The sequence below is a fragment of the Pelagimonas sp. genome (assembly GCF_058892305.1).
On record NZ_JBZXVN010000044.1, the window covers coordinates 1 to 57391 of the forward strand.

The window sequence follows — 57391 nt, forward strand, 5'->3', positions numbered from 1 at the left end:
TCATAATTTCCTCCCTTATGACGTCGTATCGGCCGGCCAAGGTTCCTCCGCCATTGGTCGCCAAAATGTGTCGCATCCGCGATTCTTGTGCCATCAGGCTACTGTGGCTCAGATGCGTTTTGCCAGATCAGTGTGAAATAAGATCGTTTCAAATGCAACAACTTTGACGCCGCAAGGTTTTTGCCAATTCGACGCAGCCTATAAGCCATTGATAATAAGCAAATATTGCGCCCCTGCCGCATCATCATTACGACGAGAAATTGCAAAAAATCCCCTATTATCGCTATCAAAACCGGTGCCAAAATCAACATCAAGGCGGTTCCAAGCAACTCACCCAAGGCCAAAGGCACCGCCACAGAGATCAAATGCTGCGCCTGTTCCGAGGTTTCGAGCATCAAAGGCATCAAGCCGATCACCGTGGTGGCGGTGGTAAAGAAAATCGCCTGATAGCACCCGTTTCACACCGTGTTTGATCTCGCCGATATCCTCAGGCCTGGCCCCCACGGAGATTGGTGAGCAACGGGTAAGTTGCAACCAAATGTGGGACGAGTTGTTCAGACATTGCCTAAGCGGCGGTGATGGCAACCTTGGCCCGCTCAATCGAGACGGACACCGTGTCCACTCACTGGCTGCTTATGCGGAAAATATCGCCGCGAACATAGTGGTCTGAAAACTCGGCCATGGTGGACAGCAGCAAAAAGCCCCGCTTTCGGCGCGAATGTCGCTGCGCATCAGATACGCCATCCTATTACGGACGGCGGCGGCATTTTTCTCCAAAACCCGACGCTCAACCCCACCATAGGCCTGCCTGATCCAAAGCGCCAACCGATCGGCAGTAAACCCCAATTTGTGCGCGTCGGGACGTTGGCGCAGTTTCAGGTCTGATTGCTCTCCAGACAAACTATCGCGGATAGTTACTCACCCCCTTGATACCGGCGAGAAAGGCATGCGTCTCATCGCTGGCTCTGATCAATTTGTCGCAATCATTGGACATCAGCTCGTTCTGAAACCCACCGGCAAGACATTCTGTGTCACTGAATTGCAACTCGTTCGCGCCTTCAGCCGCACCGACCCGACCCGACCGCGCCACGCCCGCACCACATCAAAATTATCGATGTTGGGACGCCTACCACCGGCTCGAATTTTACCATATATTTCAGTGTCCTGCACAGTTTCAATCAATGTGAAAACCGATGAGACCGGCGGTTCCTGACCATAGGTCGCCTCCAGTTCGGAACCCAACGCCTTGCCCAAAGGGGTGTCGATCAACAACATTAGGCAAAAGGCCGCGATGGCGGTTAACACGCCAAACACGGGTGCGTCGGTCACGCCTTTCAGCCCGGCTTTGGTCCCCTCAATCAAATCGTGCGTTTTGCAGTGCTGTCACCCCGGACCCTCGCTCGGTTCCGACGGTGGATGCCCTTCATCCGAAACAGGAAATCACCCTCTTCGAAGCCGTCCGTAAAACGGGTTAAATCGCCCAACGGCCATGGTTGCGGCCAACTAACCTTGCCAGCTTTGCGCCTGTGCTGGAGCAATATGTAGCAAATCAATGGCGCGTGCGGCGATTTGGTCGACGATATCTTGGACCGAATGTGGATGAAGGTAAAACGCCGGCGCTGGGGGCAAAATGATCCCGCCCATGTCGGTCACCGCACTCATGTTGCGTAGATGCGCCCCGGTTAGCGGGGCTTCACGCGCCAAAAGCACAAGGCTGCGTCGCTCCTTAAGCTGGACCCCAGCGGCGCGGGTCAGTAAGTTATCATCCAATCCATGGGCAATTGCCGCAAGCGAGCGCATCGAACAGGGCGCAACAATCATTCCCGACACAGGATAGGACCCGCTGGCAATGCGCGCTCCGATATTGGCGATGTCATGATGGCAGGTTGCCAGATCAATCAATTCGCCCATCGCCTTCGGACCGCACTCCTCGACCAATGTGCGCTCTGCCGCGCGACTATAGACAAGGTCAACCTCGGCCCCGATCTGGGCCAATTGCCGAGCAACCGAAAGGCCCAGCGCCGCCCCAGAGGCCCCCGCCACACCCAATACCACCCGCGCCATCATCGGCTCAACTCCGGCATGACCTGCGCCAATAGCGTCGTGGCAAACTCCGCATCTTGGGGCGCGGTATACATCACGCGACCCCAATCACGCGTGGTTTCCGGGCCAATCTTAGTGGTGGCATCAATCCCCATTTTTCCCGCCACCCCCGGCTCGGGTGAGGCGAAATCAAGGTAGTCCATCGGCGTCTGTTCCAGTGTCATCACATCGCGCCCTGGATCCATCCGCGTGGCCAAAGCCCATGAAATATCATCCCAATTGCGTGGATCAATGTCGCGATCCACCACGATGATCATCTTGGTATAGCTAAACTGGGGCAACATCCCCCAAAGCGCCATCATCACCCGGCGCGCCTGTCCGGGATACCGTTTGTCGATGCTGATCACTGCCATGCGATAGGAACAGGCGGCGGGCGGCAACCATAGGTCGTGGACCTCTGGAATCTGGGCTTGAATGGTAGGAAGGGCCAGCCGGTTGAACACTTCGCCAATGATTGCCGGTTCATCCGGGGGACGCCCCGTATATGTTGATAGGTAAAGCGGGTTTTCCCGATGGGTGATCGCCGTCAGCTCCATCACCGGGAACGGTTCGGCCTTGTTGTAATATCCGGTATGATCGCCAAATGGCCCTTCGGGCGCTGTCTCATCGGCTAAGACCCAACCCTCAAGGATGATCTCGGCCTCGGCTGGCACCATCAGCGGAACCGTTTTTGCTTGTACCATGCGCGGTCGGGAGTCGTTCAACGCTCCGGCAAAGCTTAGCTCGGACACGGTTTCTGGTAGAGGGAGTGCTGAGGCCAGCAATGTCGCCGGATCACAGCCCAGCGCAATCGCCACCGGCATTTTCTCACCGCGCGCTGCCCATGTCCGGTGATGCGCCGCTCCGCCCCGATGTGGGAGCCAGCGCATAATCAAACGATCCTGATCAATCACCTGAACCCGATAAATCCCAGCGTTGTAACGGCTTACATCCTCACACGAGGTTTCATACGCACGGGAAATCACCACCGGCCAGGTGACGAGCGGCCCGGCATCGCCAGGCCAATGGGTTTGGACCGGAATGCTGGCCATGTCCACTGCGCGGCCCTCCTGCACCACGTCTTGAACCGGCGCGCGTCGGGTTATTTTTGGCCGGGTCGCCATGGCGGCGCGCAACATCGGCCAGCGTGACAGCGCATCGCGCACGCCCTCGGGCGGGGTTGGCGCGCGCAACGACGCCAGAAACGCCCCAAGGTCATCGACCCCATCCAAATCAATACCAAGCCCCGCCGCGACCCGTCCCGTGGTGCCGAAAAGGTTGGTCACCACTGGCATTTGCGCGCGTGATCCATCCTCCAAAACGGCATGATCAAACGACAAAACTGGCCCTTCCGCCTCAAGCACCGCGCGGTGCACCGCCGTCATCTGATGGCGGATCGACACAGGTGCGTTGATCCGTTTGAATTGATCCGTGTCACCGCACCAACCCAAAAAGGATCGCAAAGTCGCAAATGGGGGCAAAAGGCGCATTGCTGGCTCCGAGTTGGGGCAATGGCGCGGGCTTATCAGCATTTTTGTCGGCCAAAATTGACGATTGTCAAACCGGCAGGGCCAGCACAACGATAGGCCAAATGTGAACGCTTTTACCCTTGATAGGAAAGGAGCCGATTTGCATATCGACCCGACCCCATCAGACACACCGCAACACATCCCGCGCGCGCCTTTGGCGTTGCGCGCTTTGCTGCGGGTTCTGCCCCTTGCCCCGATGTCTTGGTCGCTGACCGCTTATTCGCGCCGATTGGCCAACCAGCATCCGGGCCTGTTCCGGCGTCTGGGGCAGCACGATCAAGCACGTTTTATTCTGGATCCAACCGATCTGCCAATTGTTCTTGGGCTGCATCCCAATGGCGGAGAGCCAAGCATGGCTGTGCTGCGCAAAGCGGATGACTATGACGCCGCCATTCGCGGCCCATTGGCCGCTTTGCTTGGCCTTGTTCATGGGGCCTATGACGGTGATGCGCTGTTCTTTTCCCGCGATTTGGTGGTCGAGGGTGACACCGCCGCCGCCCTTGCCCTGCGCAACGCAGTGGATGACGCCGAGTTGGACCTGACCGAAGAATTGGCCCAGATCACCGGCCCGCTCGGGGGCCCATTGCGTCAATTCTCGGCGCTTGTCGAACGGCGCACGGGCGTCTGTTTGCACCGATCCGAAGAGGCTGGACTATGGTGATGGAAATAGTCTGTCCCGCCGGAACCCCCGCCGCGCTACGTGCCGCAGTCAAGGCCGGGGCGCATACCGTTTATTGTGGTTTTGCCGATGAAACCAACGCCCGCAACTTTCCCGGCCTGAACTTTGATCGCGATGAAATGCGCGAGGGCATCGCCTTTGCTCATCACCACGGCTCCAAGGTTTTGGTGGCGATCAACACTTATCCGCGCGCTGGGGATGAAGCGATCTGGCACAACGCCATTACCGACGCCAAAACCGCCGAGGCCGATGCGGTGATCCTTGCGGATCCCGGATTGCTCGCCTATGGGCGCGACAGGCACCCCGATTTGCGCCTGCATTTGTCGGTTCAAGCGGCGGCAGCCAATGCCGACATCATAAACTTCTATGCCGATGAATTTGGAGTCAAACGCGTGGTTTTGCCTAGGGTTTTGTCGGTCCCAGAGATTAAGGCCATCAACGCCGAAACCCAGGTCGAAACCGAAGTGTTTGTCTTTGGCGGGCTTTGTGTCATGGCTGAAGGGCGCTGTTCGCTTTCGTCTTATGCCACGGGTGAAAGCCCGAATATGAACGGCGTCTGTTCCCCCGCCGAACATGTGCAATACCACGAAACTGGTGGCGCGCTTGATGCCAAATTGGGCGGCTATACCATTCACCGTGTTGGTAAAAACGAACCGGCCCCCTACCCGACCCTGTGCAAAGGACGCTTTAAAGCCCAAGAGCTTACCGCCCATCTGTTCGAAGATCCGGTGAGCCTCAATGCCGAACAACTGATCCCGCAATTGGCATCGGCGGGTGTGACCGCGCTCAAGATCGAAGGGCGGCAACGCTCGCGGTCCTATGTGGCGCAGGTGGTGCGCAATTTCCGCGCTGCGGTTGACGCACTTGAGGCCGGTCAACCCATGCCCAAGGGTATGATGGCGCGCCTTTCTGAGGGCGGGGCCACCACCGCCGGTGCCTACAAAAAGACCTGGAGATAGACCGTGGAACTGACTGTTGGACCAAATCAATTCTTCTGGTCAGCCGAGGAATGGAGCAGCCTTTATCAGGGTCTCGCCGCCACGCCGGTGGACCGGGTGGTTTTGGGCGAACTTGTCTGCTCAAAACGCCTGCCGTTTTATCAAAAGGACATCCCTGACGCGATCTCGACCCTCGTGGATGCGGGCAAAGAGGTGATCTTGACCTCGCTTGCACTTGTCACCTTAAAACGTGAACGAAAAATGACCGATGAGCTTTCCGATATGGGTGTCATGGTCGAGGTCAACGACCTGACCGCACTCGCCAGCTTGCCGGCGGAAACCGCTTTCGCCGTTGGCCCGTTGGTCAATGTCTATAACGAGGGCACCCTGCGTTGGTTGGCCTCTCGCGGCGCAAAACGGGTTTGCCTGCCTCCGGAACTCCCGCTGTCTTCGGTAAGGGTGCTCTGTGCCGCCGGGGCGGAATTGGGCATGGCGATCGAGGTTTGGGGCCATGGCCGACTGCCCTTGGCAATCTCGGGCCGCTGTTATCACGCCCGTTTGCATGGCCGTAGCAAAGACAATTGCCAATTTGCCTGCGAAGACGACCCCGATGGATTGGATGTTTTGACAATGGACGACAAACCGTTTTTGGCCATGAACGGTGTGCAAACCCTGTCGGACACCTATGCCAGCACGGTGTTTCAGCTCGCCGCTTTGCGTGATGCCGGGGTCTCTGCCCTGCGCCTGTCACCGCAAAGCACTGGTTTTACGAACATCTGCACGGCCTACCGCGCATTGATCGACGGGGCGGACCCATTGGACATCGCGACCAGATTGGCCGAGATTGATCCATCCGCGCGGCTCTCTGATGGGTTTCTCACCGGAGCGCGGGGTGTGGATTGGTCGGCAATAACAGCCGCAGAATAAGGAGCATTCCCATGAAAATCGCAGTTGTCAACGCGCCCGGAAAAGGGGAAACCGACCGGCTTTTGGCAGAAACGGCCCAAACGCTTTTGGACAAAGGCATTTCCCTTGCTGGGATCGTCAAAGAGATGCGCCACACAAGCCAGTTCGAAAACGGCTGTGATATGAAAGTCCGGGTTTTGCCTGATGGCAACATCATTCAGATCACCCAAGACCTCGGGGCCGGTTCCGATGCCTGCCGCCTTGACCCATCCGCCATCGCCGAGGCCGTCGCCCAAGTTGAAAGCAGCAACATGAGCCAAGCGCAGATGTTCATTCTCAACAAATTTGGCCCCGAAGAGGCCGCCGGGCGTGGTTTCGTGTCGGCCATTGGCAAGGCTATGGAACATGGGATTCCTGTCCTTGTTGGCGTCGGTCCCGGCAGCCGCGCAGATTTCGACCGCTTTGCCTCAGGTCTGGCAATTGAGTTGCCAGCGAACGCCGTTTCTATCCAAAATTGGAGCCAACAAACCCTCAAGGCACAGGTTTAACCTCAAAAAGGATCGGCCAACGGCAACAAACTTGATCGACCGATCATTTTTCCTTTGGACAACAGCAGCTTTACGTTAGCGTGCTTGAAACAATTTTGAGAGAATATTCAGCATGCCATTTGATCGCGGCAGCATTTTGGGGGAGCATCTCCGGCAAAACCTCAGGGTGCACTTCGACCCGTTGCTTCGTGTAATTGTCCTGCTGTGCTTGGTCGGCTTGGTGGTAAACACCTACCGGATCGCTATCGACGGTCCGAAGTTTCACAGTGTCTCGCAGCTTGTGGCTGTCGCCATAATGGCAACCACGCTGTATTTCCGGCACCGTTTCTCGTTAGAAAAGGTCGCCTGTTTTCTCATGGCCATCACTTTTATCGGCTGCCTTGCTGGCTTGATCCAGATTGGTTTAGGCGCCGGGGCGTTACTGATATTTTTTCTGATTCCAATGCTTTTGGTAGTTTTGTCCTCTTACAGAAATGCCATTTTTGCGCTGAGCGGGATTACCGCAACCATTTTGGGCGTTGGGTTCTTGTATGTGTCCGGGGTTCTGGTTTCCGAAACCACACTGGCCGACCGAAACCGCGATTTCGTACAATGGGTTATTATTGCTACCATTTTTGCCAATGTGACGTATGCTGCGGTCTTTATTACCGACCGTCTTCGCAGCCATTGGTCAAAAACCTTCGACGAGCTCAAGACCAGCCATGACGAGATCAACACACTGCTCGAGCATTCGCCTGCGGCTATTATGATTTATAATGTCGACGAAAACCGGTTTGTCCGCGCCAATTCCAAAGCTGCTGAGCTTTTTAATACCAGCGTAGACCATCTAAAGAGCACCCTCACTTACTCCGACCTTTTTGCCGGGCAAGTTTCATTTGGCACGGATACGACCCAACAATTGCAAGACTACGTTGCCGCTGCCTTGGCTGGTGAAACACGTATTTGCGAAGCTGAACTTTTGCCCATACATGGCAAGCCAGTCATCTGCGAATTGACCTTGAGCCACCTCCCTCTGGATGGTCAGCGGTCTGTACGCTTTACCGCACTGGACATTCGCCACCGCAAAGAGGCCGAGCTTGAACGCAAGTCCCTCGAAGCACAGCTCGCTCAATCTCAGAGGTTGGAAGCGGTGGGTAAACTCAGCGGCGGGGTTGCTCATGATTTCAATAATTTGCTGGCGGTCATTCTAGGCAATGCGGAAATGCTTCGTGACGTCACCCAGAACCCCGAACACTTGAGCATGATCGACTCGATCACATCATCTGTTCAACGCGGGTCGGAACTAACGCAGAATATGCTGAGTTTTGCGCGCAAGGCGCGCTTGACCCCACAGGTGATTGACCTCAACGATATTGTGCGTGACATCAAAAATTGGGCTGGACGGACAGTACCGGCAAATATTGATGTTGAGGTGTCTTTGCTAGCCGGATTGTGGCCGATAGAAGCCGACCAAAGTGCATTGCAAAACGCCGTACTCAATCTTCTGATCAATGCCCGCGACGCAATGCCGAATGGCGGCAAGCTCACCATCGAAACGACCAATCTGCGCATTGATGGCGATTATATTGTAGAGCGCGGCGAAGACGTTCCGCCGGGGCGCTATGCGCTTTTGGCGATTTCGGATACCGGGAGCGGCATCTCAGATGCTACAATCGACCGCATTTTTGAACCGTTCTTTTCAACCAAACCGGCGGGCAAGGGCTCGGGGCTTGGCTTGTCGATGGTTTTGGGTTTCATGCGGCAATCTGGTGGCACGGTGCGCGTCTATTCAGAACTCGGAGAAGGTACGACCTTCAAACTTTATTTCCCCATCAGCAAATCTGGCAAAGTAAGCTCACCGCAGAAATCGTCGCCCCCTTCTCGCCTGACAACAGGAGGACAGACTGTCCTTGTTGTTGAGGATGAGCCAGAGCTGCTTGACCTATTGGTCACGACATTGTCCAACGCAGGGTACAATGTTGTTGCGGCCTCATCTGGGGACGAAGCCTTTGAAATTTTCCAACGCAACCCGGGCTTTGATCTTTTGCTAACCGACATCGTCATGCCCGGCACGCTTCAGGGCACGTCGTTGTCCCGTGCCCTGCGCGAATTGAACCCAGATTTGCCCGCTGTTTTCATGTCGGGATATGCCAGCGAGGCCACCGTTCATGGCAACGGGCTACGCTCCGAGGACATCCGTCTCATGAAACCTGTCACCCGATCGGCGCTTTTGGCGGCCTTGGACACAGCCCTGAAACCAGGGCCTGCCTCTGAAAAATAAGCTCACAGTATTCCCGGCAAATCCAAACCGTGTTCGCGGGCGCAATCCTTGGCCTCATCATACCCTGCATCCGCGTGTCGCATCACCCCCGTCGCCGGATCGTTCCACAACACATTGGCAATCCGACGGTCCGCGTCGGCGCTACCGTCACAACAAATCACCATGCCGGAATGTTGGCTAAACCCCATGCCAACGCCGCCACCGTGATGAAGCGACACCCATGTCGCGCCCGACGCGGTATTCAAGAGCGCATTCAACAACGGCCAATCGCTCACCGCGTCCGATCCGTCGCGCATCGCCTCGGTCTCGCGATTGGGCGAGGCGACCGAACCGCTGTCAAGGTGGTCGCGGCCAATCACCACCGGCGCGCTTAGCTCTCCGCTGCGCACCATCTCGTTGAAGGCCAAGCCAAGCTTGTGACGAATGCCCAAACCGACCCAACAAATCCGCGCCGGAAGCCCTTGAAACGCGATCCTTTCACGCGCCATATCAAGCCAATTGTGCAAGTGCGGATCATCGACAAGCTCTTTGACCTTGGCATCGGTTTTGTAGATGTCTTCGGGATCACCCGACAAGGCGCACCACCGAAACGGCCCAATGCCTTTGCAAAACAACGGCCGGATATAGGCGGGGACAAACCCTGGAAATGCAAAGGCATTCTCCAACCCCTCTTCCAAAGCCATTTGGCGGATGTTGTTGCCATAGTCCACTGTTGGAACACCGGCCTCATGAAAGTCGACCATCGCCGCAACCTGTGTTTTCATGCTGGCGCGGGCCGCTGCTTCGACGTCTTTGGGGGCGCTTTCGGCCTTGGCACGCCACTCCGCCACGCTCCACCCCTGTGGAAGATAGCCGTTGATCGGGTCATGGGCGCTGGTTTGGTCGGTAACAATATCGGGGCGCACACCGCGCGCTAAAATCTCGGGAAACACATCCGCCGCATTGCCGATCAAAGCCACGGATTTCGCCTCTCCCGCTTTGGTCCAGCCCTCGATCATCGCAAGCGCGTCGTCCAAGGAATGGGTCTTTTCATCCACATAGCGGGTGCGCAGACGGAAATCGGCGCTTGTCTCGTTACATTCCACCGCCAGACAACAGGCCCCCGCCATCACGGCCGCCAAGGGTTGCGCGCCACCCATACCGCCAAGGCCGCCGGTCAAAATCCAACGCCCGGTTAGGTCACCACCATAGTGCTGGCGTCCCGCCTCCATAAAGGTCTCATAGGTGCCCTGCACAATCCCTTGCGAGCCGATGTATATCCACGATCCGGCGGTCATCTGGCCATACATCGCCAGACCCTTTTTATCGAGTTCGTTGAAATGATCCCACGTTGCCCAATGCGGCACCAAATTGCTGTTGGCGATCAAAACGCGTGGCGCATCGCGGTGGGTCCGAAACACGCCAACCGGCTTGCCCGATTGCACCAAAAGCGTCTGATCATCGTCCAACCGACGCAGGCTGTCGACGATCTGATCAAAATCCTTCCATGTCCGAGCGGCCCGACCGATACCGCCGTAAACCACCAAATCATTGGGGTTTTCCGCAACATCCGGATGCAGATTGTTCATCAACATCCGCATGGGTGCTTCGGTGAGCCAGCTTTTGGCGCTAATCTCGGTCCCTATGGGGGCGATGACAGTGCGGGAGTTGTGGCGCGGATCGCTCATGATGTGCCTTTCAACGTGGGGGCCAAATCGGCCAGTGTTTGTAGAATTTGCGAAAGCTGTTCGCGCAATGCGCCCGCTTTGTCCGGGTCATAGGTCCAAGGCGGGGTTTCGGCGGACAGGTAAGTGGACTGAGCCAGTTCAAGCTGGATCGTGTGGCAGTTCTGATCCCGTGCGCTATAGCGGCGAACCGTCCAACCGCCCCGAAACCGTCCATTCAAAACCGCGCTATATCCGGGCGCGTTCTGACAGTCCTGCCACATGGCGGCCTCGATCCGAGGGTCGCAGGTCACGCCATAATCCGTCCCGACATTCAAATCCGGCAATAGCCCGTCAAAAAGGAACGGAATGCGCCCGCGAATGGAATGGCAATCAAACAAGATCACAACACCATGTGTGGCCAAAACCCTCTTTATCTGGGCCTGCATCGCCACGTGATAGGGCGCATGAAAGGCCACACGTCGCGCTTCGATTTCGCCTTGATCCGGCGCGGATTGCCAAATGTCGCGGCCTTCAAAATCGGTCAGCGGCACCAAGGTTGTGGTGTTTTGACCGGGATAAAGGCTTGCTCCGCTTGGGTCGCGATTGGCATCAATCACATAGCGATGAAAATTGGCACGCACCGTGGTTAGCCCGTCGATAACGCCGTCATAGAGCTGATCCACGTGCCAATCTGTATCCGCCAAATCCCGCCCAATCGGGTTGAGTTCCGCCCAAACATTGGGTGGCACAAAGGTGCCGGTATGGGGCAAGCCAAGGATGATCGGGCTGCTGCCTTCTATCACGGAAACCGGGGTCATTGCTGTGCCTCCAATGTCGGCAAAGCAAGACCAGCGACCAGTTCGCCATTTTGGATCATTGCGCTCGCGCGTGCGATATCGGGTGCCAGAAATCGGTCATCTGTCAGCGTCGCAACCTTGGTGCGCAGGGCGGCCATTGCCTGTTGCAGCGGAATTGAGGTCTGCAAAGGCGCCCTAAATTCAATCCCTTGCACAGCACAAAGCGCCTCTACACCCAGAATTCCCGACAGGTTGTCGTTCATCCGCAACAAGCGCCGCGCCGCGTGGGCCGCCATGCTGACATGGTCCTCTTGATTGGCGGATGTGGGCGTTGAATCGGTGGTACAGGGATTGGCGAGATGTTTGTTTTCGCTCATCAAAGCCGCCGTTGTGACCTCGGCAATCATCAACCCTGAATTCAACCCCGGTTCCGGTGTCAAGAACGGCGGAAGATCAAAGCTCAGGCTCGGATCAACCATAAGAGCAATCCGACGTTGTGCTATCGCGCCAATTTCGGACAAGGCCACGGCAATCTGATCGGCGGCAAATCCCACCGGTTCGGCGTGGAAATTCCCGCCCGACACGATGCGCCCCTCACCAACAAGAACCAACGGGTTATCCGTCACTGCGTTGGCCTCAATTTCAAGGTTGCGCGCCGCAAAGCGCAGTAGGTCCATCGTCGCTCCCACGACCTGTGGCTGACAGCGAATGCAATACGGGTCTTGGACACGCGTATCACCATCGCGATGGCTTTCGCGGATTTCCGACCCCTCTAAAAGCGCGCGTTGAGCACGGGCAAATTCGATCTGACCGGCATGGCCGCGCAGGGTGTGAATCTCATCCACCAAAGGCGCGGTCGAACCCATGATCGCATCCGTCGACAGCGCCCCGGTAACCAAAGCAGCGCGCAGGTTATCCCAAGCTCCCCAAAGCCCAACTAGGGCGCAGGCCGTCGAAAACTGAGTGCCATTGATCAACGCCAACCCCTCTTTGGGGCCCAATGTGATCGGTGCAAGCCCTGCTTTGGCCAATGCCTCGGTTGCGGGCATAACGGCCCCGTCAAACTCGGCCTCTCCCGCACCGATCATCACCGCCGCCATATGCGCAAGCGGGGCCAAATCGCCCGATGCCCCGACCGATCCCTGCCCCGGCACCACCGGCGTCACGCCGTGTTCTAGCAACGCCTCGATCATCTCGATCGTTGACCACGGCACGCCACTGGCCCCACGTCCCAACGACAGCAGTTTCAGCGCCATCATCAACCGGGTGGTGGCGCGGTCCAATGGATCGCCGACGCCGCAACAATGGCTCAGGATCAGGTTGCGTTGCAGCGCCTCTGTGTCCTTGGCGGCAATCTTGAGACTGGCCAATTTTCCAAAGCCGGTATTGACGCCGTAAACCGCCTCCTCGCCCGCCGCTGCTTGGCGCACAAGCTCTGCGGCGGCCTCAACATCGGGTTTTGCACCCCGGCTCAGCTTCGGCTTAACCCGTTGTCGCCAAAGAGTTTCAAGGTCAGTCAGGGGCGTTTGCCCCGGCAACAGGGTCAGCGTCACAGCACGCCTCCTTTGATACGTTTGTAAAGTGGGTTAAAGCCAATACGATAGGCGAGTTCGGCCGGACTTTGCACATCCCAAACCGCAAGATCGGCGCGTTTTCCCGGCGCAATCACACCGCGATCCACAAGCCCGAGGGCGCGCGCCGCATGCCGTGTTACCCCGTCCAAAGCCTCTTCTGGGGTCATCCGAAAAAGGGTGCAGCCCATATTCATTGCCAACAAAAGTGACGCCAAAGGCGAGCTGCCCGGATTGCAATCGGTGGCCAAGGCCATGGGCACATCGTGATCGCGAAAGGCTTGGACAGGTGGCATTTGCGTTTCGCGTAGCGTGTAGAACGCTCCGGGCAAAAGCACCGCAACACTGCCCGCTTGCGACATCGCCTTGGCATCCGCCGCCGTTGCGTATTCAAGATGATCCACTGACAAAGCGCCCAGCCGCGCCGCCAACGCCGTGCCACCCTGATGGCTAAGCTGTTCGGCATGGAGTTTCACAGGCAGGTTCAGCGCCTTGGCCGCGTCAAACACCCGCGCAATTTGAGCGGTCGAAAACGCAATGCCTTCGCAAAACCCATCCACCGCATCGACCAACCCGTCTTGCGCGGCAAGACGCATGGTTGGGATGACAATCTCGTCCAAATAGGCATCGGCCCGCCCGGCATATTCCGGCGGTACCGCATGGGCGGCCAAATAGGTTGTCTGCACGTCGATATCACGGTGCTCGGCCAAAAGGCGCGCGACCCGCAGCATCCGCAGCTCGGTGTCCGCCTCTAGCCCATAGCCGGATTTCACCTCAACCGTGGTCACCCCTTCGCCAATCAGCGCATCAAGCCGGGTCAGCGCCCCTTGCAACAGCGCATCTTCACTGGCCTGCCGCGTTGCAGTTAGGGTGGATAAAATCCCGCCGCCCGCACGGGCGATCTCTTCGTAGCTGACCCCGTTGAGGCGCTTCTCAAACTCATCTGCCCGATCGCCGCCAAACACCAGATGCGTGTGGCAATCAATCAAGCCCGGCGTCACCAAACGGCCCTCAAGATCGACGCTCGCGTCTTCTCTGGCGGCGTCGGGAATATCTCTCTCCGCACCGACCCAAGCGATTTTGGCATCTCGCATCCAAATCGCGCCGGTCTGGACCGCCCCATAAGGGGTGTCACCGTGCAGGCTTGCCACATGGCAGTTCGTCAAAAGCATCTTGGCCTCTTGGGTATCGGGTTTTACCGCTTGTATGAGTGTGTTTTTACTGCTTATGTATAGACATAATGCGAGTCAAGAAAACGAGTCAAGATCAGATGGACAGAGTTTGGGCCAAGCAGGCGTTGATTGGTGAGACATGGCAAAGCGATGTCACTCTCACACTGGACCACGGCAAGATTGCATCGATTACGTCCAACACACCGGCCAAGGGAACAACGGTCGGCCTGCTGATCCCGGCCCCGGCCAATGGGCATAGCCACGCATTTCAACGCGCCATGGCCGGCCTGTCCGAAGCGCGCGGCCCCTCAGGTCAAGACAGCTTTTGGACGTGGCGCCAGTTGATGTTCCGCTTTCTCGACCAACTCACACCCGAGCATGTTCAAGCCATCACCACCTATGTGCAGATGGAAATGCTCGAAGCCGGGTTTGGGGCTTCTGTCGAATTTCACTACCTGCATCATCAACCGGGTGGCACGCCCTATGATGACCTGTCGGAAATGTCTCAACGCATTGTTGCGGCAGCAGAAACCTCGGGGATTGGTCTCACCCTTTTGCCGGTGATGTATCAATATGGTGGCTGCGAAGGGCGCGATTTAGCCGCCGGTCAGGTGCGATTTGGCAATGATCTGGATAGGTATGCCCGGTTACTGGACGGTGCACGCCGGGCAGTCTCGTCGCTGCCCTCCGATTGTGTGACCGGCACCGCCCCGCATTCGCTCCGCGCCGTTGCGAGTGAAGATGTGCGGCACATTGTCGAACTGGCAAGGGGGGGTCCGATCCATATGCATCTGTCCGAACAACAGGCCGAGGTTGCAGAGGTGAAAGCCGCCTATGGTGCCCGTCCGGTGGAATGGGCGCTCGACAATCTACCGATTGATGAGCGCTGGAGCCTGATCCACCTGACGCAAATGACCGCAGATGAAACCCGCGCAATGGCCCGCACCGGAGCCAGTGCCGGACTGTGCCCGCTAACCGAAGCCAGTCTCGGGGATGGGACTTTCGATGGGGTTCGATGGTTTGGGAATGGCGGGGCGATGGCCATCGGATCCGACAGCAATATCCGCATTTCCTTGGCTGAAGAGCTGCGTCAGCTCGATACGTCTCAACGTCTCAGAGACCATAGTCGCGCCGCCCTAGCCACGGCTGACCTCTCGACCGGTCGGCGTTTGATGGACCTTGCGGCGCGCGGCGGTGCACAGGCGGCCGGGCGTGGCAGCGGGCGGATTGAAATCGGGGCCTGGGCCGACCTTCTGGCGCTTGATAGGTCCCATCCCGATCTGGCCGATCTGCCACCCGATACGGCCTTGGACAGTTTTATCTTTGCAGGTGGAAACCATTTGGTGGCCGATGTCTGGTCTGCGGGGCGGCATTTGGTACGCGATGGTCGCCACATTGCCCACGACCAAATCCGCGAAACCTATCGCCGCGCTGTCATCCCGTTGCGCAACGCCAGCCTCACGCGGTGACAAATTCCGTCGACGGAATTTGGGCGCCCGTTGCGACGTCCCGAAACCTCAATAGCGTGTGCGCATCCGGTAGCCGGGCTGATAGCTCATTCGCACGTAGGTCACCGGCTGGCTGTTAAACCAGGTCGCGCGCTCCATCTGGAAAAGCGCCTCGCCGTTTACGCATCCCATAAATGCCGCCAAATCCGGCTCCGCAGACACCGCGCCAAACCCGATCTCGACATCGGAAAACGGGATCGTCGCCACAAGCCATTCGTTTGGGCCAACCGCTCCGAAATCCGCCCCTTCCGCCTGCGGCAAGGCCGCGAGGTTGATCCAGCGATCCTCGTGCTGAAACGGCTGACCATCGGCAAAATGCATACATGTTAGATGAAGCACCCGATCCGCAGGACCAAGCGCCATACGCGCCCGCAGCCAATCTGGCGCGTCACAGGCCTCTCGCGCCACCAGAGCATAGCGATAGACCGCACCTCGGCCTTCAACTTCCAACCGGGTCAATGGGATATCAAACCGCGCTTGCCGTTTCGGGGCGCTGCGAACGCGGGTGCCAGATTTGCGTTTGCGCTCTAACACACCTTCTTCGGCCAGCTCCCGCAAGGCCCGGTTAACCGTGGCGCGGGCGCTGCCGTATTCATCGCAAAGCTCAAGCTCGCTTGGCATCAAATGCCCCGGCGGCCAATCGCCCGATGTGATACGGCGCAATACATCGGCTTTGATGTCTTTATAGCTCATGTCTCCGCCTCTTTTGTCTGCACCTTATCAACACAAGCGCAGACAAAACAGGGTCAGTAGGACGAGAACACAAAACCGGCCGGTAGGTCCGATTGGACAGGCGCAGCATTGCGCGCCGCCATGCGTTCCAGATTGACGATCGTCGACAACATCAACCGATCATGGCTCCAATCCGCCGGGCGTTGGATCATCAAAGCCGTGGCAAAGCTCAGGCTTAGCAGCGCTGCCAATAGCATCAGCCAACCAAAACGGGCATCTTCAACCTCGCGGGTCGCGGTCGCTGCCACAATGCGGCGTTTCAGCGTCGCGCCGCGGCGGGCATTGCGCAGGTCAACAAGACCTACCGTTGGCGTTGACAGATGCGCCCCCCGACGGGCTTGAATTGCGCTTTCACAGGCGCGGATCAAACATTCGCAATAGGCGCGGGCATCAAAACCGTGACGGCGAACAAGCGCCTGATCACAAGCATATTCCCGCATCGCGCGGATTTCCTGACGCCAGATGAAAAAGGCAGGGTTCCAAAACAAGATCGGACGCAACGCCTCGAACAAAAACTCCGTTTCCACATCACCATGGCGAAAATGCTGCAACTCATGAGCGACGACCATGCGCAAGTCTGTTCCGGAATGAAGCATCCCCGACGGCAGAACCACATAGCGATTGCGCAAACCACGGGTGGCAAAGGCAATCCGCGTTGTTTCCGACACAAGAATTTGCACGCGACCGATACGGCGCAAGACATAAGACGCCGTTAGAATTGCGCGCAGTTTCAAAGCGGCGCGCAGGGTGATCAGCACAGACAGAACCGCCCCAACAGCCAGCAAGCCCCAAAGGGCCTGAGCCAATGTCGATTGCCCAAGCAGAACATCCCGCTCAAAGCTTTCGCGTGCGCCAAGCAGCCCTTCGAACTCAGTCGCGCTCATGCTGACATTGCCAGACAGGTATTGCGCCACCAACATGTCACTTAGGTTCGGCGCTTGCGTGATTAGGGTGCCGTTTAAGCCATCCGCCACAAAAGGCGCGGCAACAAGACCGGCAATCATCCATGTCAAAAGCGTTTTTTGACGGATGAACTCAAAGCCCAGCTTTGATTTCGACAGGCCCCATCGGAGCCCCATCCAGACCGTTATACCCACTAAAAGTAGCAGATTTAGGTCGATATATGCATTCAGAACAGCATCAGCGTTCATTGTCCTCCCCCAACCTTTCCTCTAGCAGCGCCCGCATCTCCATGAGCATCTCATTGGTCACGTCCTCGTCCTCCACAAGGCGCGCAACCAGAGTTGCAGGGGCATCGTTGAAAAGCTTGCTTGATAGGTTCTTAAGGCTTGCCTTTTGATAATCTGCCTTTGGTACCGAGGGCTTGTAGACCAAGGACCGCTCTTTGCGACCAGAGGTCAAGAACCCTTTCTGTTCCATGATTTTGAGCACGGTCGCCACCGATGTATATGCACGTTCCTGAGCCTCATTGGCTTTGGCGTGGATCTCGCGGACTGTGCCTTGGCCGAGTTCCCAAATCACGTTCATAAACTCGAGTTCGACCTCGGTCAGAAGGGATTTGTCGTGTTTCTTGCGCATTTGCGTTGGTTTCCGGTCAAATCAGGTGTTCGGGCGAACGTATACGAACATCACTCATGTTCAAAACTATTTCTTTAGTCGAGGGCCGCTGGAAGCCATTCCCCTTCGGAATTTGTCTGGCAAGAGGAAAAGCGACCGATGCGCCCGCAAGCGCATCGGATCGTGTTTAAGGGTCAGACCTTCCAAAAGCAGAAGGCGCCCCAACCGATTGATATGAACAGCGGCCACCAGACCGGTTGCCCCACCAACCCAAGCCACGCCAAAAAGATGTAGCTTGTGCCTAACAGGGCAATGAACAAGCGATCCCCTCGGGTTGTGGTCAGGCCAAGCACGCCTTTGCGCTCATCCCCTCCGGGTCGGCGGATTTCCAAAAACGTCAGAACCCCGATCGCGCTGAAAATTCCGATAAAAACCAAAGCCGTTGGCCAGGTCCATGCCATCCATGAAAGCATATCAAACCCTCCCCATCGCGAAGCCCTTCGCGATATAGTTGCGGACAAAATAGATCACGATTGCGCCCGGAATGATTGTCAGAGTCCCCGCCGCCGCCAGCAGCCCCAACTCATAACCCGCGCTTGAGGCGGTTTTGGTCATCGTGGCCGCGATCGGCTTGGCGTAGACCGCCGTCAGGGTTTTGGCGAGCAGCAGTTCCACCCATGAGAACATGAAACAGAAGAACGCGGCGACGCCGACCCCCGCCTTGATCGACGGGATAAAGATCGTCGCGAAAAAGCGCGGGAAGCTATAGCCGTCAACAAAGGCGGTTTCGTCTAGCTCTTTGGGGATACCGCCCATGAAGCCTTCGAGAATCCATACCGCCAGCGGAATGTTGAACAGGCAATGCGCCAGAGCAACCGCGAGATGGGTGTCGAAAAGGCCTACAGCCGAATAGAGCTGAAAGAAGGGCAGTGCGAAAACAGCAGCCGGAGCCATACGATTGGTCAGCAGCCAGAAGAACAGCTGTTTGTCACCAAGGAACCGGTAGCGCGAGAAGGCATAGGCCGCCGGAAGCGCCACCGCCACCGAGATCACCGTGTTCAACGACACATAGATGATTGAGTTGATATAGCCCCAATACCAGCTGGGGTCGGTGAAGATCACCTTGTAGTTTTCCAGCGTAAAGGTCTGGGGGAAAAGAGAAAACCCGGACAGGATTTCATTGGTCGTCTTAAAGCTCATCGCCACGAGCCAATAGATTGGCAACAGCAGGAAGAGGATATAGACGATGGGGACGATGGATCGTTTTTGCATGATCAGTCCTCAGTTCAGGTCGTCTTTGGTCATCAGCGTGTAGAACAGCCAGCTAACCAAAAGGGTGATTGCGAAGTAGATCAGGCTCATGGCCGCCGCCGGGCCGAGGTCAAATTGACCAAGGGCGATTTTCACCAGATCGATTGAAAGCAGCGTGGTCGAGTTGCCGGGGCCGCCACCGGTGAGCACGAACGGCTCGGTGTAGATGTTGAAACTGTCCATGAACCGCAACAAGATCGCGATGGTCAGAACGTTTTTCATCTTGGGTAGCTGGATGTAGCGGAAGACGCTCCAATTGCTGGCACCGTCGATTTTGGCGGCTTGATAATAGGCATCGGGGATCGACACCAGACCGGCATAGGCCAAGAGCACAACAAGCGACGTCCAGTGCCACACATCCATGGTGACAATCGTCATCCAAGCGGCCAGTGGGCTTTGGGTCATGTTATATTCGATGCCCAAAACATGGTTAAAGAAATATCCCAAAAGGCCGATATCGGGCAGCGTGAAGATGTTCCACATCGCGCCGACGACATTCCATGGGATCAGCATCGGCAGCGCCATAGTGACAAGGCAAACCGGCACCCAAAACCCTTTGCGCGGCATGGCAAGTGCGATGGCAATGCCAAGCGGGATTTCGATGATAAGGATCAAAAAGGTGAATAGGAACTGACGGCCAAGCGCGGCGTGGAACCGGTCAGAGCGCAGAATTTGTTCAAACCAATCAAGACCTTGCCAGAAGAACACGTTGTCACCAAAGGTCTCTTGGACCGAATAGTTGACCACCGTCATCATCGGGATCAGCGCGTTAAACGCCACAAGGATCAAAACGGGCAGGACAAAGAACCAGCCTTTGTTGTTTTCGGTTTTCATGCCGCAGCCTCCTGCGCTTGGGTTGCGATCCAGCCGTCGACATAAAGACGGGTTTGATCAGGTCTAAACGACAGGTGAACGGTTGCGCCCTTGTCAGGGGCCGAGCCGTTGACGACGGCGTTGACGCGTGCGCCTGCGAGATCACATTCGATAACCATATGGCGACCAAGATCAGAGACTTTGGTAACCGTTGCCGCCAATCCCGCATCAGCGATAGTGACAAATTCGGGTCGCACGCCAATCTCGGTTTTGCCATTGGGCGTACCAATGATGGCCCCCTCAAGCGGGACTGTTTGACCGGCCAAAAGGGCCTGACCACCTTGCACCTCGCAGGGAAGAACATTCATGCCCGGTGAGCCGATGAAATGGCCGACAAAGGTGTGGGCAGGACGTTCAAAAAGCTCAACCGGGGTGCCGATCTGAACCACTTCGCCGTCCTGCATCACCACCACCTGATCGGCAAAGGTCAACGCTTCGGTTTGGTCATGGGTCACGTAGATCATCGTGGCTTTGACACGTTGATGAAGCTCTTTGAGCTTGCTGCGCAGCTTCCATTTCAGATGGGGGTCAATCACGGTCAGTGGCTCGTCAAACATCACAACATTGACATCTTCGCGCACCAAACCACGGCCCATGGAAATCTTTTGCTTGTTGTCGGGGGACAGACCGGCGGCCTTTTGATCCAACATATCAGTGACTTCAAGCATCTCGGCAATCGCCATGACCCGTTCCTTGACAGTCGCCTCATCCCGCCCGCGATTGCGCAGCGGAAAGGCCAAGTTGTCGTAGACCGTCATGGTGTCATAGATCACCGGGAACTGGAAAACCTGCGCGATATTGCGCTTGTCGGGTGCCAGTTCGGTCACGTCTTGGCCATCAAACAAGATGCGCCCTTCGGAGGGAACCAACAGACCAGAGATGATGTTAAGCAACGTCGACTTGCCGCAACCAGATGGCCCTAGCAAGGCATAGGCACCGCCATCCGACCAATCCAGATCAATCTCTTTCAGCGCATAGTCAGACGGGCTAGAGGGATTGGGATAATAGCTATGGCGTAGTTTTGAGAGAGTGATTTTAGCCATGTTACGCCACCCGTGTGCCGTCGGGTGCAAAGAAGTAGCACTCCGAAGGATTCATATGAAAATCATGAAGCTCGCCAACCTCATACGGATGCACGCCATGAGAGAGTGACACCCAAGACCCCTGCCCCATTTCGAAATGGGCGCTGGATTCTGATCCGGTCAATTCGGTCACTTGCACACGACCTGACATGCGCACGTTCGTCGCCCCGCTCGCCACTGGCAACACATGGTGCGGGCGGATCGCGATGGTGTACTCGCCGTCGCTCAAACCCGCTGCCGCGCCACTCACTGACCAGCTCACACCGGCGCTTAACATGACCTGATCGCCTTGCTTGACCACAGGCGCAGTGTTGATGGGCGGATCGGAAAACACCGCAGCCGCCTGTACGTTTTCGGGGTTGCGATAGATATCTGCGGTTGTACCAAACTGGGTGACGCGTCCGTCATCCATCAACGCGGTTTCCCCGCCAAGCATCAGCGCCTCTTCGGGTTCCGACGTGGCATAAACCACCACCGCGCCACGCCCGGCGAACAATTCCGGCAATTGTGCCCGCAGCTCTTCGCGCAGCTTATAGTCAAGGTTTGCAAGGGGTTCATCGAGGAACACCGCCCGGCTTTCCTTGGCAATCGCACGGGCCAGCGCACAGCGCTGTTGCTGACCACCGGACAATTCATGCGGGCGACGATCCAACATCGGGCCCAATTGCAACAGGCTGGCGGCCTCTTCTACACGGCCCTCAAGTTCAGATTTGGCCATGCCCGCCACCTTGAGCGGCGAGGCGATGTTTTCGCGCACGGTCATATGCGGGTAGTTGATGAAAAACTGATGGACGAGGCTGATCTTGCGCTTTTGCGTGCTAAGTTTGGTGACGTCGGTCCCATCCATAATCACGCTGCCATCGGCAATTGGATCAAGGCCGGCCATCAGCTTAATCAGCGAGGTCTTGCCAGATCCGGTTGCGCCCAGAAGAACGTTAAAGTGACCAGTCTCAAGGGTCAGGGACACAGGTTTGATGTGCAGATCGCCGCCAACCCGTTTGGTCACCTGTCTGAGTTCGAGTGCCATAAGGCGCTACTCCTTTCACCTATGCCCCCGGGGGGATGGGTCGGCACGGGCGGTGAATAGTGGGGAAAGTAGGCTCTGATCCTTGTGCGCAAGAACCAGAGCCAAGAGGGAGTGAGTGAGCAGGCCGCGAGATGGAGGAACCGCGGCCTGCGTCAGGAGGAGTTACTCAGACGCCCAGCGTGCAACCAGCTCGTCATAGTTGACGGTCTGACCGGCGGGTTTCTCGTTCTCCAAAGGAGGCTTGGCACCGCCATTGGCGTACCAGTACTCAGCATCCTTTTCCTCGTTCAGGCGTGGGCCACAGCCGCCATAAACATTCGCCTGCTCGTCTGCGCGCTGCATACGGGCCATGGTGATGTCCATTTCTTCGGCCAGACGGTTCATCGCTTCTTGCGGGGTAAAGGCACCCGAGTTCACGTCACCAATCTGCTGCCACCAGATTTGCGCCAGTTTTGGATAATCCGGAACGTTCACACCGGTTGGCGACCATGCCACACGATCAGGCGAACGGTAGAACTCGACCAGACCACCAAGGTTTTCGGCACGCTCAGAGAAGCTGTCGTGGTTGACCGAGCTGTTGCGGATGAAGGTCAAACCCACGTGGGATTTCTTCACATCAACAGTTTTGGATGTCACGAACTGCGCATAGAGCCATGCGGCCTGAGCGCGATCAGACGGTGTGGATTTCAGGAATGTCCAAGAACCAACGTCCTGATAGCCAACCTTCTGGCCTTCTTCCCAATAAGGGCCGTGTGGCGAAGGCGCCATACGCCACAAGGGCTTACCAGCTTCGTCAACCGTGTTGTTGCCTTCGGACTGTGGCTTGACCATGTCCGCTGTAAACGCGGTGTACCAGAAAATTTGCTGAGCAACATTGCCCTGCGCCAAGGCTGGCAGTGACTGATAGAAGTCATAAGACGCCGCACCGGGAGGCGCATAGGCACGCAGCCATTCGTCCCATTTGCGGATCGCGTAAACCGCCGCTGGACCGTTGGCTGCCCCACCGCGAGACACGCTTGCGCCCGCTGGGTTACAGGACCCGGCTTCCATGCGGATGCCCCATTCGTCGATTGGCACACCGTTTGGCTCACCTTTGGAACCGGCACCAGCCATGGACAGCCACGCGTCGGTCATACGCCAACCAAGGTCAGGTGCCCGCTTGCCGTAATCCATGTGACCATAGATTTCCGTGCCGTCGATTTCTTTGACGTCGTTGGAAAAGAACTCGGCGATGTCTTCGTAGGCGGACCAGTTGACCGGAACACCAAGGTCATAGCCGTATTTTGCTTTGAACTGTTCCTGGAGGTCGGCGCGATCGAACCAGTCTTTGCGGAACCAATAGAGGTTCGCAAACTGCTGATCCGGGAGCTGATACAGGTCGCCATCGGGACCGGTTGTGAACTGGCTGCCCATAAAGTCGGCCAGGTCAAGGGTTGGCGATGTCGTGCCCGCCCAATCGCCTGCCATCTGGTCAGTCAGGTTATAGGCCAGCTGAAGACGCGAATGCGTGCCGATCAAATCGGAGTCATTGACGTAACCGTCATAGAGATTCCGTTTGGTCTGCATCTGGGTCTGAACCGCCTGCACAACTTCGCCTTCACCAAGAATCTGGTGGTTGACTTTGATGCCGGTGATTTCCTCAAACGCTTTGGTCAGAACTTCGGATTCATAGCTATGCGTCGGAATGCCTTCGGACAGGACGTTGATTTCCATGCCTTTGAACGGTTCCGCCGCCGAGATGAACCAGTCAAGTTCGGACTTCTGTTCATCTTTGGTCAGGACAGACGGCTGGAATTCCTCGTCGATCCATTTTTGGGCCGCCGCCATGTCGGCATGCCCCATTGTTCCCGCAATCACAGCAGACGCTGCAACGGCGGTGAAAAGATACTTCCGCATCTTTCTCTCCTCCCTGAATGTAATGCCGCGGATGTTCACCCTTGGCTGTATTATGGGTGTCACATTGCGGCGCGCGCTGTCAAACTAATTTTTTAGTAGACATTATGCACTGGTAAAACTGACTATTTCTCAGATGGTTACCAGAAGCACAAAAGGGCAATCCCAACTCTGGGATGCCCATCAACTTACGCAAAGCGAACAAAAACGCAAATTGTTTTTGGTAATTTCGAAAGATTCGGAACCCACGTCCAAACCCAAACATAAGCCATAGCCCCCGGCTTCTTCTTTCCGAAAAATTACCGGGGGGTGAATTTTCGCCTGCGGCATGCGCCATCCTACCGGCCCTCAGGATCAGAGTCCGTACATCCGTTTAGCCCACTGAAATCCGATAATCAGACCCTTCATCCGGGGCAACAACAACAGGCTGCTGCTCATGGTCAACGCCAATCCGATCAACACGATGGTCATCGGTTCCGGCCGATAGGTGACAAACGAATAGTGCAAACCAAAGGCCAAGATATGCCCGACAATCAGAATGGTCAGATAAGCTGGACCGTCATCCGCCTTGGCCTTGTGCAATTCCAACCCACAGCAATCACAGGTCTCATTCACCTTCAGATAGCTGTGCAGCAGCTTGCCCTTGCCGCAATCCGGGCATCGCAACAAAAGCCCCCGCCCGATGGCCCGTTTGATATTGCGCTCTTGCGGCTCGACAGCACTATTCACATCCGACATGGAGACTCTCCTAGGGTCACTCCTGAAATCATGATCGCCTCATAAACCTTCACAAAATTGAATGCAATCATTATGCATACAAATTGATTGCAATAGTGTCGCAGCTCCGGCAAAAGCCCTGCCATGACCCATTGGACTCCAAGCCTAAGCGACTCCGGCACCCCGATCTACATCGACATCGCCGAAGCCATCCACGCCGATATTACCGCGGGCACCCTGCGCCCCGGTGACCGCCTGCCACCGCAACGCACCTTGGCCCAAGCTTTGGGTCTCGACTTTTCGACCATATCGCGCGCCTACACCGAGGCCACCCGGCGCGGTTACACCGAAAGCTTTGTTGGGCGCGGCACCTTTGTCACCGCGTCCACCCAACCCCGCGCCGCGCCGCGTTTGGTCGAAGAAGACCCGCGCATGAACATGCCCCCCGAACCGACCGATCCGGCCCTGTTGGCACAAATGCAGGCTGGCTTTACCGCCCTCGCCCCGCAATTGCCCGCCTTGATGCGCTATCAATCGACAACCGGCTTGGCCGCCGATCGGGAAACCGGCGTGATGTGGCTCGATCAGAACGGATTGGCCCAAGACCCGGCGCGCCTTGCCATTGCCCCCGGCTCTCATGCGGCGATCCACGCGATCCTCTCGCAAATGGCTGATCCCGGTCTGACGGTCCTATGCGAAGACCTCACCTATCCCGGCATACGCGCCATCGCCGCCCAACTTGGCCTGCGCCTGATCGGGGTGCCGTCCGACGGCGACGGCATTCAAACCAAAGCACTCTCTGATTTGATCATCGCCCACCGCCCGGTTGCGCTGTATCTCAATCCAACGCTGCAAAACCCAACAACCCGGACAATGCCCGCCAAACGACGCCGAGAGGTCGCAGCGGTGCTACAAATGCACGACCTGCCGTTAATCGAAGACGATGCCTATCTCTTCACAGCCCAAGACGCCCCGGCACCAATCTCCAGCCTCCTGCCCGGTCTGGCTTGGCATGTGATGGGCCTGTCCAAACTGCTCGGGGCCGGATTACGGCTCGCTTATGTCAGCGTCCCGACCCGTGGACAAATGGCCAGCTTTGCCCAAGCTCTGCGCGCCCAAAACGTCATGTCGTCGCCGCTTAGCCTCGCACTGGCTGGGCGCTGGTTTCAAGATGGCACTGCAACGGCGTTACAATCCTTTTTGCGCGACGAAGCCCGCGCCCGCCAAGACATGGCGACCCAGCTTTTGCCCGACCTCGCCCTCACTTCCGCGCCTGAGGCCTACAACATTTGGCTCTCACTGCCCCAAGGCACCAGCCGCGCCGACATCCTGTCGCGTCTACGAGGCCTTCAAATCGGTGTTATGCCGTCTGATGCTTTTTGCACCCTCGACACCGCCCCCGAGGCGCTGCGCATTTGCCTCGGCGGTCCGATAAGCCGCGACCAACTAGAATCTGATCTGCTCGTCCTCTTGGATGCGGTCGAACGCCAAGATTGGCTCGGATAGGCCCCTCCTCACGTCCCAAACCATCGCCGAAGGGCACAGAGGCGGGTGCCGGAAAACCTGACCTGACACCTTTGCAATCCTTGGATATCCAACGCAGATAGCCAAGGAGCAGTAACATGGACATTTCGGTCATCGCAATATTGGTCATCGCAAGCCTCATCGGGTCGGGCCTGATTGCCCTTGCCATACGACGCGGCGGCCAAAGCGAAGAAAAAATCCAAGAATTTGCCCGGACCCAAGGTTGGCGCTACTCTCAGGATCCGCAAACCGGGACAACGCGGCTTCGCGATCTCAAGGACGATTGGACGCTTCAAATCATCTTTTCGGGCGATGGGGCCGTTGATGGCATGACGCATCGCCGTGTGGAATGGCACAGCCCGCATGGTGCCTTACCCGAGGGTGAAGCCGTGCTTGGCATGCCCTTACCAGAGAAAAGCGTCGCCATGATGCAAGCCGGGGGTGCCATCGGACAACAAATTCTCCAAGCCTCGCTCAAGGCAACGTTGCATGCGTTGGGTAAAACAGGATTCGATCTTCGCATCGACGAGGACACCGCCGGTGATCCCGGTGGCGTTGTCATGGCCAGCCCCGGCCAAGAAACCGCTATGAACACCTTGCGCAAAAACGTCACCCTCGCTGACGTCCGCAACTCAACCAAAACCGAGGCGGTTCCGGTGATTATTCGCAACCCCGATGGCCTAACTCTGCGCCGGCCCGGCGCGGTCAAAGACCTCCAAGACCTCACCGTCATGGTCGATCTTGGTAAATCCCTACGCGACGACCTTTAGGAACTGGGCGACGAGCCAGATGCCAATACAGCCACAAACGACCCATCAGGGCAATTCATCGAGAATTTGGTGGGGAAGTGAAAAATGGTACTCCGTACGAGAATCGAACTCGTCTTTCCAGGTTGAAAACCTGGCGTCCTAACCGATAGACGAACGGAGCGCCGCTTTGCTTTACAGCACCTCAGTTATGGCCCGAGATGGCCCGCCAATGGTACTCCGTACGAGAATCGAACTCGTCTTTCCAGGTTGAAAACCTGGCGTCCTAACCGATAGACGAACGGAGCGCCGTTTGGCGTGAAGCGGCTTTTAGAATGAGCACGCGTCCTTCGCAAGAGGAATCTTGCAGATTTTTCACCCATTTTTCATCTAACTGCTCGCCGGGGCCGCATCTTCTAGCCTGAGTTGCGCCGAGCGCCGCCCACCCCATTCATTCACCTCAAGTTTTCCGGCCAAATGAAAGCGTGCACCGCCGTGATTCATCAAGGCGTTGCCCATCGGCTCGTCAAAGGCCCCAAAGGCGATTCCCTCAAGACGCCCGCCCATGCCGTCGTCACAGGCGATCTTCAAATGCCCCGTCCCAACCTGTTTGGTAAAGGTGATGCGCGCATCGGCTATGGCAAATCGTGGACCGCGCGCGCCCTGCCCGTATGGCCCGGCGGTTTCTAGCTTTTCGATCAAATCTACTGTGGCCGCGCCGGGCATCAACATACCGTCCAATTTCAAATCGGCGGCACCGCCCTCGCCCGCGCCCTGTTTCGCCAAAAGCTCGGCCAACCGCTCCATCGCCGGTTCCAGCTTGTCTTTGTCGATCGACAGGCCCGCCGCCATCTTGTGGCCACCGCCTTTGACCAAAAGCCCTTCGGCCGCCAGCTTTTGGATCGACGCACCAAGGTCAACACCGGCCACCGAGCGACCCGAACCTTTGCCGTCTTCGCCATCAAACCCGATGACAATTGCCGGGCGGTTCGTTTGTTCCTTCAAACGCGACGCGACAATGCCGACAACACCGGGATGCCAACCCTCTCCCGCCGCCCAGACCAATGGCCCATCCAGCCCGCGCTCCTCGGCCTGAGCAAGCGCTGCGGCCCGCACCGCCGCCTCGATCTCTCGCCGTTCCGAGTTAAAGCCATCCAGACGCTCGGCCATGGCCTGTGCCTCATGTGGGTTATCACAGGCCAAAAGCCGCGCGCCCAGATCGGCCTGACCGACCCGCCCCCCGGCGTTGACCCGTGGACCAAGCACAAAGCCAAGGTGATAAGACGACGGCGCGCTATCGAGCTTGGCAACATCGCTCAGCGCCACCAAACCGGGCCGCCCCCGCCCTGCCATCACCTTAAGACCCTGACGCACCAAGGCCCGGTTCACCCCTTTAAGGGGCGCGACATCGGCCACTGTGGCCAAGGCCACCAGATCAAGCATCGCCATCAAATCCGGGCCGCGTGCGCCTGCCTCGCGCAATTGTCGACCGGCCTCGACCAACATCAAGAACACCACCGCCGCCGCACAAAGATGCGCCAGCGCCCCGTCTTCGTCTTGCCGGTTCGGGTTCACACAGGCCACACAATCAGGAAGGGTTTCGCCGCCAAGGTGGTGGTCGAGAATGATCACATCGGCCCCCTTGGCCGCTGCAATCGCGTCGTGCGACAGCGTCCCACAATCCACACAGACAATCAGATCGTGCTCTGCTGCCAATCGCGCCATAGCTGGCTCATTGGGGCCATAGCCCTCATCAATCCGATCGGGCACATAGAGCGTCGATGGCCGCCCCATCTGGCGCAACCAATCCACCAGCAAGGCCCCCGAGGTCCCGCCATCCACGTCATAATCGGCAAATATTGCAATGCGTTGCCTTTCGCGAACCGCCGTCAAAAACCGCGTCGCCGCAACCTCCATATCGCGTAAGGATCTAGGATCAGGCAATAGATCCCGCAGCTTGGGGTTGAGATAGGTTTCCACCTCGTCCGGGGCGACACCCAAACGGGCCAAAACCCCACACATGGCCTGTGGCAAGCCACTGTTCTGCATCAAGGCCTCGGCCTGCCGTTCGATCTCGATTCCCGGCCCAATCCAGCGCCGCCCGGTCAAACTGCTTTCAACACCAAGATAGCTCATCACGCCCCCACGACTTCATTCCTCAAAGCGCCCGATCAAAAGCCACTCCACCCAATCCGCTAAGCTCCTTCATGGCACAATCGACGTTCACTCAAAAGCCAAACACCGCGCGCGTCAAAAGAGTCACGGGCCAAAGGGCACCCTTAGTTTCTTCTGTCTCAAAATATCACGAGGAGTCACAAGCCTGCTTGTGCCGGGGCAGCGCCCCACCTCCCCCTCGAAAAAAGCGGCCCGCGTGACCGCGAACCGCCTTCTAACATCTCAGCCCGCAATTCCGGGCACCTGCATCCCTTAGGATTTAACAGGGTTACGGTAAGACATGCGCCGCACCGACCCGGTTTTGGAGCGCATCAACAGGGTTTCGGTGGTGATCACACCCGGCTCACGCTGAATACCCGGAAGGATCGAGCCGCTGGTCACGCCTGTCGCGGCGAAAATCACATCAGCGGTCACCATCTCATCACGGCTATAAACCTTGTCGAGATCGGTGATCCCGGCCTTGGCGGCGCGGGCGCGTTCATCATCATTGCGGAACACAAGACGGCCCTGCATTTGGCCGCCCATACATTTCAACGCTGCCGCCGCAAGAACGCCCTCAGGTGCGCCACCTTGGCCCATATACATATCGATCCCGGTCAGGTGTGGTTCAGCACAGTGCATAACACCGGCCACGTCACCATCGGTGATCAAACGGATGCTTGCCCCGGTCGAACGCACTTGGGCGATCATCTCTTCGTGACGCGGACGCTCAAGGATACAAACAGTGATGTCAGATGGCTTACAGCCCTTGGCCGTCGCCAAAGCCGACACGCGGGTCGCCGGTGGCATGTCCATTTCTACGATACCCTCGGGATAGCCCGGCCCAATCGCCAGCTTGTCCATATAGGTGTCGGGTGCGTGCAACATCGAGCCGCGCGGCCCCATGGCGATCACGGTCAAGGCGTTGGGCATATCCTTGGCGGTCAGCGTGGTGCCTTCCAGCGGATCAAGCGCAATATCCACACCGGGACCGTCGCCATTCCCTACTTCTTCACCGATATAAAGCATCGGCGCTTCGTCGCGCTCGCCTTCGCCGATGACAACCACGCCTTTGATGTCCAAAAGGTTCAGCTGCTCGCGCATGGCATTCACCGCGGCTTGGTCAGCGGCTTTTTCATCTCCGCGTCCAATCCACTCGGCAGAGGCAATTGCCGCTTGTTCGGCAACACGGGCCAAGCCCAAAGATAGCATACGGTCGTTGAAATCGGTGGGCGTGGACATGGGGAGTTCCTCAAGATGAAATGCGTCTGCCGTTTAGCCCACAGCGACCACCGGGGGCAAGGGTGGTCTCGCTAACACCGGCTATTCTTGACGACTGGTGCCATATCCGCCGCCCACCCCATCCGTGTTTCCGCCGACCTCAAGTCTTATTACCGCCCGGTTCAAAGTTAGGAGCACCGCGATCGCAACAAGGGCTGAACCATGATTTTACAATATGACATCGACTTTCATTACATCATGACCGAGGCCGCCTTTGGTGATCCCAAGTGAGCCGACATGCTAAAGATGGCCGGGATTGATCTCAAATCGCGCGACAAATACGTCGCCAAGTTCCATGATCCCAAATCCGCCGCCGCGCTGAACGGGGTTACTCCGGTCATCTTAGACTTCTTCAGAGCATGTGGTTTTTCCATTATCACCTCAGGACTGCGGCAACCCGCCGGAGTTTTTGATGCCAATTTTGACAATCACCACACGGATATCGCCAAACGCGTGGATCAAAAGATGCCCTTGCTCGCCCCTCTCAGAACCGCCGAAACCCCGCCCAATTGGAATGGGTTTGATATCGGTGACTTGGTGGTGTGGATCGGAGCCTGCCAGCCGGCCGCCATCTCCCCTACAAACCCGCCAGAGCAAACGCAGAAAACGCGCAACCAAAGCGCGCCTCTCGCGTGACGTCCTTTGTCAAAGTCGCGCTGCTTCGTCTTGCTGGTTTCGCTGTCTATTCGGCGATATTGGGCGTCGTGCGTGTTGCCCAAAATGGTCGCGACGTCATCCCCTTAGACCTCGCGTTGTGGGCTACACCGGATCAATCCCTGCAACAGCAATGCAACCATAAGCGCGTTTAGAATGTGCCACATGAAATGCGTTCCCATTGGCCAAACCGAACAAAGATGCAGGTCCATGATGCGAAACCCGAGCGACACCAAGAATGTGATCGCTGCCGCCAAGGCCCACCATCGGATGGCATGACCGCGCCAAAATGTGATTGCAGCAAACACCAGCAAGGCAATCAATGCCGGGGCATATTGTAGCGACCCGTTCAACGGATCAGCCGCATGGGAATGCGCCGAGCTATCCCCGGACGTTGCCAAAACTGCCACCGTGGTGATTGCCGCCGAAATCACCCCAATCCGCGCCACTTTGCCGGGCGGTGCCCCCCCAACCAAGGCAATGGCCGCCAAGACATAAAGCGCAACAAAGCTCCAGATCGGAACAACATCGGCATATTCCGACCACGCGTTGGCAAAGCTGTGGAACAGGCCAGAGCCAACCCCAATAAGCGCCGCCAAGAGGCACAACACCGCAATAATCACCCGCCGCTGCCCATGCTGCCCGGCCACATGCCACGCCCACAACGCCGCAAGTGGAAACGCCAGATTGCTCAACGCGTTGACCGGTTCGGCCCAAAGACCGACGCCAACACGTTCGCAATACAAATCTATCGGGGAAAACCAATCCATCAGGGCACCTGCATCTACCTACGCCCCCGCACAAGCCACAACCCAAAGAGGATCGCAACCAAATTCCGTGCACGGAATTTGCAAAATCCATACATGGATTTTATTGCACCCGGCCGAACCGCTGCGTGTTACGCTGCGGGTCGTACAATCTGCAAATCATCCACCGTCACAGGCTTTTCCGAAAAAACCAAAAGCGTCATGACCCCGGTCGCTCCGGATGTCCCTCCACTATAAGTCACTATAAACTCGTACCGGCCCCCATCACCGCGGTTCACATCACTCACTTCGGCATCCGGCCACAAGCTTTCAAAACCCGGATCCAGAATCAATACATCTTCATCTGGATCAAAGTCCTCGATGTAGGCTGGCGCGCCCAAGACATAAGTCCCGCCTTCTGCACCCCCGTAGCTGCCCAGATACATCTCGATCTCAAACGTATCCGCCCCCCGCCCCGCCGGACAAGCCAGGGTTGTAGTCGCCATAAATCCGGTTCCCATCTCTGATAGACTCATCATCCGAGGCAACAAACTGCGTTTCCGCACGCACCTCAATCAGATCATCGCCGTCACCACCCGTGATCTCCTCCATATTATCAAACCCAAAGGTATCTTCGAAATCGAAACGTATTGTGTCATTGCCCGCCCCGGCATCAACATCACCATAGTCCATGTTTTCGACCTGGATCACATCCGCGCCATCGCCAGCATTGACACGAACCTCGCTCACCCGCGCGGTGATCACATCATTCCCATCACCGGTATCTATTGCGGCAAAGGCGCTCGGTTGCCCGGAATGACGGTCAAAGGTCACCACATCGTCCCCGTCACCCGTCACAATTTCCGCATTCCCGCTTGCTAAGATGGTGTCGTTCCCATCACCGGTGTCCAACGAACTTGTGGGTAAAGGCGCACCGTCGACCTCTGTTGCAGTATCAATATCAAGCAAATCATTGCCGCTGCCGCTATTGATCAAAACCGCTTGTTCCAGAATACCAACCGACGCAATTCGGTCATCGCCGTCGCCCGTCGTGACTTCGGTTTGATCCTAGACAAGAATGTCCTGATCTACCGTTTCCGGATCGCTGTTGCCACCAGACCTATCTGGGTCAGAAGACTCGTCCCCATCCCTCCGATTACGAACGCCAATACTCCGCCCCTAGGGCCAACAAAAGCAACGTGGACATCAAACGCCCCCCAACTACCCATTCAATCCACGAAATTTTCACCATCTGCGAATTTGTTGCAACTCAAAATGGAATTTGGCGGCCATCGTCAAGAAATCTGGAAGCAGTTCCAAGCATAGTGCCGTTTTGCGGCACTATTCGAAACAGTTGCAGAGCAAAAGACTATCACCCGGCCATCATATTCCGATCAATCAACACCGCACATAGAAAAAGTCACAAAAAAGGGGGCCATTCGGGGCCCCCATCTGCATTGTTTGATCCCAACGGGCGCCGAGCTGTTAGACCTCTTCGATGCGTAGGGCCACCGGATCACTCGCCATGACACCGGTACCGGGCAATGCCGCCAGCGCGTCATCCAAAGACGCGCGAGTGGTTTTATGGGTCACGATAAGAACCGGGGCGCTTGTATTATCGTGGCTATATTGGCGCATCCGGTCGATGGACACACCGGCCTCACCCAGGGCGGCGGCAACTTTGGCCATTGCGCCCGGCTTGTCCTGCAGCGCCATACGTAAATAATAGGGCGCGGCAACGGTGGCTTTGGCCGGTGTCGCGGCACGCAAGGAAGTGGCTGGTTGGCCAAAGGTGGTTACCCGCAAACCGCGCGCGATATCCATTACGTCGCCCATAACCGCGCTCGCGGTTGGGCCTTCGCCCGCGCCTGCGCCGCGCAAAACAACCTGCCCGACCTGATCGCCTTCGACCACAACCATATTTGTGCCGCCCTGCAACTGCCCCAAAGGCGAAGTTGCCGGAACAAGGCAAGGCGTCATGGTCTGTTCCAACCCGCGACGCGTGTAACGGGTAACGCCCAAAAGCTTGATCCGATACCCCATATCGGCTGCCTGACGGATGTCTTCGATGGTGACACAGCCGATGCCCTCAAGCTCAACCGCGTCGAAATTCACCTGCGTCCCAAAGGCAATCGCCGCAATCAGCGACAGCTTATGACCGGCATCAATACCGCCAACATCCAGATTTGGGTCGGCCTCAAGATAGCCAAGCCCATCGGCCTCGGCAAAGGCTTCGTCATAAGATAGGCCCGCATCTTCCATCCGGGTCAGGATGTAGTTGCAGGTGCCGTTCATCACGCCCATCACCCGCTCAATCTCATTGCCAGCCAAGCCTTCGGTTAGCGCTTTGATGATCGGAATGCCGCCCGCAACCGCAGCCTCAAAGCGCAAAACCGCACCATTGGTCTCGGCCAGCTCGGCGAGTTCTTGGCCATGATGGGCCAACATCGCCTTGTTGGCGGTGACCACATCCTTGCCTGCCTTAAGCGCAGCTTCGGTCGCGGCTTTTGCAGGTCCGTCGCTACCGCCCATCAATTCGACAAACACGTCCACGTCTTCGCGTTTGGCCAAGGCGACCGGATCGTCTTCCCAAGCGTAATCAGACAATGGCACACCGCGATCCTTGTCGCGATTGCGCGCCGATACCGCCGTGACAACAACGGGTCGCCCGCCGCGAAGCTCAAGCATCGCCGCCTTTTGGCGCACGATTTTCACGACACCGGCCCCAACCGTGCCCAAACCGGCAATCCCTAAACGCAAGGGGCTGTTGTTTTGCTCGGTCATATCAAGGCTCCTTCTGGGCGCATTCGGATCGCAATTTCCACCGCCTTAGCGCCACATCGGGCCGGGTGCAACGGCAACCGCCCCTTCATCACCCAATCTGGGTTACTGGGCCCTTAACTCTGCCGCTTTCTGACGCAGTCGCGCCACACGCCGGTCGATTCCGCCCCCCGGTCCAACCGAACGCCCCTGTAACCGCGCGGCCCGCGCCCGCAGCCCCGCTGCGCGGCCTTCAACCGCACCGACCATCTCAATCGTTGCCACCGGGGCCGGAGCCTCAAGCAACGTCTCCAGCGGGACCAGTTTCGGATAAGGGGCCTCGGCCACGCCCGGTGTCTCCCCCGCTTCCAACTCCGGAAACTGGGCACAGCCCACCAATAGGCCAAGCGCGATCAAACCGCCAATGCGCGTCACAAACGTCATCCTTCCCTCATGCCGCAACCGGGCTTGCCCCGCAACTCTCTTCCGCCAATCCGCGCGACAATCCGCAACCGCCTTGCCCTGAACAACCGTTCAGATAATATCCCCCCATGGCACGTACCCAAGGTTCCCATTCCGAAATCACCGGCCCGCGCATCCGTGCTGCGGCGCTCAAGCTTTTTGCCGAACATGGCTATGCCGCCGTTTCCATGCGCCAAATCGCCCGCGAGGTCGGCGTTCAGGCCGGGGCGCTTTACAATTATACCCCTGACAAACAAGATTTGCTGTTTTCATTGATGAAACAGCACATGGATGAACTGCTCGAAGCCTGTGCCGATCGGGTCAAGGATGGCGATGCCATCACTCGGTTGAACAACTTTGTCGATTTTCACATCACATTTCACATGGGCCGCGCCGATGAAATCTTCATCGCCTATATGGAGCTGCGCAATCTCTCCCCGGAGAATTTCGAGACCATCGAATCCCTGCGCCGTGCTTACGAAGATGTTCTAGAAACGATCCTGACCGCGGGTCTCGCAGAAGGTGTGTTTGACGTGCCCGACCCCAAAGTCACAACCCGCGCGATCATCGCCATGCTCACCGGTATCACCACATGGTACCGCCCCGATGGCGCGCTCTCCCCTGCCGAAGTCTCGGACCTTTATTGGAACATGACACGCAAAGCTGTTGGAGCATAAGAACAGTCTGACCGCACCACAAAATGCGCGCATCTTTTAAAATTTCGGCGGCTTACACCAATCTGGTTTTGGAACTTTGTCGAATTGTTCTTTTTCTGCGGATCATAGCAAAAAATAATTAATCAATTTTCGATCTTCTATGGGCAACATCGCGACCTGCAAGGGGTAAATTTTTGCCCTCCGATATCGGTTGCATGGGTACTGCCGTAGAAATTTATAGTAGGTTAATCATTATGAAGCTTAAGCAAAAAGTTCCTTTACTGATCACAATTCCAACCATTGTTATTGCACTTGCCGCCTCCGCGGTTAGTTATGTTCGCGCAACAGATGCACTTCAATATCAAAGGGATACGGCCTTTGATTTTTTAATCGAAGAGCGGGTTGAACGCTTAGTGGAATGGCTCGACTCCGTGGAAACTGACCTTCTCGTACTGGGGGCCGGGCGCGCTGTTCAGGACGCAATTGTACAGTTTACCACCTCTTGGAATGACCTAGGAAACGACCCAAGTGGGTGGCTGCAAAAGCACTACATTTCTGAAAACCCCAATCCCATCGGGCAAAAAGATGCTCTGAAAAAAGCAGAAGACGGATCTGCTTGGACAGAAAACCATGCCAAATTCCATGACGGTTTCAGAACGTTTCAAATTGACCGTGGATATTACGATTTGTTCCTCTTCGATACAAAAGGGAACCTGATTTACTCTGTTTTCAAAGAGGCCGACTTCGCGACCAACTTTGTCAACGGAGAGTTCGCCCAAAGCGGGCTGGGTTTCGTGTTCCAAAAGGCCAACGAAGCGTCGCCAGAACAAACAGTTTTTTCCGAAATGTCCCCTTATGCGCCAAGCGCCGATGCACCAGCACAATTTGTCGCGATGCCGATCTTTGGTGACACCGGTCAACGCATAGGTGTGGTCGCTCTACAGATTCCGGTAGATGAGAGAGTGTCAAACATTCTTTCTGGCTCAGAGTTGCTTGGAAGTACCGGAATTGTTTTTGTCGTCGACGCCGAAGGTCATGCTCTTTCAAGCTCCCCTCGTGAGGGCGGTTTCGAAATGTTTGATACATTGCCTGACCTGCCTCACCTTCTCCAGGCTCGAAATGGAATGACGGTATCTGTTGAAGGAAATATAGGTCTGTCGGGTAAGTCCGTCGTCGCCCGAGCCATGCCTTTGGTTCGTGAAGGGGGCGATTGGAACGTGGTTCTCGAACAAGACATGTCAGAAGCCTATGCCGAGCAAAACGCATTGTTTTGGTTCACTGTGGCACAGGTTGTGCTCACTGTCATTTTGGTAACGTTTGTTGGTTGTTTCGTCGCCCGCATGCTGACAAAACGCATCGAGAGTTTGGTTCAAAGCGTGAAACGAATTGCAGATGGAGATTTTGAAACCGATGTCGCGCAGTCGACCTCAGGCGACGAACTTGGCGAAATCGGGCAGTCACTTGAGGTCTTTAAGGCCGATTTAAAGCAGGGACATGAAGCCATGCTTGAAAGAGAAATCCAAGCCAAGGATCAGGCGTTTGCGATGAACCTCCTCGGCACAGCACTGCAAAAACTCGCCAGCGGGAATTTAGAGAGTCACATTCAAGTTCCTTTGGCGCAAAATTACGAAACCATTCGCGATGACTACAACCAAACCGTTGACGCTCTGGCATCGCTCGTTGAGGAACTGCAGGGCGGTGTTCATGCAATTGATCGAACCTCGACGACTCTAAGTAAAAACGCGGAAAACCTTGCCAAGCGCACCGAAAACCAAGCCGCCGCTTTGGAGGAAACCACGGCTGCTGTAGAGGAAATCACAAAAAGTGTTCAATCCGCAGCGGATGGGTCAAAACGCGCTGTTTCAGCTGTTGAATCGGCGAACACACACGCGAACCGCGGTCAGGACGTTCGAACCCGAACTGTCGAAGCCATGACTGCTATTGAAACATCAGCCAACCAAATTTCTATGATCATACAGGTCATTGAAGACATCGCCTTTCAAACCAATTTGTTGGCTCTAAATGCCGGGGTCGAAGCCGCGCGCGCCGGTAGTGCAGGAAGTGGATTTGCCGTTGTTGCAGCCGAAGTTCTTGCTCTTGCGCATAGATCATCGGACAGCGCGAGTGAGATTCGAGATTTGATCGCGCTGTCCAACGAAAACGTCAACAACGGCGGAATCCTAGTTTCGGAGATGGGTGAGGCTATCGACAATATTATGAAAGAGGTCTCAAAAGCCGCCGAAATGTCGCGTGACATCTCCTCTGGATCGTCCGAACAAGCATCAAGCCTATCTGAAATCAACAGCAGCATGACAATGCTCGACCAAGTGACCCAACAAAACGCAGAAATTGTATCGAACACAGCGGAAGCGCTTCGTGAAATGCAAATCAAGACAACGCAGCTGCAAACACTGGTGTCTCGTTTTAAAAAGCCATCAATTGATCAGGGTGACAATTTGGACATGCAGCGTCCTTCAGCAGAAAATCCAGAAATCTCTGTACTAAATCAGCCTGCCAAAGGAACTGACGAGTGGGAAGACATTCCCGATCTTAGCGTTTCAGATCAGGCCCTATCCGGATCATTTGAACAAACCCGCCGAAGTGCTTAGGGCGGGCCCACGTCCCTCAACATGACGTCGGCAGCGAAAGCCCATGCCGACAAGACCACCTCAAGACACTTGTCGAAGCGTGTGGCCACGCATCGCCGGCCCTTTGCCGTTCTCGACCTTGTGGCGCTGGCGGTAACGGGTTTCCTGCAAGGACCGGTTTTGTTGCCTCGTATCGTGAAGGAAAAGTCAAACCTATCCCCATGGCAGACGCGAGTGATCCGTGGCGACATCCGAAAGAAGTATTGAAACATCTGCTGTTGCGCCCTACAAACCACGCCTCCTAAAAATCGAAATTTCCAATGTTTTCAATTGGAAAGATAGCAACCTTAAAAACTGACCGTTCCGATTGACTATTGTTAAGGTGCGACTCGTCCCTTGCCGCGATTTTCTACCCACCAGAAAACTCAAGGGAAGGATAAGCGCGATGCGCGAAGTCATGACCAAGAGCATGGCCCGCAATATCTTCTACGGTGGGTCACTGTTCTTTATTATCATATTCCTGGCCCTTTCGGCCCACTCTCATCGTTACATCGTCACGACCTCTACCAATGAAGAAACGCTTACAGAAAGCGTGATCCTCGGCAAGCACGTGTGGGAAAAACACGCCTGCATCAACTGCCACACCCTTTTGGGGGAAGGTGCGTACTTTGCACCTGAATTGGTCAACGTGATGGAACGCTGGGGCGTGGAAGACGCCGAAGAGGGCTACGAAGCACTCCGCAACTGGATGGAAGCGATGCCCACAGGCATCGAAGGCCGCCGCCAGATGCCCAACTTTGATCTCACCGAAGAAGAATATCGCGGCCTCGCCGACTTCTTCTTGTGGTCCCAGACGATCAACGCCCAAGACTGGCCGCCCAACGAAGCCGGCTAAGGAGATAGGGACATGAAATACAAATCTCAGAAAATTGCCTTTGCCTATTTCATCGTAGCCATGGCGCTGTTCGCAGTGCAGGTGACGATGGGTCTGGTCCTAGGCTGGATCTATGTTGACGGGAACTTCCTGTCTGACCTGATCCCCTTCAACATCGGCCGCATGCTGCACACCAACTCTTTGGTTGTTTGGCTGCTGACCGGTTTCTTTGGTGCTGCCTACTTCTTGGTACCAGAAGAATCCGAGCGGGAAATCCATTCGGAAAAACTTGCTTACCTTCAACTGCTTATCCTTGTGATCGGCACCGCTGGTGTGGTTGTCACCTATCTGTTCAATATCGCAGAAGGTAACTTCCTCTTTGGTAAAGAAGGCCGCGAGTTCATCGAGCAACCCAAATGGGTCAAAGCTGGTATCGTCGTTGCGGCGCTGATCTTCCTCTACAACATCTCGATGACAGTGTTGAAAGGCAAGAAAACCGCGATCACCAACATCTTGCTTTTGGGTCTGTGGGGCATTGCTCTGCTCTTCCTCTTCAGCTTCTACAACCCTGCCAACCTTGCGCTCGACAAAATGTACTGGTGGTACATCGTGCACCTCTGGGTCGAAGGGACTTGGGAACTTGTGATGGCCTCCATCCTCGCCTTCCTGATGCTGAAACTCACCGGTGTGGACCGTGAAGTTGTTGAAAAATGGCTCTATGTTCTGGCTGCTCTGGCTCTGTTCTCGGGCATTCTCGGCACCGGTCACCACTACTTCTGGATCGGGACTCCCGGCTACTGGCAGTGGATCGGCTCGATCTTCAGCTCGCTCGAAATCGTTCCCTTCTTTGGCATGATGGCCTTTGCCTTTGTCATGGTTTGGAAAGGTCGTCGCGACCACCCCAACAAAGCGGCGCTGCTGTGGTCCTTGGGTTGTGCGACACTGGCCTTCTTTGGCGCGGGTGTCTGGGGCTTTTTGCACACATTGCACGGTGTGAACTACTACACACACGGCACGCAGATCACCGCGGCCCACGGTCACTTGGCATTCTTTGGTGCTTATGTTGCCCTGAACCTGGCGATCATCAGCTATGCAATGCCAATCCTGCGCGGACGTGATCCATTCAACCAAGTGCTCAACATGTGCTCCTTCTGGCTGATGGCTGGTGGCATGACCTTCATGACCTTCACCCTGACCTTTGCCGGGACCGTTCAAACACACCTTCAACGTGTGAATGGCGAGGCGTTCATGGACGTTCAAGACCAACTCTGGGTCTTTTATGTGATGCGCTTTGGCTCCGGTATTGCGGTTGTTCTTGGGGCGATCCTCTTCATCTACGCAGTGTTGAAGCCTCGCAACGAAATCATCGAAGCCGGTGCCGCTGGCACCCCAGCTGAATGAACGGCGGAATGACTATGATGGACGGAAATCCAACAAATCTGGAGGGGGCGGCAAATGCCCCCTTCTACCTCCCCACTGGTGACGAATGCGAATTGTTCGCCGCGGCCAGTCAAAACAATCTGCCGGTCCTGCTCAAGGGTCCGACGGGCTGCGGGAAAACCCGCTTTGTGGCCCATATGGCCGCCAAACTGAATCGCAAGCTTTACACCGTGGCCTGCCACGATGACCTATCCGCCAGCGATCTGATCGGTCGTTACCTTCTCAAAGGTGGCGAGACCGTCTGGGTCGATGGCCCCCTGACCCGCGCTGTGCGCGAGGGCGCTATCTGCTACCTTGATGAGGTTGTTGAGGCCCGAAAAGATGTAACAGTCGTACTTCATCCGCTTACCGACGACCGGCGCATTCTACCGCTGGATCGCACCGGTGAAGAACTTGAAGCCACGCCCGGATTTATGCTCGTTGCGAGCTATAACCCCGGTTACCAAAATATCCTGAAGACGCTGAAACCTTCGACGCGGCAACGCTTTGTGTCGATGGAATTCAACTTCCCCACCCCCGAATACGAGATTCCCGTTGTGGTTCGCGAATCCGGGTTGGACGAAGAGCGCGTCAAACCCCTTGTCCGTCTCGCCAACAAGCTGCGCGATCTCAAGGGGCAGGACCTCGAGGAAGGCGTCTCGACCCGTCTGGTGATCTATGCGGCAACGCTGATCAACCAAGGCATGCCGGTCGAACGCGCCATTCTGGCCGCAATGATCGAACCGCTGTCGGATGACGCGGACGTGAAACGCGGGCTCCTCGATCTTGTCACTGCTATTTTCGGGTGAGGCCGGTGGTGACTTCGATCGATATTGAGCCATGGGAACCCGAAGAAACTGTCGGGAAACTTTGGCACAATTATGCCAGTCGTCTGGACGCACCTGTCGTCCACGATGGAGCCCGCGTCGACCTTTCTGAGGTTGGCGGGCGACTGGCAGTCTTATTTCGTGGTTTGGGCGGCGATCCGTCGGTCGAGCTTAAACCCGTCGGTGATGAGGTGTCTCATCACCGGCTAACCCTGCGCCGTAAGCTGGGCACATGGGCCGAAGCCGTCCCGCGTGCCAGTTATGACGGTATGGCGCTCCGGATGCCTGAAAGCCTTGCGGTTTTTCCGGCCCGTGAGGCCAATGCAGCGCTCTATTTGTGGCTGGCGGCCGCCGCGGCGGGCGCCGCGCAGGTCACTATTCCGATGGAAGAGAATGATCCGCTGCGCGGTGATATGGCCGGGCTGCGAGCCGTCCAAGACACGATTGCGAAGGCTTTGGAGATCGCACCGGGCTTTGCCAAGCTTTACCGCGACCTCTGTGAGGCGACGCTATTCTTGCGACGCACCCCCACCCTGCCCCCGGCCGAGGCCGCCATCGAAGCTATTATTGCCAGATTTCTGGGCTCGGACGAGGCGCTAAGCGCGCGCGCTACTGCGATGCTCGCGTCGATCAACGCAGGGGATTATGGCGATTGGCACGCGCCGCGTGGCTATCTGTCGTTCCGCCCGGTCGCGCTTTGGCCCGACGTGCGCCCCTCTGATCGCTCGGAATCGATGACCGTGGAAAACCCCGAAACCGAGAGCGACACCGAACAAGGCGACAGCGAAGAAGGCCGCGCCCGCAAGGCCCGCCGCCGCAAGGCCGACGCCATTGACCGCCCAGATAGCTTTATCTTGCACAAATTCGAAGCGATCCTGAGCTGGGCCGAATTCATGAACATCAACCGCCGGGTTGAGGACGATGAAAACGACGACGCCAAAAAGGCCGCTGATGACCAAGAGGAAATCGGCCTTGGTCAGATCAAACAGGCCCCGGCAACGCGGCTGAAACTTCACCTCGATTTGGCCCCCGAAGATGTCGACCGTGAGATGCTATCGGCGGTGACAACCTATCCCGAATGGGATTGTCGCACCGGCACCTATATGCGCAATCACTGCCGGGTTTTGGCCTCGCCTGCAGAAGCGGGGGATGTGGATGTCTTTACCCATGATCCGCGTGCACAGGCCCGTATCCGCGCCGTGCGTCGTCAGTTCGAAGCACTGCGCCCCGGTCGTGTATCGACCCACGGCCACCCGGATGGCGATGAGCTAAACACTGAACGCGCCGTGCGCGCCCATGTGGATTTTCTGGCAACCGGCGTATCAGATGACCGGGTTTGGAACCAAACCCGCGCCGAAAAACGCGATCTGGCGGTGTCGATCCTGCTCGATGTGTCACGCTCGACCGAAAGTTCGATCCCCGGTCATGGCCATGATGGTCGCCGGGTGATTGATGTCGAACGCGAGGCGCTTGCCGCATTCGCTTGGGGTTTGGATGCTTGCGGGGATGATTTTGCCATCAACGCGTTTTCATCGCTCAAACGAGACCGGGTTTATGTCCAAAATGCCAAAAGCTTTGAAGAGCAGATGACCAAACAGGTCGAAGGTCGCATTGGGGCGCTGCAACCGGGGTTCTATACGCGCCTTGGTGCCGCAATGCGCCACGTCTCCAAAGACCTTAGCAACCAGCCCCGCAAACGGCGGTTGTTGTTGGTGATCACCGATGGCAAACCCAATGACCTTGACCACTACGAAGGCCGTCACGGCATCGAAGACAGCCGCATGGCCGTCCAAGAGGCGCGCCGTGCTGGTCATGCGGTCTATGGCATTGCCGTCGACCGGGATGGCAAAAGCTGGTTCCCGCGAATTTTTGGCAAAGGGGGTTATGCGCTGATCCCTGAACCGGACAAGCTTATTCAGGCCCTGCCGCGCATCTACCGGGAGTTGGTGGGCGCAGGATGAGCACGCAAACACACCCCGAGCAGGGCATCGACGCCCTGCCCGGCGATCTTATGATGTGGGTTCTGATCGTATCGGAACTTTTGGTTTTTGGGGCGGGATTGGCCGCATTTATGGCCATGCGCCTTACCGATCCGGGCGGCTTTGCCGAAGCCCAATCCCATCTCAACGCGACCACCGCCGGGATCAATACGGTGGTCTTGGTCACGTCTGGCTGGCTGGCGGCGATGGCTGTGCGATCGTCCGAGTTAGGCGACGCAATACGCACTCGTTTGTTGTTAACAGCAGCCAGCGTTTTGGGCGTCGTCTTTTTGGCGATCAAATGGGCGGAGTATGCCTCCAAAGCCGCGCAAGGCATTGATTTCGAAACCCACACCTTCTTTCTGTTTTACTACATGTTGACCGGGTTCCACGCCATGCATGTGATCGCCGGGATCGTCATTCTGGCGCTAGTTGGCTGGAAATGCACCCCGCGCAACACCGAAGTCGGGGCGGCCTTTTGGCATATGGTCGACTTGGTCTGGGTGCTTTTGTTCCCGATAATTTACCTGCTCTAAAGGTGAACTGATGTCCTTGCCCTATATGAGTGCCATCCAAGCTTGGCTTAGCCTGATCGCCCTATCCATTGGCAGCACCCTTCTGGCGGTTTTCGGCGCAACCGGCGTTATTGCCGGGTTGGTGATTTTGGGCTTGGCCTGGATCAAGGCCCAAGTCATCTTGCGCGTCTATTTGGGATTGCAAGACGCCCCAAGTTGGGGACGCGGTTTTGCCCTTGTTTTGGCGATCTACATGATCGGCATTATGGGCTTGGCCATCGCCGCAGGTTAAGACGCAGGAGGCCATTTTGGGCTGGATCGAATTTGGGCTGGCCATGACGTTGTTCATGGCGTCTCACCGCATTCCATCGGCATTGGGGGTCAAGGACAGCTTGATCGAGCGATTGGGATCGCGCGGCTATACGGCGCTGTTTTCCATTGCCTCCATGCTGCTTTTGCTTTGGGTGATCTGGGCGGCGGGGCGTGCGCCTTTTGTGCCGCTTTGGGATCAAACGCCCGCCGCTCGATGGGCCGTCAACCTTGTGATGCCGGTGGTTATTGCGCTTAGCGCCTTTGGCATCGGCGCGCCAAATCCCTTTGCCTTTGAAGGGCGCGGCACTGGGTTTGCCCCCAATCATCCGGGCATTGCAGGAGTGACACGCCAACCGTTGTTATGGGCTCTTACGCTTTGGTCCCTTGCGCATCTTTGGGCCAATGGTGACTTGGCCCATATCATTTTGTTTGGCACCTTTGCGGGGTTTTCATTGCTGGGCATGAAACTTGTGGAACACCGCCGTGCCGGCATGATGGGGGCAGAGTGGGACCGGTTGAGTGCGCAGACAGCTCTTGTGCCATTTGCCGCGTTGTTCACGGGGAAGTGGCGCCCCCAAAGCGGGCCATCACTGGTTCGGTTGACAATCGCCGTGATCGCTTGGGCCGCTGTATTTCATTTGCACGAATGGGTGATTGGGGTGATGCCGAACCCATAGGCCATCGGGGTTCCCCCCTTTGATCATTTAACCCAAAGGGGCCAGCCCCTCTTGCCGCAAGCAGCAAATCATCCCGAGATATTTCGGGAAAGAAGAAGCTCTATGGCCAGTTATTCCTGATCTCGGAACATACCCGCAAAAGGTTCCGGTAGGTCAAATTCCTGCAAGGCGCGGGCGCGCCCGTCTGCCGACATTTTGGCGGCGGTACGTTCCACGATACGAGGCAAGGCCTCGGGCTTTTGCGTGTCTGCAAAAGGTGAGAAGTACCATTTAAGGAAAACGAAACAGATGACATCTTCGAGGGCTTGCACCTCGGCGTCTTGCTTGATGCCTTCTTTGCGCAAAAGCACCCCGACACGGGTTTGTGCAGTGGCATCATACCCGGCTTCGGCCATGATCCCGGCAACCCGTTCGCCATGTCGGCGACCTTGCTCTTTGCGCCAAGCATAATAGCCTGCGCGCCCTTCGGGGAAATCCTTGCGCGGCAACTTCCAACGTTCAACATGTTGGCCCCGGCAAGCAATCTTTAAGACGTCGGAGGCATCGGGAAACAGACGGTCGACCTCGGATGTCATCCGCTCTCCATACAAAAGCGCCTCGGGGCGGCCTTCGTCACTGTTTGGATCCGCTTCGTTTGCTTGATCAATCAGCGCAATCGCTTTGGTTAAATCACCGCTCATTTTTGCCCCCATGCATTGGCTGGATCTTCTTCGGCATAGGCGCGCAATGTTTCCACATCCGCTATCTCTGCCTTGTTTTGCTTGATTTTCACGCCATGTGCCTTGAGCGCCCCAAAAGCGCGGCTCAGACTTTCGGGTTTCATCCCCAAACGCCCGGCGATCAGCACTTTGTCGTAAGGCAACACAACCTCACAGCTGCCCGCTTCATTTTTGGACAGTTCGAGAAGGAATTCCGCCACACGTTGTGCCCCGGTGCGGGCTTTGAGCGCCTCGACCTGTGCGACGAGACTATGCAAATGCGCAAAGGTCGCCGATAGAATCGACACCGCCATATCGGGATTAGTGCGCACAAGGTGCAGAAAGTGTTCGGCCTCGATGCGCATTAAACGGCAATTGGTCACGGCCTCGGCCGAAACCGGATAGGTGTCATGGCGAAAGGCGACCGCTTCGCCAAAACTGCGGCCCTTGGTGAAAACACCGACCACCGCTTCGGAGCCGTTGCGCGCAATGCGATAGAGTTTCACCCAACCGTCAAGAACGATGTAAATCGCGCTGGCACTTTCGCCCTGTAGAAACACTGTGGCCCCACGATCAAAATCGCGCACCTGTGCGCGCTGCAAAAGAAGCTTTTGCGCGTCGGGTACAAGCCCCCCTAACAAGAGCGAGGACGAGGTAATTTCAAGGTCTTCAGGTTTCATGGCGGGCCAATCAGGCTTGCTTTTCTGCTCAAAAGGTATTGCCGATTGCGACCACCCTGTCGAGGGTTAGACCCGCCATTTCACGCATCAGTAACGGATCAGAAGGCCTGCGCGGCAGTAACAGCACGTTTCCACGCGCTATATTTGCGATCCCGCAGGTCTTGCTCCATCTGAGGTTGAAACCGTTTTTCCAACGCCCAGGTATCTGCAAACCCTTGCATATTTGGATAAATCCCGGCGCGCTGTCCCGCGAGCCACGCCGCCCCCATGGCGGTGGTTTCCAGAATTTCGGGCCGATCCACGGGGGCATCAAGAATGTCCGAAAGGAACTGCATCGCCCAGTCCGACGCGCTCATCCCGCCATCAACCCGCAATGCCGTTTCACCAGCATCGCCCCAATCCGCCTGCATCGCTTCGAGCAGGTCGCGAGTTTGATAGCCGACGCTTTCCAAGGCCGCCCGCGCCATTTCAGCCGCACCAGACCCGCGCGTTAGGCCAAACATCGCCCCGCGGCATTCGGCGTTCCAATAGGGGGCACCCAAGCCTGTAAAGGCAGGGACCAAAACGACGTCCTGCGTGTCATCAGCCTCTTGCGCCAAGGCCTGTGTCTCGGGCGCAGACCCAATCACCTTGAGACCGTCACGCAACCATTGAACCACCGCCCCGGCGACAAAGATTGACCCTTCGAGGGCATAGGTCGGTTTGCCGTCAAGCTGATAGGCGATGGTGGTCAAAAGGCGGTTTTTGGACATGACCGGGGTGTCGCCGGTGTTGAGCAAAGCAAAACAGCCGGTGCCATAGGTCGATTTCAACATACCAGGCTGGAAACAGGCCTGGCCGATTGTTGCGGCTTGCTGATCACCTGCGACGCCAAGAATTGGGATCGCGGCACCAAGATGTTCAGCATCGGCCACGCCAAAATCAGCGTCACAATCCAAAACCTCGGGCAGCATCGCCATGGGGATGTTGAGCAAGTCGCAAATCTCGGACGACCATTCGCCCTTGATGATATCATAGAGCAACGTCCGCGCCGCATTGGTGGCGTCGGTGACATGGCGTTTGCCGCCGGTGAGATGCCAGATGAGCCAGCTATCCACCGTGCCGAAAACCAGTTCGCCCGCCTCGGCCCGAGCCCGTGCGCCGTCAACCGTGTCTAGCAACCAAGCCAATTTGGTGCCGCTGAAATATGGGTCAAGAAGCAATCCGGTGCGTTTGGTCACCATCTCTTCGTGACCATCGGCCTTGAGACGCTGGCACATCTCCGACGTGCGACGGTCTTGCCAAACAATGGCGTTGTGGATGGGTTCGCCGGTTTTGCGATCCCAAACCAAGGTTGTCTCGCGTTGATTGGTTATACCAATCGCGGCGATGTCCGTGGCGGAAATACCGGCCTTGTCGATCGCAGCGCGACATGTCGACAGGGTGGTTGTCCAAAGATCCACGCAGGCATGTTCCACCCACCCGGAATCGGGAAAATGTTGCGCGAACTCTTCTTGCGCCGATGTGACGATGTTTAGCTTATCATCAAACACAATTGCCCGGCTGGACGTTGTTCCTTGATCAATTGCGAGAATGAACCCCATTCTTCCCCTCCATTTTCGCCAGTATTCGTATTTTTTCGAATTCTAGCGAATTTCGGGGTGAGAAACCACAGAAATCAGACGCGTCAGGCCAAACCTTTGTCGCGGGCAATCATCGCAACATGGGTTCGGTTGCGTGCACCAAGCTTGCGGCTTAGGGTTTTGACATGCAGTTTGACGGTGACCTCCTGAAGGTCAAGGTCGCGGGCAATTTCCTTGTTGGCCTTGGCTTCGCAGATTCCGCGAAGCACATCCAATTCGCGCCGCGTCAGCGTTCCGGTTTCATCGTCAGGCTTTTGCTGCATGAATTCAACCGGCGCATAGATTTCGCCCGCCGCCATGAAACGCGCCGCTGTCAAAAGCGACTTGGCGCTAAGCGTTTTGGGAATAAACCCCTGGGCTCCGGCCTTGAGTGCCGCATCTGCCACCTCTCGCGAAGCGCTCCCCGAGATAATCGCGACCGGACGCCCGTCATTGGCGTCTTTCATCCGGCTCAATCCTTCGAGGCCGTTCATGCCAGGCATATTGTAGTCTAGCAAAACCAGATCGAAACTACCGGTGTCATTGGCCGATTGCACCGCCTCATCCAACGTCGACACAGTCACCACCTCTTTGATCTCTTCACCCGTCAAAAAGGCCGCAATGGTGTCGCGAACAAGATCATGGTCATCTGCCACCAAGATACGCATACAGCAATTTCCGTTCCGGGCCACACGGCCGCGATTCTGCTACTCTTACATCTTAAGAATAACATATGTTCCGTTAACAAAGTGGCAAGGGGCAAAGCCTTGACTTACCACACCGATAGCCTGCCAGCCTATACGAAAGAGAGCAACAGGTATCCGGCTGCTCTTACCAAGAAATTCGAATGCGGACCACAATCCGCTCACTTTGATTTTGACGAAAGAAACGCAATATGATTCGCCAATCACAACTTTTGTTCGGCCTTCTGAGCGTATTATGGTTGGTAAGTTCAACCTCCATTCTTGTGGCAGATACACTTCCCTCCCCCTCTGGCGATGTCGTCTTGACCGTATCGGGCGAGATTGAGCTGACAAACGTCGGGGACACCGCCGCATTTGATTTGGAAATGCTTCAGACGCTTGAGCGTACAGAGTTGGAAACCTCTACGATCTGGACCGAGGGGACACAGCGGTTCGCAGGGGTCCGGTTGGGGACCCTGTTGCGCCATCTCGGGGCCGTTGGTGGAAATATTGGGGCGTCCGCGCTGAATGAGTATTTCATTGATATCCCGTATGAGGATGCCGAATCTGGCGCAGCTCTGATTGCCTACGAACGCAACGGAGAACCGATGTCGGTGCGCGACAAAGGCCCCTTGTGGGTTGTCTTCCCCTATGATCAATCCGCCCAATACCGCAGCGAAGTCTATTTCTCGCGAAGCATTTGGCAAATGGACCGTATCGAGGTAGAGCGCTAAGCTGCCTCACAGGCGTGATGTGAGGCAGTAACACCGTGATTAACAAAGCTGAGAATGACACCGGTGAAACCGGACGAATGAGGCGCGGCCTGACGGCTGTTATTGTCATTCTGTTTATCACGATCATTTTGCTATTGGTCATGGATGTGCGCAAACAGCTGGAACGCCTGGCCTATGCGACGTCGGACAATGTTCAGTGGTTTCTGGGCCAATGCGAGACCGAGGCCTTGGCCCTGGAACTGGCAGCGCATGAGGCATTGCACAAAGAAGCGCCCCATACGGGCGCGCTTCAAACGCGGTTTGACGTGTTTTATAGCCGTATTGACACGCTTCGGAACAGCCCGACATTCGAACCGCTTCAAGGCCAACCTCGGGTGCTTGAGAACCTCAATCATGTTGATCAATTTTTGACGAAGTGGGTGGCAATCATAGATGCGCAAGACAATAGCTTTGAGCAGTCTTTGCCAGAGTTCGCGCGTGATGCCAGCGCCGCAAGGAGTGCGACACGCAATATAGCATTGGCTGGGATCGCTATTTTTGCCGAAATCCGCACCATTCAACGCAACAGCATCTCGCAAACCCTAAGCCGGATTGCGATCCTGACAATCGCGTTGGTGACGGTGTTGATTATTGTCGTGATGGCGATGTTTCGATTGGCCCAGATTCGTGAACAAGATGCCCAAACCAACTTGGAAATCAGCGAGCGCATGGAAGCCATTATTGCCACTGCGCAAGATGCCGTTGTGGTGACCGACCGCAAGGGACGCATTGTCGAATACAACGGCGCGGCCGAAGACATGTTCGGGTATCCACGAGAAGTGGCGCTTGGAACAGAAATCATTGACCTGATCATTCCCAAGGACTCTCGCGCCTTGCACAAAGAAGGGTTGTCCCAGTACCACCGCGACGGTCTTTCACGTTTACAACACAACGCCACCGGGCGTTTGGTTGGCCCCGGCATCGTCCAGCTTGAGGCGCAAGACCAAGAGGGCCGGATCTTTCCGGTCGATTTGACCCTGGCCAGGACCGATAGCCGCGATGGTGAGATTTTCGTCAGTTTCATCCGCGATATTTCAAACCGTGTCCGCGCCGAAGAAGCCATGCGCGATGCCCGCGACCGCGCCATCGCCGGTGAAAAACAAAAGGCAGATTTGTTGGCGGTGATGAGCCATGAGATGCGCACCCCGCTTAACGGGCTGTTGGGGACGCTTGACCTTTTTGAGCCGGACCACCTTCCTGAGGAAGACCGCCATTACCTTCGCGTCATGCGTAAGTCCGGTCAGATTTTGTTGAGCCATGTGAATGACGTCTTGGACATCACGCGTTTGGATGCGGGCAAGATGAGCATGCAAAATCAATCCTTTGATCTGATCGAGCTTCTTCAGGATATCCTCGACGGTCAACGCGCCCGCGCCAAGGCCCGTGGGATTGATTTGATCCTCTCTCCTATGCAGCCGGAACTGCATGACGCCTACAGCGATCCTAACCGCCTTCGTCAGGTGCTTTTGAACCTCGTCGGCAACGCCATCAAATTCACCGAAAACGGCCAAGTGATTGTCGAGGCCGAATGTCATCACGGGCTGGATGAGGTCGAAATTCGGGTGATCGACACCGGTTTGGGCATCTCACAGGCCGATCTGGACCGGGTGTTTGGCGATTTCGTCACCATCGACAGCTCATACGCCCGAAGCAATTCCGGCACGGGTCTCGGGCTTGGAATTTCGCAACGCTTGGTGACGGCTTTGGGCGGGAAATTGGGGGCGGAAAGCGAACTGGGGGACGGCAGCGTCTTTTGGATACGATTGCCAATGGCAAGACCCGCGACCGCCGGCACCGACAAACCAGTCGTGCAAATGGCCGATTCCAGCAAAGACGCAATGCCCGACGCCCCAGCCCCAATGGCTGTGCTATTGGTCGAAGACAATCCAACCAACCGCATGGTTGCCCGTCAGTTGCTGGAAAAAGACGGTCATAACGTGACCGAGGCGGTCGACGGTGCCGAGGGTGTTGCAAAGGCGCAAACCGGTGGTTTTGGGGCGATTTTGATGGATATCTCCATGCCTGGTATGGATGGGATCACAGCCACAGGCCACATTCGCCAAAGCGACTCTGAAACCCCGATCATCGCGACCACCGCCCATGCGCTCCCGACCGAAGCCGCCCGTTTTATCGGCGCTGGTATGAATGCGGTTCTTGTCAAACCTTTGACGAGGGCCACGTTGCGTCAAGCCTTGACGGATGCGATGACGGCCCAAAACGTGTTTGTTTCTGGCCTTCCCCTATCCGATGACCTGATCAATCACGACCTGCTTAATGAGTTACTCGAAGAACTACCGCGGGCGCGCGCGCTTGATCTTTTAACAAAATTCAGCACCGAAGTGTCTGATTTTTTGATGACTTTCACACACCCTCAACCTGATAACCTCCATGAATTGGGCCAAGAGGCTCACCGTATGGCCGGATCCGCAGGCGTGTTTGGTGCCAACCGTCTGAACTTGCTGTTCCGCGATATTCAGACAGCCGCAAGGGAGTCACACGGGGAGTTGCCACCACTTTTGGCCCAGCTTCCGGCGGTTTGGAGCGCGACATATCGCGAGTTCGAGCAGCTCGACCTTGTCTCTGACACATCAGAGGCTAAACCCTAATCCCAGCATGGCCACAGGGGAAAGAGACATGACCAATCTGCTTCATGACAGTTTGTTGGGAAAACACGCGGACAGCGATGCGGTTTTTTTGCATCTGCCTGATGGCGGCTCGATCTCTTATGCGCAATTTGCCAAACGCGCCGGCCAATTCGCTCAGGCGCTATCGGACAACAACATCGCCCCCGGTGATCGCGTCGCCATTCAGGTTGGCAAAAGCCCCGACGCCTTGGCGCTGATCTTTGGTTGCATTCAAGCCGGGATCATCTTTTTGCCGCTCAACACCGGCTATACGGGCGATGAGCTTGGGTATTTTGTGCAAAACAGCGGCGCGCGGCTTTTGGTTTGTGACCCAGATCACATCGACACCTTTCGCCCAATCGCAGGTAAGTGCGGTGCCGAGATTGCCAGCCTAGGCCAAACCGGCACCCTGACCGCGCAGGCCAATGCCGCTGGCGGCATGTTCAAAACCGAACCGCGCCAAGGCGATGACATCGCCGCCTTTCTCTACACCTCTGGCACCACGGGCCGCTCCAAAGGCGCGATGCTGACTCAGAATAACCTGTTGTCCAACGCGCTGACGCTTGTGGATCTTTGGCAGTTCACCGCCTCGGATGTGTTGCTCCATGCGCTGCCAATTTTCCATACCCATGGGTTGTTTGTGGCCACCAATGTTATTCTGGCCGCCGGGGCCTCGATGGTGTTTTTCCCGAAACTCGATCCAGATGCCCTAATCGATCATATGCCCAAGGCTACAAGCCTGATGGGGGTGCCGACCTTTTACACGCGTTTGCTCGACAATCCGCGCTTTACCCAAGTTGTCACTGGCAATATGCGCCTGTTCATCTCTGGATCGGCCCCGCTTTTGGCGGAAACCCATCGCAGTTTTGAGGCCCGCACCGGTCACCGCATTCTGGAACGCTATGGGATGACCGAAACCAATATGAACACCTCAAACCCCTATGCCGGGGATCGTCGCGCCGGAACGGTTGGCCTCCCGCTACCGGGGGTCGATGTCAAAGTCTGTGGCCCCGATGGCGTTGAATTGCAGCCTGGGGAAATCGGCGTCTTAGAAGTACGCGGGCCCAATGTGTTCAAAGGCTATTGGCAGATGCCAGAAAAGACCGCCGAAGAACTGCGCCCCGATGGGTTCTTTATCACCGGCGACCTCGCGGTGCAGGAACAAGACGGCTACGTCACCATTGTTGGTCGCAACAAGGACCTGATTATTTCGGGTGGCTACAACATCTATCCCAAAGAAATCGAAAGCCTTCTGGATGATCAACCCGGTGTGTTGGAAAGCGCCGTGATCGGCGTGCCCCATCCCGAATTTGGCGAAACGCCGGTGGCGGTTTTGGTGGCGGGACCCGATGGGCCACCCGATCTTGACGCGGTACAAAGCGCCGTCAGCAACAGTTTGGCCCGCTTCAAACACCCGCGTCGGTTCATCACCGTCGAAGCGTTGCCGCGCAACACGATGGGCAAAGTGCAAAAGAACACGCTACGCCAAGAATACGGTGCGCTTTTCGCCTAAGGTTTTGGTGGGACCTGAATGCAATAGCTGCGACGGTCCGGTTTGATATCCAAAAGCGGTGTGCCGTCGAGGCAATCAAGACCACGCACCGTTAAGGTCGCGCCATCACGCGCGATAAATTCAACCACCGAGGTGCCAATCGGATTGGGCCGCACGGGCGAACGCAAGGCAAAGGTGCCACGCGTTTCACCATTCGACTTCGGGCTTTGCGTAAGCAAATCGCGCCGCGCCCGATCCAACCAATAAAGCAGCTCAAGCCGCATTCCCGGTTCCACCCCCTGCAACGCCGGTTCAAAGCGCGGTTCGACAACAACCTGACAGTCCGGACCATGGGCCGGATCACCCTGTCGCGGGCAATCATTGCGGGTGGCAAAAGGCGTGCGAAGATGCCCGATAAACTGCAAGCTGGCCTGCTCGAGGATGTCTGCGTCAAGCACCGTTTCACCGGGGCGCGGCGCGTCACTTGGGTCCGGGGTTGGTCCGTTCACAAAATTACCTGATGTTCGGCCTGCCCGCGTGCGCTCACCTGTTTCACAAAGGTTTGGCCACGCAGCGGATCTTCGTCCCCCAACCCAGTGGCCGCCGAAGTTGCAAATAGGGTCTCAAGATCGGGGCCGCCAAAGCATGGGCAACTGATTTGCAGGGCAGGAAACTCTACCGCCTCGATAAACGCGCCCTCGGGACTATAGCAGGCCACCCGCGACGCACCCCATTGCGCATTCCAAAAGTTGCCAGCGGCATCAATAACAGCCCCATCCGGGTTCACACCTTCGGATGACAGATCAAGCCAAGGCTCCGCGCCACCAATGGGCCAGCCATCCTCATCCAGCGCAACCCGCTGAATCATTTTAGTGGGTGTGTCGGTGAAATAAGCATAGCGCGCATCGGGTGAAAAACAGATGGCATTGGTGATTGAAATACCGTCAAAAAGCTTGCGCAGCTCGCCTTTGAAATACCTATAAATCGCCCCTGCGCCCGGTTCGCACTTGTACCCCATCGTGCCGATCCAAAACCCGCCTTTGGGGTCCGCGCGCCCATCATTGGACCGGTTAGCCGGATTGTCCGCTTCAAGATCGACCACATGGGTTTGCGTTCCGGCATCTACGTCAAAGACAAACAGATCACGTTCTGAGGCAATCATCAAACGGGTGCCGTCGATCCACCCGGCCGCCGACACCGCACGATCAAATGACCATTCGCGCTGGTCGGTACCGTCATGTTCAAAAAGCCGGTGCCCGATAATATCAAACCAAAACAAGCTTTGGCGACCCGGATGCCACAAAGGCCCCTCCCCCAAGGTACAGGAAGTCGTTGACAGAACAGTCTCGCCCATGATGTTAGCGCCCTACATTTGAATTTTAGCGCAGTTTCGACTGCCTAAGCGCGCGGGTAAAGCCCCAAATCAGACGAAACGGACACAAATTTCCCCCTATTTGGCGAAGACGTTTCGTCGCAAACATTCGTTGTCTGTATTGATTATCTACGTTTCCTAAAAGTATAACCGACCAATCGGTCAGGTATATCATAAGGAGGACATGACATGCAGCAACCAGTCACACTTGCCCGGCAGGTTCATGTTGCGCTGATTGCCATCGACAATCCCCCGGTCAATGCCTTGTCTCATGCTGTGCGTCACGGGCTCCAAACGTGTTTGCACCAAGCCATCGAAGATGATGACATCAGCGCGATTGTTATCTTTGGCGAGGGGCGTAGTTTCATCGCCGGGGCTGATATCCATGAATTTGGCCAGCCACCCAAAGAACCTTTTCTACCCGATCTGATCAACGAAATCGAAGCCGCGCCCAAACCTGTCATTGTCGCCTGTCACGGTACGGTGCTTGGTGGCGGGCTTGAGGTCGCGATGGGGGCCCATTACCGCGTTGCGCCGACCAGCGCAAAGTTCGGCTTGCCCGAAGTTTCACTCGGTCTGCTTCCCGGTGCCGGTGGCACCCAGCGGTTGCCGCGCTTGGTTTCGATTGAAATGACCTTGAACATGATCACCTCTGGCGAACCGATCACCGCCCAAGAGGCGTTTGAAGGCGGGTTAATTGACCGGATTACCCCCGACTGCCCGATGCGCGAAGCCGGTTTGGACTTTGCCAAAGATGTTCTTGATAAACACATGCCCTTGCGCCCAACCCGCGCCCTTGCCCCGGATCCTGGAACAGCCGAACTTTATGCCAACACGCGTGCAAAGCTTGCCAAATCTGCACGCGGCCAAATTGCCCCGCAAAAGGCGATTGAGGCCGTCGAAGCCACTTTAACCAAGCCCTTTGACGACGGATTGGCCTATGAACGCAGCCTGTTTCTTGACCTGATGGGCGGCGACCAACGCGCCGCCATGATCCACGCATTTTTTGCCGAACGCAAAGTCGGCAAGCTCCCCGAATTGGTCAACATTATCCCACGTTGCGTTGCAGATATCGGTGTGATTGGGGGCGGCACGATGGGGGCGGGCATCGCCGCCAGCGCTGTGATGGCCGGGTTAAACGTGACGATGATTGAACGCGATAGAGACTCTGCCGCCAAAGGGTTCGAGACGGTAGGCAGAATTCTGGAGGGTGCAGTTAAACGCGGCAAGCTCAGCGCTGAAAAACGCGATATGATCCTGGAGGAACGTTTCAGCGCCGAGACAGAGTATAAAACCTTGGCCAGCGCCGATTTGGTGATCGAAGCGGTTTTTGAAAGCGCAGATGTTAAACAGGATGTGTTTTCGCGGCTGGATTCAGTGTGCAAACCCGGTGCCATTTTGGCCACCAACACCTCGTATCTTGATATCAATGACATTGCCAAGCTGACTTCGCGCCCCAATGACGTGATCGGGCTGCACTTTTTTAGCCCAGCGCATGTGATGCGCCTGCTCGAAGTGGTCGTGGCCGACAATACCGACCCCGAGGTTATCGCCACGGGCTTTGCGCTGGCTAAACGGCTCGGCAAGATCGCTGTGCGCGCTGGGGTCTGTGACGGGTTTATTGGCAATCGCATTCTGAGCCATTATCGCAAAGCGCTTGAGGGGGCCGTTTTGGCCGGGGCCAGCCCCTATGACGTCGACCGCGCGCTTGTTGGCTTTGGGCTTGCTATGGGTCCCTTTGCGGTAGGCGACCTTTCGGGGCTTGATATTGCCTGGGCCAATCGCAAACGCCATGCTGCCACGCGCGATCCGCGCGAAACCTATGCGCAATTCGCCGACGCCCTATGCGAAGCGGGTCATTTTGGTCGCAAGACCGGGCGCGGCTATTATGTCTATTCTGATGGTGACCCGGTTCCCAACCCCGATGTGACCGCACTCCTTGATCAAGAGCGCAAAGCCAAAGGGATCACGGCACGACCGCTGGACGAGCAAGAGATCATTGACCGCTATATGGCCGCGATGATCAACGAAGCGTTCAAAATTCTGGAAGACGGCATCGCCTTGCGCCCCTTGGACATAGATGTAACGATGTTGAACGGCTACGGCTTTCCGCGCTGGCGTGGCGGGCCGATGCACTATGCCGAAACCGTTGGATTGCACAAAATCCTCTCCGACATCCTCAGGTTTTCGCAGGAAGACAGTTTTCTTTGGCACCCCTCAGCCTTGCTGGAATGCATGGTCGCCGAAAACCGCTGCTTAGCGGGCCTGAACGGCTGATGAGCCCGTTGCCCGATCCGGCGCAATGTCTGGTAGGGCCGTAAGCGTGTCGAGCCAGCCGGAATAATGCACGATCTGCGCCCCGATCATCGGCAGTCGGATCGTAACCTCAAACCGGTACCGGCCTGCTTCGGCAAATTCGGTGGCCTCAATCTTGGGCTGAAGCCAACCGGGGATCGCCAAACGGCCGAAATGAAAATTGGCCACACGTAGGATGAGTTGCCGCCC

General features: G+C 56.6%; 54 protein-coding genes and 2 tRNA genes (1 of these 56 cut by a window edge). 22 read left to right on the forward strand and 34 right to left on the reverse strand.

Going from position 1 to position 57391, the window contains the following annotated elements; genetic code table 11:
- Window positions 1-98 precede the first annotated feature (98 nt).
- The 4 genes from AC5EFR_RS17605 to AC5EFR_RS17620 all read right to left on the reverse strand — a co-directional run bounded on the left by AC5EFR_RS17605 (window position 99) and on the right by AC5EFR_RS17620 (window position 3572).
- Window positions 99-404, reverse strand: coding sequence for a hypothetical protein (locus AC5EFR_RS17605; protein ID WP_493577067.1), 306 nt, complete (start codon window positions 402-404; stop codon window positions 99-101).
- Between the two features lie 589 nt (window positions 405-993).
- Window positions 994-1275 carry a hypothetical protein gene (locus AC5EFR_RS17610; RefSeq protein WP_493577068.1) on the reverse strand — a complete coding sequence of 94 codons (282 nt, stop codon included), beginning with the start codon at window positions 1273-1275 and terminating at the stop codon, window positions 994-996.
- Window positions 1276-1503: 228 nt separating this feature from the next.
- Complete coding sequence (locus tag AC5EFR_RS17615; RefSeq protein ID WP_493577069.1) at window positions 1504-2067, reverse strand: UbiX family flavin prenyltransferase; 564 nt, start codon at window positions 2065-2067, stop codon at window positions 1504-1506.
- The gene (locus tag AC5EFR_RS17620; protein ID WP_493577070.1) at window positions 2064-3572 is read right to left on the reverse strand and encodes a UbiD family decarboxylase; all 1509 of its coding nucleotides are present in this window, start codon (window positions 3570-3572) and stop codon (window positions 2064-2066) included. The genes AC5EFR_RS17615 and AC5EFR_RS17620 overlap by 4 nt, the downstream gene beginning before the upstream one ends.
- A 139-nt stretch (window positions 3573-3711) precedes the next feature.
- On the opposite strand from AC5EFR_RS17620, the gene ubiT reads away from it, so the two are divergent.
- The 5 genes from ubiT (at window position 3712) to AC5EFR_RS17645 (ending at window position 8942) form a co-directional block, all read left to right on the forward strand.
- Window positions 3712-4272: a ubiquinone anaerobic biosynthesis accessory factor UbiT gene (gene ubiT, locus AC5EFR_RS17625; RefSeq protein WP_493577071.1), complete on the forward strand. Its 561-nt coding sequence runs from the start codon at window positions 3712-3714 to the stop codon at window positions 4270-4272.
- The gene (gene ubiU / locus AC5EFR_RS17630) at window positions 4272-5249 is read left to right on the forward strand and encodes a ubiquinone anaerobic biosynthesis protein UbiU (RefSeq protein ID WP_493577072.1); all 978 of its coding nucleotides are present in this window, start codon (window positions 4272-4274) and stop codon (window positions 5247-5249) included. The genes ubiT and ubiU overlap by 1 nt, the downstream gene beginning before the upstream one ends.
- 3 nt (window positions 5250-5252) lie before the next feature.
- The gene (gene ubiV / locus AC5EFR_RS17635) at window positions 5253-6155 is read left to right on the forward strand and encodes a ubiquinone anaerobic biosynthesis protein UbiV (RefSeq protein ID WP_493577073.1); all 903 of its coding nucleotides are present in this window, start codon (window positions 5253-5255) and stop codon (window positions 6153-6155) included.
- 11 nt (window positions 6156-6166) lie between these two features.
- On the forward strand, window positions 6167-6682 hold the full coding sequence (locus tag AC5EFR_RS17640; RefSeq protein ID WP_493577074.1) for a DUF2478 domain-containing protein: 516 nt from the start codon (window positions 6167-6169) through the stop codon (window positions 6680-6682).
- 295 nt (window positions 6683-6977) lie between these two features.
- Window positions 6978-8942, forward strand: a complete 1965-nt coding sequence (locus tag AC5EFR_RS17645) for an ATP-binding protein (protein ID WP_493577075.1) — start codon at window positions 6978-6980, stop codon at window positions 8940-8942.
- A gap of 2 nt (window positions 8943-8944) precedes the next feature.
- On the opposite strand, the gene hutU is transcribed toward AC5EFR_RS17645, so the two are convergent.
- Genes hutU through hutI form a run of 4 tightly spaced genes read right to left on the reverse strand, consistent with a single transcriptional unit; the run spans window position 8945 to window position 14128 of the window.
- Window positions 8945-10609, reverse strand: coding sequence for a urocanate hydratase (hutU, locus tag AC5EFR_RS17650; protein ID WP_493577076.1), 1665 nt, complete (start codon window positions 10607-10609; stop codon window positions 8945-8947).
- Complete coding sequence (gene hutG / locus AC5EFR_RS17655; protein ID WP_493577077.1) at window positions 10606-11406, reverse strand: N-formylglutamate deformylase; 801 nt, start codon at window positions 11404-11406, stop codon at window positions 10606-10608. The genes hutU and hutG overlap by 4 nt, the downstream gene beginning before the upstream one ends.
- A complete protein-coding gene (hutH, locus tag AC5EFR_RS17660; protein ID WP_493577078.1) occupies window positions 11403-12938 on the reverse strand; it encodes a histidine ammonia-lyase in 1536 nt (511 codons plus the stop codon). Before hutH ends, hutG begins: the two co-directional genes overlap by 4 nt.
- Window positions 12935-14128 carry an imidazolonepropionase gene (hutI, locus tag AC5EFR_RS17665; RefSeq protein ID WP_493577079.1) on the reverse strand — a complete coding sequence of 398 codons (1194 nt, stop codon included), beginning with the start codon at window positions 14126-14128 and terminating at the stop codon, window positions 12935-12937. The genes hutH and hutI overlap by 4 nt, the downstream gene beginning before the upstream one ends.
- A gap of 98 nt (window positions 14129-14226) precedes the next feature.
- Between hutI and AC5EFR_RS17670 the strand changes: the two genes are divergently transcribed.
- A complete protein-coding gene (locus AC5EFR_RS17670) occupies window positions 14227-15597 on the forward strand; it encodes a formimidoylglutamate deiminase (protein WP_493577080.1) in 1371 nt (456 codons plus the stop codon).
- 48 nt (window positions 15598-15645) lie between these two features.
- Here AC5EFR_RS17670 and hutC read toward each other — a convergent pair whose 3' ends face one another.
- The 10 genes from hutC to AC5EFR_RS17720 all read right to left on the reverse strand — a co-directional run bounded on the left by hutC (window position 15646) and on the right by AC5EFR_RS17720 (window position 24810).
- Window positions 15646-16329: a histidine utilization transcriptional repressor HutC gene (gene hutC, locus AC5EFR_RS17675; RefSeq protein WP_493577081.1), complete on the reverse strand. Its 684-nt coding sequence runs from the start codon at window positions 16327-16329 to the stop codon at window positions 15646-15648.
- A 53-nt stretch (window positions 16330-16382) separates the two neighbouring features.
- Window positions 16383-17519, reverse strand: a complete 1137-nt coding sequence (locus AC5EFR_RS17680; RefSeq protein ID WP_493577082.1) for a M56 family metallopeptidase — start codon at window positions 17517-17519, stop codon at window positions 16383-16385.
- Window positions 17509-17907, reverse strand: a complete 399-nt coding sequence (locus AC5EFR_RS17685; RefSeq protein ID WP_493577083.1) for a BlaI/MecI/CopY family transcriptional regulator — start codon at window positions 17905-17907, stop codon at window positions 17509-17511. Before AC5EFR_RS17685 ends, AC5EFR_RS17680 begins: the two co-directional genes overlap by 11 nt.
- A gap of 173 nt (window positions 17908-18080) precedes the next feature.
- Complete coding sequence (locus tag AC5EFR_RS17690) at window positions 18081-18359, reverse strand: DUF2160 domain-containing protein (protein ID WP_493577084.1); 279 nt, start codon at window positions 18357-18359, stop codon at window positions 18081-18083.
- Window position 18360: 1 nt separating this feature from the next.
- The gene (locus AC5EFR_RS17695) at window positions 18361-19158 is read right to left on the reverse strand and encodes a carbohydrate ABC transporter permease (RefSeq protein WP_493577085.1); all 798 of its coding nucleotides are present in this window, start codon (window positions 19156-19158) and stop codon (window positions 18361-18363) included.
- A 9-nt stretch (window positions 19159-19167) separates the two neighbouring features.
- Window positions 19168-20031, reverse strand: coding sequence for a carbohydrate ABC transporter permease (locus AC5EFR_RS17700; RefSeq protein WP_299930391.1), 864 nt, complete (start codon window positions 20029-20031; stop codon window positions 19168-19170).
- On the reverse strand, window positions 20028-21113 hold the full coding sequence (locus AC5EFR_RS17705) for an ABC transporter ATP-binding protein (protein WP_493577086.1): 1086 nt from the start codon (window positions 21111-21113) through the stop codon (window positions 20028-20030). The genes AC5EFR_RS17700 and AC5EFR_RS17705 overlap by 4 nt, the downstream gene beginning before the upstream one ends.
- Before the next feature lies 1 nt (window position 21114).
- Complete coding sequence (locus AC5EFR_RS17710) at window positions 21115-22179, reverse strand: ABC transporter ATP-binding protein (protein WP_493577087.1); 1065 nt, start codon at window positions 22177-22179, stop codon at window positions 21115-21117.
- Between the two features lie 162 nt (window positions 22180-22341).
- Window positions 22342-24075 (reverse strand): ABC transporter substrate-binding protein, encoded by a 1734-nt coding sequence (locus AC5EFR_RS17715; RefSeq protein WP_431377221.1) that lies wholly within the window; start codon window positions 24073-24075, stop codon window positions 22342-22344.
- A gap of 351 nt (window positions 24076-24426) precedes the next feature.
- Window positions 24427-24810 (reverse strand): DUF983 domain-containing protein, encoded by a 384-nt coding sequence (locus AC5EFR_RS17720; protein WP_299930379.1) that lies wholly within the window; start codon window positions 24808-24810, stop codon window positions 24427-24429.
- Between the two features lie 123 nt (window positions 24811-24933).
- Here AC5EFR_RS17720 and AC5EFR_RS17725 point away from each other — a divergent pair, with 123 nt between their 5' ends.
- Window positions 24934-26295 carry an aminotransferase-like domain-containing protein gene (locus tag AC5EFR_RS17725; RefSeq protein WP_493577088.1) on the forward strand — a complete coding sequence of 454 codons (1362 nt, stop codon included), beginning with the start codon at window positions 24934-24936 and terminating at the stop codon, window positions 26293-26295.
- A gap of 116 nt (window positions 26296-26411) precedes the next feature.
- The gene (locus AC5EFR_RS17730; protein ID WP_493577089.1) at window positions 26412-27083 is read left to right on the forward strand and encodes a hypothetical protein; all 672 of its coding nucleotides are present in this window, start codon (window positions 26412-26414) and stop codon (window positions 27081-27083) included.
- An 85-nt stretch (window positions 27084-27168) separates the two neighbouring features.
- Here AC5EFR_RS17730 and AC5EFR_RS17735 read toward each other — a convergent pair.
- From AC5EFR_RS17735 to glpX, 4 genes are all read right to left on the reverse strand, one after another.
- Window positions 27169-27243: transfer RNA gene (locus AC5EFR_RS17735), tRNA-Glu, on the reverse strand.
- Window positions 27244-27292: 49 nt separating this feature from the next.
- A tRNA-Glu gene (locus tag AC5EFR_RS17740) sits at window positions 27293-27367 on the reverse strand.
- A gap of 82 nt (window positions 27368-27449) precedes the next feature.
- On the reverse strand, window positions 27450-29195 hold the full coding sequence (gene recJ, locus AC5EFR_RS17745; protein ID WP_493577090.1) for a single-stranded-DNA-specific exonuclease RecJ: 1746 nt from the start codon (window positions 29193-29195) through the stop codon (window positions 27450-27452).
- A 291-nt stretch (window positions 29196-29486) separates the two neighbouring features.
- Window positions 29487-30455: a class II fructose-bisphosphatase gene (glpX, locus tag AC5EFR_RS17750; RefSeq protein WP_493577091.1), complete on the reverse strand. Its 969-nt coding sequence runs from the start codon at window positions 30453-30455 to the stop codon at window positions 29487-29489.
- Window positions 30456-30731: 276 nt separating this feature from the next.
- Here glpX and AC5EFR_RS17755 point away from each other — a divergent pair, with 276 nt between their 5' ends.
- A complete protein-coding gene (locus AC5EFR_RS17755) occupies window positions 30732-31130 on the forward strand; it encodes a hypothetical protein (protein ID WP_493577092.1) in 399 nt (132 codons plus the stop codon).
- Window positions 31131-31234: 104 nt separating this feature from the next.
- On the opposite strand, the gene AC5EFR_RS17760 is transcribed toward AC5EFR_RS17755, so the two are convergent.
- The 5 genes from AC5EFR_RS17760 to AC5EFR_RS17780 form a co-directional block, all read right to left on the reverse strand.
- Window positions 31235-31918, reverse strand: a complete 684-nt coding sequence (locus tag AC5EFR_RS17760) for a ceramidase domain-containing protein (RefSeq protein WP_493577093.1) — start codon at window positions 31916-31918, stop codon at window positions 31235-31237.
- A gap of 128 nt (window positions 31919-32046) precedes the next feature.
- Complete coding sequence (locus tag AC5EFR_RS17765; protein WP_493577094.1) at window positions 32047-32400, reverse strand: hypothetical protein; 354 nt, start codon at window positions 32398-32400, stop codon at window positions 32047-32049.
- A complete protein-coding gene (locus AC5EFR_RS17770) occupies window positions 32348-32863 on the reverse strand; it encodes a hypothetical protein (protein WP_493577095.1) in 516 nt (171 codons plus the stop codon). Before AC5EFR_RS17770 ends, AC5EFR_RS17765 begins: the two co-directional genes overlap by 53 nt.
- A 516-nt stretch (window positions 32864-33379) precedes the next feature.
- Entirely contained in the window at window positions 33380-34678 is a 1299-nt protein-coding gene (locus AC5EFR_RS17775; protein ID WP_493577096.1) for a homoserine dehydrogenase, read from the reverse strand.
- A 102-nt stretch (window positions 34679-34780) separates the two neighbouring features.
- On the reverse strand, window positions 34781-35098 hold the full coding sequence (locus tag AC5EFR_RS17780) for a hypothetical protein (protein WP_493577097.1): 318 nt from the start codon (window positions 35096-35098) through the stop codon (window positions 34781-34783).
- A 107-nt stretch (window positions 35099-35205) separates the two neighbouring features.
- Here AC5EFR_RS17780 and AC5EFR_RS17785 point away from each other — a divergent pair, with 107 nt between their 5' ends.
- The 9 genes from AC5EFR_RS17785 (at window position 35206) to AC5EFR_RS17825 (ending at window position 44963) form a co-directional block, all read left to right on the forward strand.
- Complete coding sequence (locus tag AC5EFR_RS17785; RefSeq protein WP_493577098.1) at window positions 35206-35793, forward strand: TetR/AcrR family transcriptional regulator; 588 nt, start codon at window positions 35206-35208, stop codon at window positions 35791-35793.
- 194 nt (window positions 35794-35987) lie between these two features.
- Entirely contained in the window at window positions 35988-38381 is a 2394-nt protein-coding gene (locus AC5EFR_RS17790; RefSeq protein WP_493577099.1) for a methyl-accepting chemotaxis protein, read from the forward strand.
- A gap of 424 nt (window positions 38382-38805) precedes the next feature.
- Window positions 38806-39255, forward strand: a complete 450-nt coding sequence (locus AC5EFR_RS17795) for a c-type cytochrome (RefSeq protein WP_493577100.1) — start codon at window positions 38806-38808, stop codon at window positions 39253-39255.
- A gap of 12 nt (window positions 39256-39267) precedes the next feature.
- On the forward strand, window positions 39268-40635 hold the full coding sequence (locus tag AC5EFR_RS17800; protein ID WP_493577101.1) for a cbb3-type cytochrome c oxidase subunit I: 1368 nt from the start codon (window positions 39268-39270) through the stop codon (window positions 40633-40635).
- A gap of 17 nt (window positions 40636-40652) precedes the next feature.
- Window positions 40653-41462 (forward strand): CbbQ/NirQ/NorQ/GpvN family protein, encoded by an 810-nt coding sequence (locus AC5EFR_RS17805; protein WP_493577180.1) that lies wholly within the window; start codon window positions 40653-40655, stop codon window positions 41460-41462.
- An 8-nt stretch (window positions 41463-41470) separates the two neighbouring features.
- Entirely contained in the window at window positions 41471-43441 is a 1971-nt protein-coding gene (locus AC5EFR_RS17810; RefSeq protein WP_493577102.1) for a nitric oxide reductase activation protein NorD, read from the forward strand.
- The gene (locus AC5EFR_RS17815; RefSeq protein WP_493577103.1) at window positions 43438-43995 is read left to right on the forward strand and encodes a cytochrome c oxidase subunit 3 family protein; all 558 of its coding nucleotides are present in this window, start codon (window positions 43438-43440) and stop codon (window positions 43993-43995) included. Before AC5EFR_RS17810 ends, AC5EFR_RS17815 begins: the two co-directional genes overlap by 4 nt.
- A 10-nt stretch (window positions 43996-44005) precedes the next feature.
- Window positions 44006-44266, forward strand: coding sequence for a cytochrome C oxidase subunit IV family protein (locus AC5EFR_RS17820; protein WP_493577104.1), 261 nt, complete (start codon window positions 44006-44008; stop codon window positions 44264-44266).
- A gap of 16 nt (window positions 44267-44282) precedes the next feature.
- Window positions 44283-44963: an NnrU family protein gene (locus AC5EFR_RS17825; protein ID WP_493577105.1), complete on the forward strand. Its 681-nt coding sequence runs from the start codon at window positions 44283-44285 to the stop codon at window positions 44961-44963.
- A gap of 110 nt (window positions 44964-45073) precedes the next feature.
- Here AC5EFR_RS17825 and AC5EFR_RS17830 read toward each other — a convergent pair whose 3' ends face one another.
- The 4 genes from AC5EFR_RS17830 to AC5EFR_RS17845 all read right to left on the reverse strand — a co-directional run bounded on the left by AC5EFR_RS17830 (window position 45074) and on the right by AC5EFR_RS17845 (window position 48610).
- Window positions 45074-45643: a DUF4202 domain-containing protein gene (locus AC5EFR_RS17830; protein WP_493577106.1), complete on the reverse strand. Its 570-nt coding sequence runs from the start codon at window positions 45641-45643 to the stop codon at window positions 45074-45076.
- On the reverse strand, window positions 45640-46341 hold the full coding sequence (locus AC5EFR_RS17835) for a Crp/Fnr family transcriptional regulator (RefSeq protein ID WP_493577107.1): 702 nt from the start codon (window positions 46339-46341) through the stop codon (window positions 45640-45642). The genes AC5EFR_RS17830 and AC5EFR_RS17835 overlap by 4 nt, the downstream gene beginning before the upstream one ends.
- Window positions 46342-46439: 98 nt before the next feature.
- A complete protein-coding gene (glpK, locus tag AC5EFR_RS17840; protein WP_493577108.1) occupies window positions 46440-47924 on the reverse strand; it encodes a glycerol kinase GlpK in 1485 nt (494 codons plus the stop codon).
- Between the two features lie 83 nt (window positions 47925-48007).
- Window positions 48008-48610, reverse strand: a complete 603-nt coding sequence (locus AC5EFR_RS17845; RefSeq protein ID WP_493577109.1) for a response regulator — start codon at window positions 48608-48610, stop codon at window positions 48008-48010.
- A 299-nt stretch (window positions 48611-48909) separates the two neighbouring features.
- On the opposite strand from AC5EFR_RS17845, the gene AC5EFR_RS17850 reads away from it, so the two are divergent.
- Genes AC5EFR_RS17850 through AC5EFR_RS17860 form a run of 3 tightly spaced genes read left to right on the forward strand, consistent with a single transcriptional unit; the run spans window position 48910 to window position 53535 of the window.
- The gene (locus tag AC5EFR_RS17850) at window positions 48910-49359 is read left to right on the forward strand and encodes a putative pterin-binding protein (RefSeq protein WP_493577110.1); all 450 of its coding nucleotides are present in this window, start codon (window positions 48910-48912) and stop codon (window positions 49357-49359) included.
- Between the two features lie 35 nt (window positions 49360-49394).
- Window positions 49395-52004, forward strand: coding sequence for a hybrid sensor histidine kinase/response regulator (locus AC5EFR_RS17855; protein ID WP_493577111.1), 2610 nt, complete (start codon window positions 49395-49397; stop codon window positions 52002-52004).
- Between the two features lie 28 nt (window positions 52005-52032).
- Window positions 52033-53535: a malonate--CoA ligase gene (locus AC5EFR_RS17860; protein ID WP_493577112.1), complete on the forward strand. Its 1503-nt coding sequence runs from the start codon at window positions 52033-52035 to the stop codon at window positions 53533-53535.
- Here AC5EFR_RS17860 and tsaA read toward each other — a convergent pair.
- Window positions 53532-54023, reverse strand: a complete 492-nt coding sequence (gene tsaA / locus AC5EFR_RS17865; protein ID WP_493577113.1) for a tRNA (N6-threonylcarbamoyladenosine(37)-N6)-methyltransferase TrmO — start codon at window positions 54021-54023, stop codon at window positions 53532-53534. The two genes, AC5EFR_RS17860 and tsaA, sit on opposite strands and share 4 nt — an antisense overlap.
- Entirely contained in the window at window positions 54020-54868 is an 849-nt protein-coding gene (locus tag AC5EFR_RS17870; RefSeq protein ID WP_493577114.1) for an SMP-30/gluconolactonase/LRE family protein, read from the reverse strand. Before AC5EFR_RS17870 ends, tsaA begins: the two co-directional genes overlap by 4 nt.
- A 207-nt stretch (window positions 54869-55075) precedes the next feature.
- Between AC5EFR_RS17870 and AC5EFR_RS17875 the strand changes: the two genes are divergently transcribed.
- Entirely contained in the window at window positions 55076-57163 is a 2088-nt protein-coding gene (locus AC5EFR_RS17875) for a 3-hydroxyacyl-CoA dehydrogenase NAD-binding domain-containing protein (protein ID WP_493577115.1), read from the forward strand.
- Here AC5EFR_RS17875 and AC5EFR_RS17880 read toward each other — a convergent pair.
- Window positions 57143-57391, reverse strand: the 3' end of a protein-coding gene (locus tag AC5EFR_RS17880) for a DUF4166 domain-containing protein (RefSeq protein ID WP_493577116.1). It continues 333 nt past the right edge of the window; only the last 249 of its 582 coding nucleotides appear in the window; its start codon lies beyond the right edge, outside the window; its stop codon occupies window positions 57143-57145. The genes AC5EFR_RS17875 and AC5EFR_RS17880 overlap by 21 nt on opposite strands.

Bases quoted from the DNA above. Each gene is read 5' to 3' on its own strand.
- AC5EFR_RS17605 (WP_493577067.1), bottom strand. From the start codon at position 404: ATGCCTTTGATGCTCGAAACCTCGGAACAGGCGCAGCATTTGATCTCT.
- AC5EFR_RS17610 (WP_493577068.1), bottom strand. From the start codon at position 1,275: ATGTTGTTGATCGACACCCCTTTGGGCAAGGCGTTGGGTTCCGAACTG.
- AC5EFR_RS17615 (WP_493577069.1), bottom strand. From the start codon at position 2,067: ATGATGGCGCGGGTGGTATTGGGTGTGGCGGGGGCCTCTGGGGCGGCG.
- AC5EFR_RS17620 (WP_493577070.1), bottom strand. From the start codon at position 3,572: ATGCGCCTTTTGCCCCCATTTGCGACTTTGCGATCCTTTTTGGGTTGG.
- ubiU (WP_493577072.1), top strand. From the start codon at position 4,272: ATGGAAATAGTCTGTCCCGCCGGAACCCCCGCCGCGCTACGTGCCGCA.
- AC5EFR_RS17640 (WP_493577074.1), top strand. From the start codon at position 6,167: ATGAAAATCGCAGTTGTCAACGCGCCCGGAAAAGGGGAAACCGACCGG.
- AC5EFR_RS17645 (WP_493577075.1), top strand. From the start codon at position 6,978: ATGGCAACCACGCTGTATTTCCGGCACCGTTTCTCGTTAGAAAAGGTC.
- hutU (WP_493577076.1), bottom strand. From the start codon at position 10,609: ATGAGCGATCCGCGCCACAACTCCCGCACTGTCATCGCCCCCATAGGG.
- hutG (WP_493577077.1), bottom strand. From the start codon at position 11,406: ATGACCCCGGTTTCCGTGATAGAAGGCAGCAGCCCGATCATCCTTGGC.
- hutI (WP_493577079.1), bottom strand. From the start codon at position 14,128: ATGCTTTTGACGAACTGCCATGTGGCAAGCCTGCACGGTGACACCCCT.
- AC5EFR_RS17670 (WP_493577080.1), top strand. From the start codon at position 14,227: ATGGACAGAGTTTGGGCCAAGCAGGCGTTGATTGGTGAGACATGGCAA.
- hutC (WP_493577081.1), bottom strand. From the start codon at position 16,329: ATGAGCTATAAAGACATCAAAGCCGATGTATTGCGCCGTATCACATCG.
- AC5EFR_RS17680 (WP_493577082.1), bottom strand. From the start codon at position 17,519: ATGAACGCTGATGCTGTTCTGAATGCATATATCGACCTAAATCTGCTA.
- AC5EFR_RS17685 (WP_493577083.1), bottom strand. From the start codon at position 17,907: ATGCGCAAGAAACACGACAAATCCCTTCTGACCGAGGTCGAACTCGAG.
- AC5EFR_RS17690 (WP_493577084.1), bottom strand. From the start codon at position 18,359: ATGCTTTCATGGATGGCATGGACCTGGCCAACGGCTTTGGTTTTTATC.
- AC5EFR_RS17695 (WP_493577085.1), bottom strand. From the start codon at position 19,158: ATGCAAAAACGATCCATCGTCCCCATCGTCTATATCCTCTTCCTGCTG.
- AC5EFR_RS17700 (WP_299930391.1), bottom strand. From the start codon at position 20,031: ATGAAAACCGAAAACAACAAAGGCTGGTTCTTTGTCCTGCCCGTTTTG.
- AC5EFR_RS17705 (WP_493577086.1), bottom strand. From the start codon at position 21,113: ATGGCTAAAATCACTCTCTCAAAACTACGCCATAGCTATTATCCCAAT.
- AC5EFR_RS17710 (WP_493577087.1), bottom strand. From the start codon at position 22,179: ATGGCACTCGAACTCAGACAGGTGACCAAACGGGTTGGCGGCGATCTG.
- AC5EFR_RS17715 (WP_431377221.1), bottom strand. From the start codon at position 24,075: ATGCGGAAGTATCTTTTCACCGCCGTTGCAGCGTCTGCTGTGATTGCG.
- AC5EFR_RS17720 (WP_299930379.1), bottom strand. From the start codon at position 24,810: ATGTCGGATGTGAATAGTGCTGTCGAGCCGCAAGAGCGCAATATCAAA.
- AC5EFR_RS17725 (WP_493577088.1), top strand. From the start codon at position 24,934: ATGACCCATTGGACTCCAAGCCTAAGCGACTCCGGCACCCCGATCTAC.
- AC5EFR_RS17730 (WP_493577089.1), top strand. From the start codon at position 26,412: ATGGACATTTCGGTCATCGCAATATTGGTCATCGCAAGCCTCATCGGG.
- recJ (WP_493577090.1), bottom strand. From the start codon at position 29,195: ATGAGCTATCTTGGTGTTGAAAGCAGTTTGACCGGGCGGCGCTGGATT.
- glpX (WP_493577091.1), bottom strand. From the start codon at position 30,455: ATGTCCACGCCCACCGATTTCAACGACCGTATGCTATCTTTGGGCTTG.
- AC5EFR_RS17755 (WP_493577092.1), top strand. From the start codon at position 30,732: ATGCTAAAGATGGCCGGGATTGATCTCAAATCGCGCGACAAATACGTC.
- AC5EFR_RS17760 (WP_493577093.1), bottom strand. From the start codon at position 31,918: ATGGATTGGTTTTCCCCGATAGATTTGTATTGCGAACGTGTTGGCGTC.
- AC5EFR_RS17765 (WP_493577094.1), bottom strand. From the start codon at position 32,400: ATGGCGACTACAACCCTGGCTTGTCCGGCGGGGCGGGGGGCGGATACG.
- AC5EFR_RS17775 (WP_493577096.1), bottom strand. From the start codon at position 34,678: ATGACCGAGCAAAACAACAGCCCCTTGCGTTTAGGGATTGCCGGTTTG.
- AC5EFR_RS17780 (WP_493577097.1), bottom strand. From the start codon at position 35,098: ATGACGTTTGTGACGCGCATTGGCGGTTTGATCGCGCTTGGCCTATTG.
- AC5EFR_RS17785 (WP_493577098.1), top strand. From the start codon at position 35,206: ATGGCACGTACCCAAGGTTCCCATTCCGAAATCACCGGCCCGCGCATC.
- AC5EFR_RS17790 (WP_493577099.1), top strand. From the start codon at position 35,988: ATGGGTACTGCCGTAGAAATTTATAGTAGGTTAATCATTATGAAGCTT.
- AC5EFR_RS17795 (WP_493577100.1), top strand. From the start codon at position 38,806: ATGCGCGAAGTCATGACCAAGAGCATGGCCCGCAATATCTTCTACGGT.
- AC5EFR_RS17800 (WP_493577101.1), top strand. From the start codon at position 39,268: ATGAAATACAAATCTCAGAAAATTGCCTTTGCCTATTTCATCGTAGCC.
- AC5EFR_RS17805 (WP_493577180.1), top strand. From the start codon at position 40,653: ATGGACGGAAATCCAACAAATCTGGAGGGGGCGGCAAATGCCCCCTTC.
- AC5EFR_RS17815 (WP_493577103.1), top strand. From the start codon at position 43,438: ATGAGCACGCAAACACACCCCGAGCAGGGCATCGACGCCCTGCCCGGC.
- AC5EFR_RS17820 (WP_493577104.1), top strand. From the start codon at position 44,006: ATGTCCTTGCCCTATATGAGTGCCATCCAAGCTTGGCTTAGCCTGATC.
- AC5EFR_RS17830 (WP_493577106.1), bottom strand. From the start codon at position 45,643: ATGAGCGGTGATTTAACCAAAGCGATTGCGCTGATTGATCAAGCAAAC.
- AC5EFR_RS17835 (WP_493577107.1), bottom strand. From the start codon at position 46,341: ATGAAACCTGAAGACCTTGAAATTACCTCGTCCTCGCTCTTGTTAGGG.
- glpK (WP_493577108.1), bottom strand. From the start codon at position 47,924: ATGGGGTTCATTCTCGCAATTGATCAAGGAACAACGTCCAGCCGGGCA.
- AC5EFR_RS17845 (WP_493577109.1), bottom strand. From the start codon at position 48,610: ATGCGTATCTTGGTGGCAGATGACCATGATCTTGTTCGCGACACCATT.
- AC5EFR_RS17860 (WP_493577112.1), top strand. From the start codon at position 52,033: ATGACCAATCTGCTTCATGACAGTTTGTTGGGAAAACACGCGGACAGC.
- AC5EFR_RS17870 (WP_493577114.1), bottom strand. From the start codon at position 54,868: ATGGGCGAGACTGTTCTGTCAACGACTTCCTGTACCTTGGGGGAGGGG.
- AC5EFR_RS17875 (WP_493577115.1), top strand. From the start codon at position 55,076: ATGCAGCAACCAGTCACACTTGCCCGGCAGGTTCATGTTGCGCTGATT.